General features: G+C 48.7%; 56 protein-coding genes and 2 pseudogenes (2 of these 58 running past the window's edge). 18 read left to right on the top strand and 40 right to left on the bottom strand.

Features of this window, described 5'->3' with window-relative positions; translation table 11 throughout:
* Nucleotides 1–1,568: the 5' portion of a neutral/alkaline non-lysosomal ceramidase N-terminal domain-containing protein gene (locus P3339_RS07490; RefSeq protein WP_282952905.1), read on the bottom strand. 517 nt of this gene lie to the left of the window's left edge; only the first 1,568 of its 2,085 coding nucleotides appear in the window; the start codon lies at nt 1,566–1,568; the stop codon falls past the left edge of the window.
* Between the two features lie 782 nt (nt 1,569–2,350).
* Between P3339_RS07490 and P3339_RS07485 the strand changes: the two genes are divergently transcribed.
* Entirely contained in the window at nt 2,351–4,099 is a 1,749-nt protein-coding gene (locus P3339_RS07485; RefSeq protein ID WP_282952904.1) for a cellulose binding domain-containing protein, read from the top strand.
* Nucleotides 3,991–5,352, top strand: coding sequence for a cellulose binding domain-containing protein (locus P3339_RS07480; RefSeq protein ID WP_282952903.1), 1,362 nt, complete (start codon nt 3,991–3,993; stop codon nt 5,350–5,352). The genes P3339_RS07485 and P3339_RS07480 overlap by 109 nt, the downstream gene beginning before the upstream one ends.
* Before the next feature lie 110 nt (nt 5,353–5,462).
* On the opposite strand, the gene P3339_RS07475 is transcribed toward P3339_RS07480, so the two are convergent.
* The gene (locus P3339_RS07475; protein WP_282952902.1) at nt 5,463–5,855 is read right to left on the bottom strand and encodes a nuclear transport factor 2 family protein; all 393 of its coding nucleotides are present in this window, start codon (nt 5,853–5,855) and stop codon (nt 5,463–5,465) included.
* Nucleotides 5,856–5,904: 49 nt separating this feature from the next.
* The gene (gene pcaB / locus P3339_RS07470) at nt 5,905–7,254 is read right to left on the bottom strand and encodes a 3-carboxy-cis,cis-muconate cycloisomerase (RefSeq protein WP_282952901.1); all 1,350 of its coding nucleotides are present in this window, start codon (nt 7,252–7,254) and stop codon (nt 5,905–5,907) included.
* 1,128 nt (nt 7,255–8,382) lie between these two features.
* Between pcaB and P3339_RS07465 the strand changes: the two genes are divergently transcribed.
* From P3339_RS07465 to P3339_RS07455, 3 genes are read left to right on the top strand one after another with little or no spacing between them, the layout of a single operon-like run.
* Entirely contained in the window at nt 8,383–9,204 is an 822-nt protein-coding gene (locus P3339_RS07465) for an iron-containing redox enzyme family protein (RefSeq protein WP_282952900.1), read from the top strand.
* The gene (locus P3339_RS07460) at nt 9,182–9,952 is read left to right on the top strand and encodes a class I SAM-dependent methyltransferase (protein ID WP_282952899.1); all 771 of its coding nucleotides are present in this window, start codon (nt 9,182–9,184) and stop codon (nt 9,950–9,952) included. Before P3339_RS07465 ends, P3339_RS07460 begins: the two co-directional genes overlap by 23 nt.
* Nucleotides 9,945–10,880, top strand: coding sequence for a TauD/TfdA family dioxygenase (locus P3339_RS07455; RefSeq protein ID WP_282952898.1), 936 nt, complete (start codon nt 9,945–9,947; stop codon nt 10,878–10,880). Before P3339_RS07460 ends, P3339_RS07455 begins: the two co-directional genes overlap by 8 nt.
* 98 nt (nt 10,881–10,978) lie before the next feature.
* Here the strand turns inward: P3339_RS07455 and P3339_RS07450 are convergent, their stop codons facing one another.
* The 12 genes from P3339_RS07450 to cysM form a co-directional block, all read right to left on the bottom strand.
* Nucleotides 10,979–11,281: a hypothetical protein gene (locus tag P3339_RS07450; protein WP_282952897.1), complete on the bottom strand. Its 303-nt coding sequence runs from the start codon at nt 11,279–11,281 to the stop codon at nt 10,979–10,981.
* Nucleotides 11,282–11,792: 511 nt separating this feature from the next.
* Nucleotides 11,793–12,728, bottom strand: a complete 936-nt coding sequence (locus tag P3339_RS07445) for a tRNA-queuosine alpha-mannosyltransferase domain-containing protein (RefSeq protein ID WP_282952896.1) — start codon at nt 12,726–12,728, stop codon at nt 11,793–11,795.
* Nucleotides 12,725–12,940, bottom strand: coding sequence for a tRNA-queuosine alpha-mannosyltransferase domain-containing protein (locus P3339_RS07440; protein WP_282952895.1), 216 nt, complete (start codon nt 12,938–12,940; stop codon nt 12,725–12,727). The genes P3339_RS07445 and P3339_RS07440 overlap by 4 nt, the downstream gene beginning before the upstream one ends.
* A gap of 83 nt (nt 12,941–13,023) precedes the next feature.
* Complete coding sequence (locus P3339_RS07435; RefSeq protein ID WP_282952894.1) at nt 13,024–13,905, bottom strand: NAD(P)-dependent oxidoreductase; 882 nt, start codon at nt 13,903–13,905, stop codon at nt 13,024–13,026.
* A gap of 5 nt (nt 13,906–13,910) precedes the next feature.
* Nucleotides 13,911–14,708, bottom strand: a complete 798-nt coding sequence (locus tag P3339_RS07430; RefSeq protein ID WP_020413446.1) for an undecaprenyl-diphosphate phosphatase — start codon at nt 14,706–14,708, stop codon at nt 13,911–13,913.
* Between the two features lie 3 nt (nt 14,709–14,711).
* Nucleotides 14,712–15,416, bottom strand: coding sequence for a tRNA (adenosine(37)-N6)-threonylcarbamoyltransferase complex dimerization subunit type 1 TsaB (tsaB, locus tag P3339_RS07425; RefSeq protein ID WP_282952893.1), 705 nt, complete (start codon nt 15,414–15,416; stop codon nt 14,712–14,714).
* 180 nt (nt 15,417–15,596) lie between these two features.
* Nucleotides 15,597–16,394, bottom strand: a complete 798-nt coding sequence (locus P3339_RS07420; RefSeq protein WP_282952892.1) for a hypothetical protein — start codon at nt 16,392–16,394, stop codon at nt 15,597–15,599.
* 266 nt (nt 16,395–16,660) lie between these two features.
* Nucleotides 16,661–17,659, bottom strand: a complete 999-nt coding sequence (hemH, locus tag P3339_RS07415) for a ferrochelatase (RefSeq protein ID WP_020413450.1) — start codon at nt 17,657–17,659, stop codon at nt 16,661–16,663.
* Nucleotides 17,660–17,831: 172 nt separating this feature from the next.
* Entirely contained in the window at nt 17,832–18,485 is a 654-nt protein-coding gene (adk, locus tag P3339_RS07410; RefSeq protein ID WP_020413451.1) for an adenylate kinase, read from the bottom strand.
* A 146-nt stretch (nt 18,486–18,631) separates the two neighbouring features.
* Nucleotides 18,632–19,459 (bottom strand): nucleoside triphosphate pyrophosphohydrolase, encoded by an 828-nt coding sequence (gene mazG, locus P3339_RS07405; RefSeq protein ID WP_282952891.1) that lies wholly within the window; start codon nt 19,457–19,459, stop codon nt 18,632–18,634.
* 12 nt (nt 19,460–19,471) lie between these two features.
* On the bottom strand, nt 19,472–21,718 hold the full coding sequence (gene relA, locus P3339_RS07400; RefSeq protein WP_282952890.1) for a GTP diphosphokinase: 2,247 nt from the start codon (nt 21,716–21,718) through the stop codon (nt 19,472–19,474).
* A 646-nt stretch (nt 21,719–22,364) separates the two neighbouring features.
* Entirely contained in the window at nt 22,365–23,255 is an 891-nt protein-coding gene (gene cysM, locus P3339_RS07395; RefSeq protein WP_282952889.1) for a cysteine synthase CysM, read from the bottom strand.
* A gap of 219 nt (nt 23,256–23,474) precedes the next feature.
* Between cysM and P3339_RS07390 the strand changes: the two genes are divergently transcribed.
* Both P3339_RS07390 and P3339_RS07385 read left to right on the top strand, forming a co-directional pair.
* Nucleotides 23,475–25,847, top strand: coding sequence for a response regulator (locus tag P3339_RS07390; protein WP_282952888.1), 2,373 nt, complete (start codon nt 23,475–23,477; stop codon nt 25,845–25,847).
* A complete protein-coding gene (locus tag P3339_RS07385; protein ID WP_282952887.1) occupies nt 25,805–26,230 on the top strand; it encodes a hypothetical protein in 426 nt (141 codons plus the stop codon). Before P3339_RS07390 ends, P3339_RS07385 begins: the two co-directional genes overlap by 43 nt.
* A gap of 70 nt (nt 26,231–26,300) precedes the next feature.
* Here P3339_RS07385 and acpS read toward each other — a convergent pair whose 3' ends face one another.
* From acpS to P3339_RS07345, 8 genes and pseudogenes are all read right to left on the bottom strand, one after another.
* Nucleotides 26,301–26,687, bottom strand: a complete 387-nt coding sequence (acpS, locus tag P3339_RS07380; protein WP_282952886.1) for a holo-ACP synthase — start codon at nt 26,685–26,687, stop codon at nt 26,301–26,303.
* Nucleotides 26,688–26,927: 240 nt separating this feature from the next.
* Nucleotides 26,928–27,431 carry a DNA repair protein RecO gene (recO, locus tag P3339_RS07375; protein ID WP_282952885.1) on the bottom strand — a complete coding sequence of 168 codons (504 nt, stop codon included), beginning with the start codon at nt 27,429–27,431 and terminating at the stop codon, nt 26,928–26,930.
* Nucleotides 27,432–27,457: 26 nt separating this feature from the next.
* The gene (gene era / locus P3339_RS07370) at nt 27,458–28,357 is read right to left on the bottom strand and encodes a GTPase Era (protein WP_026305091.1); all 900 of its coding nucleotides are present in this window, start codon (nt 28,355–28,357) and stop codon (nt 27,458–27,460) included.
* Nucleotides 28,358–28,473: 116 nt separating this feature from the next.
* Nucleotides 28,474–29,154, bottom strand: a complete 681-nt coding sequence (gene rnc, locus P3339_RS07365; protein ID WP_020413460.1) for a ribonuclease III — start codon at nt 29,152–29,154, stop codon at nt 28,474–28,476.
* Nucleotides 29,147–29,587: a DUF4845 domain-containing protein gene (locus P3339_RS07360; RefSeq protein WP_282952884.1), complete on the bottom strand. Its 441-nt coding sequence runs from the start codon at nt 29,585–29,587 to the stop codon at nt 29,147–29,149. The genes rnc and P3339_RS07360 overlap by 8 nt, the downstream gene beginning before the upstream one ends.
* A 48-nt stretch (nt 29,588–29,635) precedes the next feature.
* Nucleotides 29,636–30,403: a signal peptidase I gene (gene lepB, locus P3339_RS07355; protein WP_020413462.1), complete on the bottom strand. Its 768-nt coding sequence runs from the start codon at nt 30,401–30,403 to the stop codon at nt 29,636–29,638.
* 43 nt (nt 30,404–30,446) lie between these two features.
* Entirely contained in the window at nt 30,447–32,252 is a 1,806-nt protein-coding gene (lepA, locus tag P3339_RS07350) for a translation elongation factor 4 (RefSeq protein ID WP_020413463.1), read from the bottom strand.
* 133 nt (nt 32,253–32,385) lie between these two features.
* Nucleotides 32,386–33,782 (bottom strand): annotated as a pseudogene (locus tag P3339_RS07345) (Do family serine endopeptidase).
* 175 nt (nt 33,783–33,957) lie between these two features.
* Here P3339_RS07345 and mpaA point away from each other — a divergent pair.
* Nucleotides 33,958–34,662, top strand: coding sequence for a murein tripeptide amidase MpaA (gene mpaA / locus P3339_RS07340; RefSeq protein WP_282952882.1), 705 nt, complete (start codon nt 33,958–33,960; stop codon nt 34,660–34,662).
* Here mpaA and ycjG read toward each other — a convergent pair.
* The 5 genes from ycjG to rpoE form a co-directional block, all read right to left on the bottom strand.
* Complete coding sequence (gene ycjG / locus P3339_RS07335; RefSeq protein ID WP_020413466.1) at nt 34,650–35,597, bottom strand: L-Ala-D/L-Glu epimerase; 948 nt, start codon at nt 35,595–35,597, stop codon at nt 34,650–34,652. The two genes, mpaA and ycjG, sit on opposite strands and share 13 nt — an antisense overlap.
* Before the next feature lie 40 nt (nt 35,598–35,637).
* A complete protein-coding gene (locus P3339_RS07330) occupies nt 35,638–36,066 on the bottom strand; it encodes a SoxR reducing system RseC family protein (RefSeq protein ID WP_282952881.1) in 429 nt (142 codons plus the stop codon).
* A 29-nt stretch (nt 36,067–36,095) separates the two neighbouring features.
* Nucleotides 36,096–37,223: a MucB/RseB C-terminal domain-containing protein gene (locus P3339_RS07325; protein ID WP_282952880.1), complete on the bottom strand. Its 1,128-nt coding sequence runs from the start codon at nt 37,221–37,223 to the stop codon at nt 36,096–36,098.
* A gap of 254 nt (nt 37,224–37,477) precedes the next feature.
* The gene (locus P3339_RS07320; RefSeq protein ID WP_282952879.1) at nt 37,478–37,975 is read right to left on the bottom strand and encodes a sigma-E factor negative regulatory protein; all 498 of its coding nucleotides are present in this window, start codon (nt 37,973–37,975) and stop codon (nt 37,478–37,480) included.
* Nucleotides 37,976–38,092: 117 nt separating this feature from the next.
* Complete coding sequence (gene rpoE, locus P3339_RS07315; protein WP_020413470.1) at nt 38,093–38,707, bottom strand: RNA polymerase sigma factor RpoE; 615 nt, start codon at nt 38,705–38,707, stop codon at nt 38,093–38,095.
* 178 nt (nt 38,708–38,885) lie between these two features.
* Between rpoE and nadB the strand changes: the two are divergent.
* Nucleotides 38,886–40,492, top strand: a pseudogene (gene nadB, locus P3339_RS07310) (L-aspartate oxidase).
* A gap of 37 nt (nt 40,493–40,529) precedes the next feature.
* On the opposite strand, the gene P3339_RS07305 reads toward nadB, so the two are convergent.
* Together P3339_RS07305 and P3339_RS07300 are read right to left on the bottom strand one after the other, a co-directional pair.
* Nucleotides 40,530–40,982, bottom strand: coding sequence for a protein YgfX (locus P3339_RS07305; protein ID WP_282952878.1), 453 nt, complete (start codon nt 40,980–40,982; stop codon nt 40,530–40,532).
* Entirely contained in the window at nt 40,957–41,202 is a 246-nt protein-coding gene (locus P3339_RS07300; protein WP_282952877.1) for an FAD assembly factor SdhE, read from the bottom strand. Before P3339_RS07300 ends, P3339_RS07305 begins: the two co-directional genes overlap by 26 nt.
* Nucleotides 41,203–41,316: 114 nt before the next feature.
* Between P3339_RS07300 and ygfZ the strand changes: the two genes are divergently transcribed.
* The 3 genes from ygfZ (at nt 41,317) to P3339_RS07285 (ending at nt 43,775) form a co-directional block, all read left to right on the top strand.
* Entirely contained in the window at nt 41,317–42,357 is a 1,041-nt protein-coding gene (gene ygfZ / locus P3339_RS07295) for a CAF17-like 4Fe-4S cluster assembly/insertion protein YgfZ (protein WP_282952876.1), read from the top strand.
* A 171-nt stretch (nt 42,358–42,528) separates the two neighbouring features.
* Entirely contained in the window at nt 42,529–43,047 is a 519-nt protein-coding gene (locus P3339_RS07290) for an I78 family peptidase inhibitor (protein ID WP_282952875.1), read from the top strand.
* 128 nt (nt 43,048–43,175) lie between these two features.
* Nucleotides 43,176–43,775, top strand: coding sequence for a class I SAM-dependent DNA methyltransferase (locus P3339_RS07285; RefSeq protein WP_282952874.1), 600 nt, complete (start codon nt 43,176–43,178; stop codon nt 43,773–43,775).
* Between the two features lie 203 nt (nt 43,776–43,978).
* Here P3339_RS07285 and P3339_RS07280 read toward each other — a convergent pair whose 3' ends face one another.
* From P3339_RS07280 to P3339_RS07245, 8 genes are all read right to left on the bottom strand, one after another.
* A complete protein-coding gene (locus P3339_RS07280) occupies nt 43,979–44,788 on the bottom strand; it encodes a hypothetical protein (RefSeq protein WP_020413477.1) in 810 nt (269 codons plus the stop codon).
* 529 nt (nt 44,789–45,317) lie between these two features.
* Nucleotides 45,318–46,040, bottom strand: coding sequence for a uracil-DNA glycosylase (ung, locus tag P3339_RS07275; RefSeq protein ID WP_282952873.1), 723 nt, complete (start codon nt 46,038–46,040; stop codon nt 45,318–45,320).
* A 2-nt stretch (nt 46,041–46,042) separates the two neighbouring features.
* Complete coding sequence (locus tag P3339_RS07270) at nt 46,043–46,633, bottom strand: uracil-DNA glycosylase family protein (protein ID WP_040628784.1); 591 nt, start codon at nt 46,631–46,633, stop codon at nt 46,043–46,045.
* Nucleotides 46,634–46,977: 344 nt separating this feature from the next.
* Nucleotides 46,978–47,916 (bottom strand): esterase-like activity of phytase family protein, encoded by a 939-nt coding sequence (locus P3339_RS07265; protein WP_282952872.1) that lies wholly within the window; start codon nt 47,914–47,916, stop codon nt 46,978–46,980.
* Between the two features lie 55 nt (nt 47,917–47,971).
* Complete coding sequence (locus P3339_RS07260) at nt 47,972–48,910, bottom strand: hypothetical protein (protein ID WP_282952871.1); 939 nt, start codon at nt 48,908–48,910, stop codon at nt 47,972–47,974.
* Between the two features lie 382 nt (nt 48,911–49,292).
* Nucleotides 49,293–50,222, bottom strand: coding sequence for an esterase-like activity of phytase family protein (locus P3339_RS07255; protein WP_282952870.1), 930 nt, complete (start codon nt 50,220–50,222; stop codon nt 49,293–49,295).
* Between the two features lie 17 nt (nt 50,223–50,239).
* Nucleotides 50,240–50,722 (bottom strand): YajQ family cyclic di-GMP-binding protein, encoded by a 483-nt coding sequence (locus P3339_RS07250; protein ID WP_020413483.1) that lies wholly within the window; start codon nt 50,720–50,722, stop codon nt 50,240–50,242.
* Between the two features lie 14 nt (nt 50,723–50,736).
* Nucleotides 50,737–51,273: a YaeQ family protein gene (locus tag P3339_RS07245; protein ID WP_282952869.1), complete on the bottom strand. Its 537-nt coding sequence runs from the start codon at nt 51,271–51,273 to the stop codon at nt 50,737–50,739.
* 86 nt (nt 51,274–51,359) lie between these two features.
* Here P3339_RS07245 and P3339_RS07240 point away from each other — a divergent pair, with 86 nt between their 5' ends.
* From P3339_RS07240 to P3339_RS07215, 6 genes are all read left to right on the top strand, one after another.
* Nucleotides 51,360–51,974, top strand: coding sequence for a LemA family protein (locus P3339_RS07240; RefSeq protein WP_282952868.1), 615 nt, complete (start codon nt 51,360–51,362; stop codon nt 51,972–51,974).
* Between the two features lie 15 nt (nt 51,975–51,989).
* Nucleotides 51,990–52,739, top strand: coding sequence for a TPM domain-containing protein (locus P3339_RS07235; RefSeq protein WP_282952867.1), 750 nt, complete (start codon nt 51,990–51,992; stop codon nt 52,737–52,739).
* Nucleotides 52,739–53,026, top strand: coding sequence for a hypothetical protein (locus P3339_RS07230; protein WP_282952866.1), 288 nt, complete (start codon nt 52,739–52,741; stop codon nt 53,024–53,026). The genes P3339_RS07235 and P3339_RS07230 overlap by 1 nt, the downstream gene beginning before the upstream one ends.
* A complete protein-coding gene (locus P3339_RS07225) occupies nt 53,002–53,349 on the top strand; it encodes a TPM domain-containing protein (RefSeq protein WP_282952865.1) in 348 nt (115 codons plus the stop codon). The genes P3339_RS07230 and P3339_RS07225 overlap by 25 nt, the downstream gene beginning before the upstream one ends.
* A gap of 290 nt (nt 53,350–53,639) precedes the next feature.
* Nucleotides 53,640–54,089, top strand: coding sequence for a hypothetical protein (locus tag P3339_RS07220; RefSeq protein WP_282952864.1), 450 nt, complete (start codon nt 53,640–53,642; stop codon nt 54,087–54,089).
* A gap of 269 nt (nt 54,090–54,358) precedes the next feature.
* Nucleotides 54,359–55,360 (top strand): hypothetical protein, encoded by a 1,002-nt coding sequence (locus P3339_RS07215; protein WP_282952863.1) that lies wholly within the window; start codon nt 54,359–54,361, stop codon nt 55,358–55,360.
* Nucleotides 55,361–55,526: 166 nt separating this feature from the next.
* Here P3339_RS07215 and P3339_RS07210 read toward each other — a convergent pair whose 3' ends face one another.
* Both P3339_RS07210 and P3339_RS07205 read right to left on the bottom strand, forming a co-directional pair.
* Nucleotides 55,527–55,667 (bottom strand): class IIb bacteriocin, lactobin A/cerein 7B family, encoded by a 141-nt coding sequence (locus P3339_RS07210; protein WP_020413489.1) that lies wholly within the window; start codon nt 55,665–55,667, stop codon nt 55,527–55,529.
* A 41-nt stretch (nt 55,668–55,708) separates the two neighbouring features.
* Nucleotides 55,709–57,671: the 3' portion of a peptidase domain-containing ABC transporter gene (locus P3339_RS07205; RefSeq protein WP_282952862.1), read on the bottom strand. Its footprint extends 182 nt past the window's final position; 1,963 of the gene's 2,145 nt are visible here — the last part of the coding sequence; the start codon falls outside the window, past its right edge — the gene reads right to left on this strand; the stop codon is at nt 55,709–55,711.

The following is a 57,671-nucleotide window of genomic DNA, read 5'->3' as shown; positions in this document are numbered from 1 at the left end:
GCAAGGGTGTTGGGGCCAAAGATAGTATGGCCACCCTCATAGTGCTGCATATCAAATTCTTCGTGTGTAGTCACGTAACCGCTATAGGCATTCGCCAGACCGGCAATCACCACCGTAGAGATTCCATTACCCTGCATAGCTGAGAGCACCTGCTCTTCCAAACGGCGCCCCGCCATAGTAGTCATCTCACTGGGCGCAGCAACCAGGGCAAGGGAGCCGATTCGAAACATCTGAAATGGTAAATAGGGTGTGTACAGCTCTTGCCCCACCACTTTACGCTCTACAAAGGTTGGCTTTGGATATTGGCAGGGATCATCCTGAGTCTCGTTGAAAACAGCCACCGCAGAAAAAGCGTTCATCAATCCAAATATCGGGAATCCATCAATTACAGATTCAAACAGGCTTTCGCTGCGATCCCATTCTGTACCCTCATTATCTACAGACATACCTTCGAAGATACCGTCAATTCCACTGGGGCCATCCCAGGTAGAACCCGCTGTAAAGGACCAGCCAACCGCGCCTTCACATATATCCTGCTGTCCTACTCCAGTGTACTGTCCCGCCACTGTGTAGCCTGGGAAGTAGATGATTTGATGACGATAGTCCAGTTCCCCTGTCAACTTGTTAGCTGCTGACTCATATAGTGACTGCGCTTTGGAAAACTGCTTTTCTGCAGCCAGCTCTAAACTCGCATATTCACTAGTACCGCAGCCATCTCTGGGGCCACACACATTAGGAGAGGCATCACCCAGGTTGCTGTTGGCAAAAGCCGCCACGAAACCATCTGAGGTATTGGGCTGGCCAGCAGCCCAGGTTTCAAATAGGTAACTGGCCGCACCTTTATGGTCGCTACTCAACTGGCGTTGTTCGGTTCCGAGGGAAACATTGTGCACAGCAAACCAATTGATAATCCCCATTGCCTCATTATCCGATCCCACCAATTTGAGCTGACTCATGGTTTTATTAGTATCGTATTGGTAATTACTAATATCGGAATTTTGTGCGTAAGGTTCTGGGTTGCGATTAACACTGGTATTGAGCAGGGTACCCTGATCGAGATAAATATCGCCTTCCTTCAGGCTGTTATTCGCTGAGACAATAGACTGGTAAATACCCTCCACAATCGCGCTATAATTATCTCCTGCGTAACCCAATGCACTCATATTCAACATTACATAGTGATCGTAACCACCAGGCCCCACATGAGTATGAGTTGCTGTGAGCATCACATTCTCATCAGTGAACCTATTATTGCCATACTTACTTTTAAGTTTGGCGATTACACCCTGTTTAACGCCCTGGGGAATGCCCTGCAGATCCGCAGAGACAAATACTAGGCGCCGACTATTCTGTGGATTCGCGATAATAAACGCGCGGGACCACAAACGGGTGTGAATTCCCTTTGTTGTTTGCCCTGTCTCACCATAGCCAACCATACCAACATCGGCGGCTGGGCCCGTAATATCGTATTTACCAGTACCCAGCAACCAGTCCGCACCGAATGCAAGAGGGGTAGCGCCTACTAGCCCCAAGAGCACCACACAAATCTTGATTATTATTTTATTCATTTTTTCTCCAAATAATTTGCTATAGCGATGCCTATACATAGCATGAGCCATGGAAAGAAGGCTGACCTTACTTGCAAAAATTATTCTGATAACGCAGTGAAAGAAACTGGCTCGATAGCCAGCTTTACGAAGTACAACTACATGACTGTACTTTTATTATTTCTATTATTTCTTCCTGATAGAGACAAACCTATACAGTGAATAGAGCTTAGACAGGTATGACAATATTCTTCCTTGATTCGCACCTTTTTATTAAGTTAATACTTTGGCACGCGGGTTCCATGATACTTCATTTACGCTATCCACAGGTTTGCAATAACTCCCAACAGACCAAAAGCCAGGGTAATTCGCAATGCCAGATCTGCAATTAGGATTTATTAAATATAGATATCATTCATAGACCGAGGTCGATGTAATTTCCACTTACTTTGAGAGGATCATCGGAGATGACCAGAACGTTTTTAGTTTAGCTTTGATGAATTTATGACTATTCCAACAAAAACGCGCACCAATTTGGAGCGCAATCAGGAACTACCCGAGATGCCTCTAGCTTCCGATAAATTTTGAAGCACTCACGAGCCGACAGAAGATGTGAATCAATAGTCATTTATTCAGCATAACTCCTTTAAACGAAACTTTATCGCCAGGAAGGAGCCTTAGCTGTTGGTACAAATTTAATAATTAGTGGTTTCTTGATGCATATCCGACTCATCAAAGCAAGCATGGTCCCTTTACTTTTATTAGGGCTTTCTGGTCAGGCGCTCGGAGCTACAAGCTGCGACGTGAACCTGGTTGTTCAGAGCCAGTGGAATACCGGTTACATGGCCGCTGTAGTCGTTCGAAATACTGGCAATGAACCCATCAATGGCTGGTCAGTCGACTGGCAGTGGCCCGCAGACCAAGTCATCGATCACTCCTGGAATGCCAAGATTAGTCAAAGCGGCAATATCGTTACCGCGGAGGGAACTGGCGATTTTGCCACCATACCAACAGGCGAGGCGCGGTCCTTTGGGTTTAATATCTCCTACTCTGGGGGCAAGCAGATCCCATCCAAGATAAATGCCAGCTGTAATAAGCAAGCATCTTCGCCCCCAACACCTACTGAACCGCCAACAAGCACTCCACTATCCCCAATTGAGCGCTACAACTACATTCTCGGTACCCAGACAATCAGTCCCAAGTACAGTTTTACCGGAGAAGGCTCCCTTGTGGAGTCTGCCAAGGCCATTCATGCAATGGGCTCGAATTTTCTTAAGATTGCCCTCTCCACGGGCCTGTATGATGAACTACGAGGCAAAGGGCTGGACTACCAATTCAAACGCATGCTTGAAGAAGTGCCCGCTTATCGTGAGGTCCTGGAAATGGATTTTTCCCACTATATGTTTTGGGTGGAAGATTCAGGCTCCTGGATGGACAACAAGGGCATGTCCAAAGATGAACTAACCTGGCAGTACGATAAAATTTATGCCCTGGCTGAATACCTGCTAACGCAATATAACGGATCTGGTAAAACCTTTATGATCGGCCACTGGGAAGGGGATTGGAACCTGGTGCAAAAGGCAGACGGAACCCGTGATGACAACCAGGAAAAAATCGACCCCATACGTATCCAGGGATTAATCGACTGGCTCAATATTCGTCAGAAGGCCATAGATGATGCTAAAGCCAATGTAACCCACTCCGATGTCAACCTGTATCACTATGTTGAAGTCAATAGGGTTGAGTCAGCAATGCAGGGGAAGGAGCGTATTACCAATGCCGTACTACCCCACACTAATGTGGATCTGGTGTCTTACTCAGCTTATGACCTGACTACCAAGGAAAGACACTCAGACTTCGCCACCTTACATACCGAGTTAACCAAAGCTTTAGATTTCATTAATTCAAAGCTTCCCACCAAGGCAGGCTTGCCATTTGAAAAACGAGTATTTATTGGCGAGTACGGATACGGTGAATCCTGGTTCAAAGACTGGGGCACCCGCTCCGGAGAAGCACAGGATATGCTCTCGCGCAATGTGATTAAAACTTCATTGGAGTGGGGGACTCCTTTTATCTTGTATTGGCAGATGTATGGTAACGAGTATGACAGCTGGGCTAATGAGTTTGTCGGCTACTGGCTGATCGACAACGAGGGGAACAAAAAACAGATTTACCAAACACACCAAGAGTTCTATCGGGACGCCAAACAATACCTGATCGATTTTCAGGCAAAGCAGGGTATCCTACCTACAGAGCGAGAGTTCCGCGCCTACGCACTTAAGTGGTTTGAGTCCACTAAATCCCCAACAACACCGCCAACTCCAACACCAGACACAACACCAGACACAACACCTGCACCAAGCCCGGAACCTGCCCCCCACTGCCATCCTCTGGCCAGTGTACTGTGGAATACACTGTCCAAAATGACTGGGGCAATGGCTTTATGGCTAATGTGGTTATCCGCAACACTGGAAATACCCCCATTGAGAAATGGCAGGTACAGTGGCAATGGCCAGGTAACCAAAAAGTGGCCCATCACTGGAATGCTCTGATAAGCGAAAATAGCGGTACAGTGACTGCCAGCGGCCAGGACACTATTCCTCCAGGCGAGGCTCGGGCATTTGGTTTTAATGGTGAGTACACGGGTGAAAATATTCAGCCAAACCTGACCACTAGCTGCCAGTCCAATAGCGTAACAGAACCCTCTCCGCCAAGTACCCCTGTACCTACAGAACCAGAGCCCCAGCCCACTGAGCCGTCCAATCCCAATAAAGGCAATGCCAACAGCATAAAACTCTGGCTTATTGGGGACTCGATCACCTATGGCATGACAACACTACCCTTCAACTCCAATGGCTTCCGCTCCCAAATTTGGCAACATCTCTTCGATGCCTCCAATGGCAAATCCAGTTTCCCGCTTACCGCAAGTGAGAGCAATGGCTCCCTCCAAATTCTCTACAGTGGCAAGCCCATACACACTATCGGAACTGTAAATGGTCCAACTGGCCCAGAGGACTTGGCACAACAAAGCAGGAATTACTGGCATTCGGGAATCCCAGGAGCCACCACAAGCGATATGCTCTGCTTCCTAAACCCTACAGGTCATCAAGTTCCATCTGGCTATAATTTTGCCAACTGCGCTCAATCCATTGCTAACTTCAATTCGGTAGCTACCGAAATGTGCCGGGAAGGCAGTAACAGTGCCGGATGGCTAGGTAACCAAGCCTGCCAGCTGAGTCAAAGCCTCTCCGACACAGATGCCGTTGTGATACCTATCCAACTGGGAACCAACGACATTACTTTCTTAAATATGAATGGCGCCACCAAGTGCAGTGCCGCACCTGATATAGGAAGCACCACAGCCAGTCGACTGGAGCAGGTTGTTGCCGGCATATTGTCACCAGCAAATATTACGGATAACTCTACTCTGGTGGGTAAAATATATAGTCACCTTTCTTCATTAGGCATAGCCGATAAAAATATTGCCTTTGTAATCTCGATGATTCCTCGCCGAAGTAATATTGACGGGCAAGACCCCCAAAATTACTGCACCGATTACTACAATGCCCAGATTAAAAATGCGGTAGAAAATGCCAGAGCTTCTTTTAATATGTTTCTGGCAGATCAGGGCAAAATAATCCCTACTGGTGACTCGGTACATCCCACTACAGCAGGTCACAAGGTCATGGCCTGCAACCTGCTGTATGGTTATAGCTATGGGCATTCTGAGAGCTTCAACTGCCCAATACCAGACAGTACTCCAACTTCTGGCTTAGTGAAAGCACTAGAAAGCGTCATTCACTAGTTATACTACGATTAAATAAAGAGTTCGTTTTATAAAAAGACAGGATGGCGGCATGGCACATAAATTTGTGCCATGCCTATAGACAGAAAAATCTAACCCATAAGAATTTCTCAATTAAAATCACTCTTAACTGGAGCAGTATCATAAATGATAGCTACGGAAGAGAATCCACTTAGGTCAGTAGCAAGGTCAAAAATATCAACCGTGTTAATAGTAGCTGGCTCTTTGCCTTTTATAGTACGCGTATAAGTCATATAAATAGCAACCTGATTTGGATTCATCACTCCCTGCATAATATTTTTTAACTCCAAGTGACGTTCTTCTGTTGCCTGAGTGACATAGGAGTAAAAATCATCAACCTGGCACTCCCCAAATATCGGAGAATAAACCCTCGCACCTTCTATAAAAACAGCCTTCAAAGCCTCCAAATCACCTTGCTCCAAAGCCGATAAATACTTAAGACATAATCTCTGTATAGCTTCAGAGCGAATTAAGTTTTTCATAACTCAAGAAACCCCAGCCTGAAGAGATTTACCATTCAAATAAACATCTTTACCGCTCCTTCCCAGCCAGGGTTTGATCAACCATCTCACCACACAATCCTAAGTAGTTCTTGGGATCCAATAATTCATCCACCTCACTGGAACTGAGATTTTCAGATATTTCCGGGTTTTGTTTCAATAACTCGGCAAATGACTGCCCGCTTTCCACCGCATCACAACAGATCTGATATACCAGGTCATGGGCTTTCTCGCGTCCAATCTTAGGACCCAATCCCATCATAACTGCCTCAGAGGAAACCTGGCCCCCAGTCAGTTTTAGGTTTCGCATCATATTTTCCGGGTACACATTAAGTCCACTTAAAGCAAAGCGCGCTTGCGCCAAGGCTGCAGCCGACAGGCAAAATATTTCAGGAAGTACCACCCACTCAATTTCCCAGGTACCCGTAGCTCGCTCATGATCCTCTTCCATAGCATTGAGCAGAGCTGCCACCTGCTGCCTGATAATTGGCACAATGCCACTGATATAGACTGAAGAGACAGGGTTATGTTTTTGTGGCATCGTACTGGAAGCTCCTCGCCCGGACGTAAATGGCTCTGAAACCTCACCCACTTCTGTCTGCGCCATTAATTTAATATCGAGAGCGATTTTCCCCAGCGTGCCAGTGATCAACCCCAGCAGACAGGCTACCTCAGTGATTCTATCTCGCATGGTATGCCAGGCAATACATGGCTTCCCTAGCTTAAGCTCCTCCATAATCCCCACCTGTACCGCCAATCCCTGGCTCCCTAACGAGGCCAGATTTCCCGCTGCGCCACCAAACTCCCCAACCAGTGCACGTTTTTTAATTTCTTCTAAGCGCTGCTGGTGTCGATGGAAACCAGCCAGCCATACAGCCGCTTTATAACCAAAAGTTATTGGTACAGCCTGTTGCAAATTACTTCTCGCCACCATCGGCGTATCCCGATACTCTTTCGCCAATTTAGCTAATGCAATTGAAATTGCTCCCACATCAGTTTCTATCAATTCCAATGCCGCACGAATCTGTAAAACGGTAGCTGTATCAGTAATATCCTGGGTTGTAGTTCCCCAGTGGCACCATTGCCCCAGCCCTTTATCGCATAGTGCTACCAGCTGTTGTACAACCCCAAAAACGGGATAACCAATCAACTCTGTCTGTGCCTTTAAGCGTACGAAATCAATCTCATCGGCGTTGCAGTGGCTGCAAATCTCTTTCGCCGCCTCCTCGGGAATGATCCCCAATCGCGCTTGAACTTTTGCCAGGGCCGCCTCGACATCCAGGTAGTACTGAACTCTCTGTTTATCTGAAAAAATATCTCGCATTGCCTGCGTGCTGAAAAGATCACAGAAAACTACTGAGTCAATAAGAGTTGCTGCCACGATTCACCTCTAAAAACCAAGGCAAAGCTTGCAGGTCCTTTGAATTCGCCCGGGCTGGTAGTGCAATGAGATTACTCAAAAGCGAGACTAGCGGTACAAACAGTCATTTCTCAAAGAAGAATAGACAATAGCATTCGGGGCTTAATGAGCTATTAGTTAGTAGCTATTTCCTTCTAGGTCAACTTAATTGATAGAGAATGCAGGTATCCTTTACTCGGCCCCTGGTCAGATGACTGAGCGTCCCATATGAAAAGTACCAATTACATCTACATCAGTGAACATTTGCGGTAGCTAAGTATGCCAATTTTTTCTTACATACAATCTCTCGCCCCACCCTAGCCAGTAACTCAAATCTCAAAAGCCATTTAGTTAAAAGAGAATTTTCTTTCCAATTACTGCCTCGTTAGCAGTCTCTACTCTGAAATCACACCACCTACTTATCGACATAAAATCATGATACTGCCAAGAAAATCCAATTGGTACCAACCATATAAATAGTAAAGAAAACCTTAAATCACAAAATCCCTACTAACCTTATAAGCAAAAACATCCTTCCAGCACCACTCAAACTTATGCTTTTTCACTCATACTGAGGCTCATTTTAAGCTCCAAGCCCCAATCACAAATAAATAACCCTTGAATTGATTTACATCAATTTATACTTCGATTCGGCTTTACAACAATAAGGGCACAAAAAAATTCAACACCAAATAAATCCTTCACCCCTACGCCACACACATAAACAAAATATAGAAGCTGACAAAAAGAAATTTAAATTTTCTTGAATTAAAAGCAATTACAAACAAATGGAAAAGAGAAACACAAGAGGCGAAAGCCCATTAATTTCAATATATCAGAAAATAAATACCTACAAGTAGGTATAGCCACACACCCCGCAGCCAAAAACTAATTAAATTTTCTCAAGAAAACAGAGGCAACAAACAACCAGCATCCGTGAATAATAATCATGATATTGCTAGAAAAAATTTTACTCCGTATACTCAAAATCCGTTTACTGGTCGAGCAACCATTAAACGCTATTCACACAGGATGTTCGTTAGCAAACTGAAATAATTACTTGTTACGGTTGCCAACTTTCGGCTCAACAGATGGAATTTAAGGCTTCAGATGAATAATCATAAAAGAGCCTGGCTAGAGCAACTCTCTGAAGAAGCGCTAAAGCACAGGGCTATCAACCACCCATATCTCAAACAATTCAGCAGTGCATCCCTTCCAAACTTTCGCTATGCGGTCGCGGATTTTGCTCAACAGTACGGGGTTTATTCATCCCGTTTTGTAAACTTGCTCACTGCTGTGATTTCCAGATTGACTACCCCGAAGCACCGGAACATTCTTCTGGAAAATCTCGCAGAAGAGTCTGGACACTATGAAGAAAAAGAGCTTATAGAGCTGGAGACTCACGGGATCAGTGCAAGCTGGGTCCGGAACATCCCACACGCACAGCTGTTTGAGAGCTTCAGAAAAAGGGCGTTACGCGGAACACCAGAAATAGGAATTTCCGATGATCCTGCTATATGGTATGACATGCTCTCCGGAGTATTGCTTTATGGCTCTACTGAAGAAGCTATCGGGGCTTTAGGATTAGGTACAGAGCATATCGTCAGCTCTATTTATCCTTTCATTGAAAAAGGCTTAAAAAGCCTACCCGAATTTCAGCCGGAGGATTATTGCTTCTTCTCTGTTCATACACTCATTGATGATGACCATGCAGAAAGCTTAAACCAAATCGCATTGGATTTTGCCAATACCGAGGAGGGCCGCAAGCGTCTTCGTCACGGAGTGCTTAAAGCCTTGAACTTAAGGGCCGCCTTCTGGGATGGCATGTTGGAACGTGCAATTAGGGGTCCGCAAAAGCCTCTCGAAAATCTAAATAATTATACTCAACAAGCTTCTGGAGTGGCTCAGGATGAACCAGCCGTTATCAACTGAAACAATCTATAACGCCCAAGCAGGCAACTGGTTGCGATCTGAGAAGGTCCTTTTAAGTGACTTTACTGCAAGACCTCGAGTGCTTGAGGAGTTAGGAGATATTGCTGGGCAAGACATTCTGGACTTTGGATGTGGCGAGGGTTACGTCTCACGCATGATTCTGGAAAATGGTGCTCGTTCGATATTTGGCATCGATTCTTCTGCGGAGATGATCAGTCAAGCACAGGCAATGGCAGCAGAGCTCGAACTATCCACTGCCAGTTATACGGCTGCTAATGCTGTGACTTTTGACCAATTCCCACAAAAGAGCTTCGACAAGGCCATTGCTGTATTTCTTTTTAATTATCTCACGATTGAAGAGATGACTCAGGTAATGACAAAGGTTAGATCACTGTTAGCCTCCACCGGGACCTTTGTTTTTACCGTGCCCCACCCTTGCCTACCATTTATGCGTGAAGAAACACCACCGTTTTACTTTGAGCATGGAGATAAAAGCTATCTCGATGGCATCAATCAAACTTTCGAAGGAAAAATCTGGCGCAGAGATGGAATTCCAGTATCTGTGCGTTGTGTACACAAAACCTTTTCACATTACTTCGAAGCACTCAAAGCAGCCGGGTTTAATCTTTTGCCGCAGGTGAATGAGCTTGCGGTAACAGACGAACACCTGGCATTGGACCCTGAATTCTTTGGCCCTCTGAAAGGTTACCCTCTGCATGTTTTATTTAAGGTACAAGTAAATGATTGAACTGGCTCCCAGAGAAGAGGTGTGCGCTCAAGCGTGGAAGGCTGCAGATATAGCCTCAAAATCCAACTGGAAGTTTGCTTGGCCTTCCGGCTGGCAAGAGGAAGTAAAAGCTCTTCAAGATTGGGCTTCCAATCAGGATCATCCTGTTGAATCCTTGAGAGCCGACTCAGTACCAACCCCACAGTTTGATCAACTTGCCCAACAGATCAAGCAAGAAATTGCACACGGAAGCGGTATAACCTGGATTCAGGGGATTGATGGCTTCGATCAAGATACACTCAATCTTTTGTTCTTAAATATCAGCCTGGCAATGGGGCAAACTATTGATACCTATGGCAGGTTGTACGGTATCCTGGATACAGGTCGAAGCTATAAAGATGAAGCAATTCCGGTATCACAAACTAATGCAGCTACCGGGGTACATACAGACAGCTCGCAACGTACAATCCAGCCCAATATTCTCGGCTTGTGCTGTATCACCCCTGCGATAAAAGGTGGAAAATCCAAAGTGGTCTCCGCAGCACAGGTCCACGAAGCCCTAAGAGAAAGAGAACCTGGCAAGCTCGCTCTACTCTATGATAACTATATACGCGATCTTGTCACCCCAGGCAGCGACAAGAACCTACAGAATATCCTTAACAATCACTTCCCCATTTTCAGCTACGAAAAGGGTAAGTTATCAATTCGCTATATGCGCTACTGGATTGAAAAAGGTCACCAGCGGGTCGATCAACCGCTAACCAAGGAGGTATTGCAGGCTTTAGACATGCTCGACGGGGAGCTAAACAATGAAGAAAACGTTGTCAGCTTCTATATGAACTCAGGAGACATGATATTTATCGACAACACTCGGATTCTTCACGATCGGGATGAGTTTGTTGACACATCCGAGCAAAAACGCGTTTACACTAGAGTATGGATAAATTGAGCCTCTATTAAATCACACCAATTAAATCCTTAACTGAAAATAAAGCCGAAAGGATAATTAGCATAAACTCTCTTTTCGGCTTTTAAGAATAAAAACCATCAACGCCCTTGTGATTGCCCCGTTACGACTGTTTTTCTTAGCTTATTAACATTTCTGGCCGTTTCCACTGAATCACCTGCCCACTCCTCTGCTGTCATGCAGACCTTCTTTTTGAATCTCGATCCCGTCCCTTCGCGATACTTACACACTAGTTCATTCTTTGGTTCCTCCTGTTTATCGAGGTTAGAGGCCAATTCTTCAACTTGACCGTCTTGATCAGACCCCGGCCTATTTGATACGGATGTACAACCAATAGCTAGCACCGAAAATAGAACTGCCAGGGCCAAAAAATACTTACTCATGATATATCCTTATCAATTTCCATATGAAGTCCGCAGCTAAAGAATATAACATTGATATAAAAACAAGGAAAAGCTTCGATGACTTGATCTACTTGCAAGACAGCAAGATATAACACTTCTCTCAGCGCGCCTTACAATGGACAAAGAATAAAAAGGCACCATGATTTCCGCATCAAGTCAAAGCGTAAATTATTCTGCTAATATGAGCATATTCGTGGCAGCATACCACGCACGCGGCCTTCTCAGAGTGAGGGGGATACTGCTGACTTATGGAATGGTACCAAAACCTCTATCTATTGCCATCTCTATTCTGTGGAGTATAAAAGTCAAGACTAGTGAGGGCCCATAAGCTATAGGGCTGCTAGCAGTATTTTTCAAGCCAGGGAGCGGCTGGCCGATCCCAGATCCAGGCCTACTGATATGAACTTTAGATACCTAAAAAAGCGTTATACAACCCCACTAAAGTCGCTTAGTCGGTGAAGTTTTTCAGTAGGTTTGGCTAATAATACTTTTATTTACAATAGCCGACTGTATCGGAGATACATCTGCTCAGAGCACAAAAATATTTATCTTTATAGCTTTCCCATGAAATATTATGAAAGTCCAATTTTACTAACGTTTCCGCACATTGAACTCTTTTGGCCATAGATTCAAGCTTTGTAACTGCATTCCTCACCCCCAAGTAACGCAATTGCTCAGGATAAAACTCCGGGTAACACTGCTCATCCGGCACTAATGGCGTGCAGCCCATCGCTGCGGCCTCCATTACCGCTAGCCCCTGAAACTCGTGGTAAGCGGTAGATAGAAATACATGGCTACCACGTAAGGTTTGCCGGTAGAGATGTTCGCTTTCCACATACCCCACCACCAAAAGATTTTGGCAGAATTCCTGCTTAATCTGCTTAAACTCTTCCGGGCTGTTACGAAACGACTGGCCCATCAAGTTGAGCAAGAACTTTACCTTTTTCTCTTTTAGGCCCTGAAGAATCTGCAGTAGTCGATCGGCGCCCTTGTCATACTCCCAGCGGGCAGCCCAACTGATGATCAATGTATCCTCGGTTACCTCTTCCTGATAACCCTGTCCCCACCGGTGATCCCAACAAAAATTTGTTTGTGCGCTTTTTTTGACAAAGAGCGCACCTTCCAAGGGTACAGGCAAGACCTTAGATTTGTTTTGTACTTCCTCGCAAATTCCTGTAGGTACACAATCGGGAAAACGCTTGAGTAATGTAACAGCTCCCTCAATTAAAGTGCGACGATTAAATTCTGAATTAAAAAGAACTAGGTCCCCAGCCAATGCGGTATAAATATTTAGCAATTGAGGCTCAATAGATTGGTAAGCATCTGTACTCACCGGATAAGCAAATTGATTCTCATGAAAATAAACAACAGTCGGAATCCCAGCCAGCTCTGGCACTAAACCGCGTAAGGCACTGAGATCCGTCATTGAAGTTGTAATAACAAGATCCCAATCCTGCTTGAGGGCTTGCGCAGCCTCCCTCTGGCCCAGGTCAGGCTATTTCCACGAATGCGCCAACTGAAATATCGTGGGGGCAGGGTAAGGACTGTCCACTGCCATTCGGGAAAAGCGGCAACCAGACCCTTACGCCAGCGCTTGTGGCTGTCCGCATCATAGGCCGAGAGCAATAGAACTTTCATCGAGAGTTAAACAATATAAATTAGGAATGCAGGGTTGGAAATAACTGCATCCAACCCCGAGAGCAGCTTTCAAGTAGAGAGTATCAATCGAAGGAACGCACATTCATCAGTCGCGCAAACAGGCTGGAAGTATCCCAGCGGGCACCACCGATTGCCTGCACTTCGCTGTAGAACTGATCCACCAATGCAGTGACTGGCAGCAATGCACCATTACGCTGAGCTTCCTGAAGGACAATAGCCAGGTCCTTACGCATCCAATCTACTGCGAAACCGTGGTCATACTCGCCAGCCAGCATTGTCTGGGAGCGGTTTTCCATTTGCCAGCTCTGCGCGGCACCTTTGGAAATTACATCCACTACTTGCTCCGCATCCAGCCCGGATGCCTTGGCAAAATGCAGGCCTTCAGCAAGCCCCTGGACTACTCCGGCGATGCAGATTTGATTGACCATTTTGCACAGTTGGCCGCTACCTACCGGGCCCAATAAGGTTACCGCTCTGGCGAAAGTTTCAATTAACGGATTAACTCGCTGAAAATCGGCTTTATCTCCGCCAACCATAACAGTCAACGCCCCATTTTCAGCGCCTGCCTGGCCACCAGAAACCGGGGCGTCAAGAAAGCCTATCCCCTTGTCACTGCCAATGGCTGCCAGCTCCCGAGCAACATCCGCCGAAGCAGTAGTGTGATCTACGAATAAGCTACCTTTCTCCATAGTGGAAAAAGCACCTTGCTCTCCAACCACTACCTGACGTAGGTCGTTATCATTACCCACGCAGGCGAAGACAACTTCCGCACCTTTAGCCGCTTCAGCCGGGGATGGGAAGCTTTCCCCTTTGTATTCCTCCAACCACTTTTTTGCTCGATTAGCGGTGCGATTGTATACCCTTACATGATGACCAGCTTTTGATAAATACCCAGCCATCGGGTAGCCCATCACCCCCAAGCCAATAAACGCTACAGTTGCCATATTACCTACCCCCATATCATCCAAATCAGGACCGCACCTAGTATCAGGCGATAAATTGCAAAAGGTGCCATACCGATACGACTAATAAACTGCAGAAAAAAATGAATACATAAGTAAGCACTAATAAACGACAACACAGCACCCAGCAGAATATCGCCCCAGGGCACAGTTTCCAGTGAAAGCAAGTCGTATGTCAGTAACAGCGCCGGCAGTGCAATTGCTGGTATCGACAAGAGAAAAGAAAAGCGTGCGGCAGCCTCTCGTTTCATTCCTAGCATTAACCCCGCTGTCATGGTTATACCTGAGCGGGAAGTACCAGGAATCAGTGCTAATACTTGAGCCAAGCCAATCAGCAATGCCTTTTTCCAATTGAGTTGAGCCAACGTTTGTGTGCGCACCCCACGCACATCCGCCCACCAGAGAAGAATACCGAAGCCAATTGTGGTCGTGGCAATAACAGCTGCTGAGCGAAGATTGGCTTCGATAAAGTCTTTGAAAATCAGCCCAACCAAACCTACCGGAATAGTCGCCAATACAATCAACCAGGCAAGCCTGCCCTCATCGGTAAAGTCCCCGCTGGCTAACCCTCCAAGCCCATCCCGGATCAGCGCCCAAATATCTTTACGAAAATAAGAAACAACCGCTATCAACGAACCAAAATGCACAGCGACATCAAATGCAAGTCCCTGGTCCTGCCAGCCCAATACCTCGGCAGGTAAGATTAAGTGCGCTGAACTAGAGATAGGCAAGAATTCAGTAAGCCCTTGGATCAAGGCCAAGACAACAATTTGAAATATTTCCATGGGTTACTTCTTAGATCGGATTTTTTGTCGTTTCTGCCAGGTGACCTCATTGCGAAGATACACAGGCTCTAATTCTTGTGCGGTCACCACCTTACCAGACAGGTATAGTGGCACAGCCAGCTGGGCAACCTCCCTCGCATGTATCAGGGTATCCAAGTCAACCCCACCCATGTGCGCCATGCGCAGAGCCTCATAATGCCAACCAGGTCCAGCACCATAAATAGGGGGCGATATGTGGGACTCTTTTAATGACATCAGCACTTGCTCAGGGTGCTGTACCGCCTCAGGCACCTGGCTTTGATGTGGTTCGCTAGCAGTGTAAATACCCCAATATACCTGCTGCATCCTCGCATCCAACATGGGCACTATTGAAGCTTCACCCCACTCAGGATGCGCTCGCCTGGCCCCTAGGGCCAAAGCAGCTAAACTGGACACCGGAACCACCGGCTTATCCGCTGCAAAGGCCAGCCCTTGCACACTACTGATAGCAATGCGCAGGCCGGTAAATGAGCCTGGCCCTCGACTAACTGCAAAAGCATCCAGCCCCGCCAAAGTCAGCTCCATTTCAGCCAACACTTCATCCACCATCGGCAACAGCCTACGGGTATGGTCCCGCTCAGCCTGAACAAAACGCTCAGAAATCTGGCCATTGCTGTAGAGCGCTACAGAGCAAGAACCAGAAGTCGTATCCAGGGCAAGAATCTTCACAACAATCTCAGACCAGGTAACTCAAAGAGAGGGATTGTGGCATGGTCGCAAGGGGGAGTCATGTAAATTAACAAAGAGCCAAAAACTACAGGGTACCTTCAATAGAAAACCCCGGACGGAGCCGGGGTCTGAGATAGCTGTTTAAGCCCAGCTATAAAGTAGGGTTTAAGTGAACTCGGGCTATGCCGCTTTCTTTGGCGGACGGCCGCGACGGGCAGCACCCGCTTTAGGCGGACGGCCCCGGCGGGCAGGTGCTTTCTTAGCTGTTGCAGCTGTAGCCTTTTTGGGACGCCCTACTCTCTTGGCCGGCTTGGCCGCGGTAGTAGCTTTCTTTGGGCGCCCTACACGCTTGGCCGTCTTGGCTGCAGTGGCTTTCTTAGGCCGACCTGCTTTTTTCGCAGAAGTCGCTTTCTTGGCGACCGCCCTTTTGGCTTTTTGCGCTTCCGCCTTCAGCTTGGCAGCGGCTTTCTTCTCAAACTCTTTGGCTTTGGCAGCGGCTTTCTTCGCCGCAGCCTTTACCTTAGCCTCTGCCTTCTTCTCCGCAGCCTTGATCTTCTTGGCGTGGGCCTTATCGCGAGTCTTTTTCCAACGCGCTTCAAACGCCTTTAACGCGGCAGCCAGATCTTTATCCGCCTTGGCAGACAGGCTATCAGCCAGAGTGGAAACCTTTTCTTTGGCCGCAGCCTCTGCTAGACGCACAGCATCCATAGCCTTGGCTTTGGCGAGATTCATCTTAGCCATTGCCAGCTTGGCGCGTAATTCCTTTGCCTTGCTATTGGCAGTAGCCAATGATGTTTTTGCTGCTGCAGAATTACTTTTTTGGGCCCGTGCTTTTGCTTTCGCAACACGATCTAATTGCCCATCAAGTGATTTACTCGCCGCATCAACCGCCTTTTGCGCTTTCGCGACTACTGGCGACGCTGCAGTCGAACCAGTTGCCTTCTTTGCACGCGTACTCTTTTTTACTACTCTTGCCATCCCTTGTCTCCTCACTGAAAAGAAGAAGTACATCCAAAAGTGTGCCGGCAGCATTGCCTGTTTGCTATCGAATAAAAACTGCAACGGGCTGTTTTTATCACTTATGCAGAGCGCCGCACCGCCAATTTCGATACAACTTTATCAAAGTTAATAAAAATATCCGGCATTGCAAGTAAAAAAGCGAAAAATGAGAAATTTTTCAGCAAAAAAGTATGTTTTTCTTATCAAATTTCTCCTAAACGGCTTTTTCAGGCCGCTGATAGAAATTATTTTGGCCCAAACAACTTTTCTTCAATGATCGCGGCAAGCGCTTCGATATGATCTTCACGCAAATTTAGAGCAGGAATATAACGATATTCACTGCCTCCAGCATTGATAAAATTAGCGCGATTCTCTACCGAAATTTCTTCCAGAGTCTCCAAGCAGTCTGCTGAAAATGCCGGACAAATAACATCAACACTCTTTACTCCGCCCTTACCCCACTCAATCAGCGTTTTATCGGTATAGGGTTGCAACCATTCAGCCTTACCAAACCTTGACTGGAAAGTGACTTGCCACTGCTCTTGTTCAATTTGTAATTCTTCTGCCAGAAGTCGTGCAGTTTCAGTGCAATGTCGATAATAGGGATCCCCTTTATCAACATTTGCTTTTGGAATTCCGTGAAATGACAGCAGTAACTTTTCTGCCTGCCCTTGAGCCTGCCAATGCTCGCTGACTGAGTTCGCAAGGGATTTAATATAGAGGGGGTGGTGGTAATAATCCCGAATCAATGAAATATCCGGAATATCACGACTTTTGCGAAAAATTTGCGCCACTTGATCGTAAATTGCGGCAGTGGTCGTAGCTGAATACTGTGGATATAGCGGTAAAACAGTGAAAGTTTCACACCCTTTTTTACGCAAATCACCAATCACATTGTCTAACTGCGGCTCTCCATAAGTCATCGCATACTCGACCACCAGATCATGGCCATTATCACGCAGATACCCCTGCAACAGCTCGGCCTGACGACGCGTATAGTAAAGAAGTGGCGAACCTTCAACTGCAGCACCATCAGCACTGCAATTCCAAATCTCTTTATAGGCGGGCGCAATGCGCTTGGGGCGAAATGGCAAAATGAAGCCATTCAGTATCGCAAGCCACAGTGGACGAGGAATTTCCACTACCCGGGGATCGGAAAGGAATTCCTTCAAGAAACTTCTCACCGCTGGCGCAGTTGGCTGTGCAGGAGTGCCCAAATTCATCAAAATTATCGCACTGGACATAGAGGGGCCTGTCTGAAAAACAAATTTGCCAAGAAAAACTGCCGGCAATGTTAATGACTGAAGAAATAACTACAAGAGAAAAGGCTTTCCTAAATACCAGCAAAGGAGCTGTCGGGAAGAAATGAAAAAGCCCCCAGGTGGGGGCCTTTTAGAGTAACTGTCACTGAAGCAATCAGCTCAGAGCTTCAAAAACCTTCTCACGTATATCATCCATACTGCCCACTCCCATTACTTTTGAATACTTGGGAGCAGCCTCGGGAGAGCGGCTTTCCAGCTCGCGGTAGAAACCAACCAGAGGAGCAGTCTGCTCATGGTAAACAGCCAGACGCTTGCGCACAGTTTCTTCAGTGTCATCACTGCGCTGTATGAGTGTCTCACCAGTCACATCATCCAGTCCTTCACTCTTGGGCGGGTTATAGACAATGTGATATACACGGCCAGATCCTTCATGCACACGGCGGCCAGATAGGCGCTTAACGATTTCCTCATCGTCAACAGCGATTTCCAGTACATGATCGATATGGATATCTGCATCCAACAGGGCCTGCGCCTGAGGAATAGTGCGAGGGAAACCGTCAAACAGGAATCCATTTGTGCAGTCTGACTGGGCGATACGCTCCTTTACCAGGGCAATAATCAGGTCATCAGAGACCAGCTTGCCGGCTTCCATAATATCTTTCGCCTGCAAGCCGAGAGGTGTGCCTGCCTTCACCGCTGCACGAAGCATATCGCCGGTGGAGATCTGCGGAATGCCGAACTTCTCTGTTATGAATTGTGCCTGAGTGCCTTTGCCGGCTCCCGGCGCCCCCAAGAGAATAATTCGCATGTTCAGTTAGCCTCCAAAACTGTCGACGCACCAATAGAGCCGCCGTGCCAAAAGAGCGCTACCTTACACGCAGACCCCAAATTGGGCAAGATTGCTGCTAATGCGAGGCGAATCCCGCAAGATATCCGCCCCCTTTCGAGAGAGAATCATTGAGCAGAGCCCGGTTTCTCCTCCGCCTTGGCTCTATCCCAAAGCTGATCCAGCTCCTCAAGGTTAGCGTCAGCTGGTCTACGCCCCTGAGCCTTCAGGACTGCCTCTACACTTCCAAAGCGTCGCTCAAACTTTCGATTGCAGTGGCGTAGTGATGCTTCCGGGTCTTCTTTCAAGTGACGAGCAGCATTTACACAGGAAAACAGTAAATCGCCAAGCTCCTCCCTGGCATGCTCACGATCTCCAGTTTCAACAGCCTCGCGTAGCTCTGCAACTTCTTCCTCGATCTTGTCCAGCACGCCACTAATATCCGGCCAATCAAAACCCACTTGGGACGCACGCTTCTGTAATTTGGCCGCACGCGTCAATGCTGGTAGCCCTACCGTAACACCGGCTAGAACTCCAGACTCGCCTTTGGCATTACGCTCTTCAGTTTTTATCGCTTCCCAGTTCTGCTTTACCTGGGCTTCATCCACAGAACCAGAGTCATTGTCCCCATAGAGTTCTCCACTGGGAAAAACATGCGGATGACGGCGTACCAGCTTGCGCACCAGAGTATCGACTATACGTGAAAAATCGAAATAGCCCTGCTCACAACCAAGCTGTGAGTAGAAAATCACCTGAAATAACAGATCACCGAGCTCTTCATGGAGGTGTTCGTAGTCCTCAATTTCAATGGCCTCAGCTACTTCGTAGGCCTCTTCGACCGTAGAAGGAACTATGCTGGCAAAAGTCTGCTTCAAATCCCAAGGGCAGCCGCCGTCCGGGTTACGCAGCTGGGCCATCAGGTGAAGCAGGTCCTCCACCTTGTATTTATCTTGCACCTACCCCCTTATTCAGCGCAACATGCGTCTCTTCGCCGATGCCACATTAGGCAGGCGATTAATGCGATGCAGCACGTAACTCAATTCTTCAAAGTTGTGAATTTCAGCAGTCAGCACCATTTCAACGGTGTGCTTATGCTTATTGGAATGAGTCTGCATAGCCGTGACATTAATTTTCTGACTATCCAGCATGGCAGTGACATCTCGTAGCAGACCAAGGCGATCATAAGCCTCAATAATGATTTCCACTGCGTAGAGTTCACGCGGCTTTTCCGCCCAGTTTACCTGCAGAACGCGCTCTGACTCCTCCGCCTGCATCCGTAACATATTGGCGCAGTCCTTGCGGTGAATGGAAACCCCGCGCCCGAGGGTGATATACCCCATAATTTCGTCACCGGGCACCGGGTTACAGCAACCGGCAATATGAGTGAGTAAATTACCTACTCCATCAATATAAACATCTGTCTTACCCTCACCACGCGCGACCGATGCGGTAAGAGATGGCACGCGCTCAGCATAATCAACTTTGACCATACGTTGGGCGGTATTTAATACCTGCCCTACACCGATATCACCCGCGCCTACCGCTGCATAGAGGTCATCCAGCGAGTGCATGTTCAGTTTCGCTGCTAGCTTCTCAAAATCAAAGTCACTCAGGGCCAGTTGTTTAAACTCGCCATCAAGTATGCTGCGGCCATCAGCAATATTCTGGTCACGTGCCTGCTGTTTAAACCAGTGAATAATCTTGGCACGGGCACGCGAGGTAGTGATATAGCCCATCCCCGAGGACAGCCAATCACGACTCGGTGCCTCACGTTTACTGGTCAGGATTTCTACCTGGTTGGCAGTCTGCAATTCGTGGTTTAGAGGGACAATCCGCCCGTCCACTTTTGCTCCACGGCAGCGATGACCAATTTCAGTATGGATTTTATAAGCAAAATCCAGCGGCGTAGCCCCACGGGGCAAATCCACCACATGGCCATCCGGGGTGAACACATAAATACGTGAGTCCCCTTCGCCGGTCTGCAGATCGTCCTGCAGAGGGTTGCCTCCCACCTCTTCGTGCCAGTCGAGCACTTGGCGCAGCCAGGAAATCTTCTGCTCATAGCTATCCTTGCTCTCACTTTTCAGGTCAGTACCCTTATAGCGCCAATGGGCGCAGACACCATATTCGGCTTCCTCATGCATAGCAAAAGTACGAATCTGGACTTCCAGCACCTTGCGCTCTGGGCCAATAACCGCTGTATGCAGCGAGCGATAGCCGTTCTCCTTGGGAGAGGCAATATAATCATCAAATTCATTGGGGATATTGCGCCATAGGTTATGCACTATACCCAATACCGCATAGCAATCTCGCACTGTAGGTACAAGGATGCGTACAGCGCGGATATCATAAACTTGGGAAAAGCCGATATTCTTGCGGCGCATCTTACGCCAGATACTGTAGATATGCTTTGCACGACCGTAGACATCTCCCTCAATGTCTGCCTTAGCCAACTCTTTGCGCAGAAGCTCCAACACCTCATCAATATACTTCTGGCGCGCCAGCCGCTTTTCATCCAGCAAGCGGGCAATCTGCTTGTAATCGTTTGGCTCCAGGTAGCGAAAAGAGAGGTCTTCCAATTCCCACTTGATATGACCAATACCCAATCGATGGGCAAGCGGCGCATAGATATCAGCCACCTCCCGCGCCACTCGAGTACGCTTTGCCTGTTCTACATTCTTCGCCGCACGAATTGCACAGGTTCGCTCCGCGAGCTTGATCAGAGCGACTCGAACATCATCCACCAGAGCTACCAACATGCGGCGGATATTTTCAGAGTGCTCTTCTACAGCACCACTTTTACGTTCATCTCCTGTATCTGCGCTGCGACTGCGAATTGCCGCCATTCGCAACACCCCTCGGATCAGCTTGGCTACTGTCGAACCAAACTCTTCCTCGACACTTTTAATTGGCATGCGCTTTTCACGCACAGCCCGATAAAGAACAGCTGCGACCAATGCTTCTGAATCAATTTGCAGATCCGCCAGAATCTCTGCCATTTCCAGGCCTGTAGCAAAACTACTTGCGCCTTCCGCCCATATGTTTTCCGCTTCAATAGCCCGCTGCTCCGCTTCCGCGCTCACTTCAGCGGCGCGGCGCAGTTTTACTATCGCAGCGCCATCCAGGCCCGCCAATTTCTGTACATGACGAAGCCAAGACTCCAGGTCGAGTTCGCTCTCACCTCCGAAGGAATGATGTTTTCTGACTTGAACCATGTCTTACCGGACCGAAACAGGAATTTGGAAACTTACTGGCACTCCCCACCCAACTACGAAACTGCAGTGCCAGGTAAATAAAGTGTGTATAGCCCTTAAAGGAGCGCTTCTATCATAGGTTTGAACACACTAAAGTCCACGATTTTCTTTATATTTTTCAACAAGCTGCGTGAAATTCAGCATTCTTTCGCAGCAGCTTGTCAAACTTGACAAGAGAATAGCTGCGAATACAACCAGCCCTCTGGCTGGACAGTCACATAAAATACTTGTAAAGAAATGCCCACGTGTAAAAGTAAAAGCCGACCCACAGTACAAACCATTTGCAATAAAATTTTGTTTTGTAGGTTTTCAAAAACCAGCATTAACTAAGAAATGGCCCTTCGAAAAGTTTCTGCCAAAAGATTAAACACTCAACAAATGCCCCCAGACAGCCTAAAATGGCTTCATCTAAAAAAGTCCAGCAAGTGAGGAATTACTCAGTTAAAAAAATTGGGAATGCAACCAAGGAAGTAAAACCGAATTTACTAAAAAGGAGTAAATTTTATTTTGTGAGAAAAATTAATTGGGAAAAAAGGAAAAATATACGCGTAATGTTTGCTGAGGAACAGCTAGGCTGGCAATAAGGTCTCACCAGCCTGAAAAAAATTTACTGGTTAAACAGTCCTGAGGATAAATAGCGATCTCCTCGATCACAAATAATAGCAACGATAATAGCGTTTTCCACCTGGGTGGAAAGTCGCAGCGCACCAGCTACAGCGCCACCCGAGGAGACACCACAGAAAATACCCTCCTCTCGCGCCAACCTCCGTGTCATATCTTCAGCTTCACTCTGATCCATATCGATGACCAGATCCACTTCTTCAGGGACAAAAATCTTTGGCAGATAAGCTTGAGGCCAACGGCGAATACCGGGAATACTGGACCCATCGGTTGGTTGCAACCCAACAATCTGGATCTCCGGATTTTGCTCTTTCAAAAAACGACCACACCCCATAATGGTGCCGGTTGTTCCCATAGACGAAACAAAATGTGTTATTTCTCCTCCTGTCTGCTGCCAAATTTCTGGGCCTGTGCCCTCGTAATGGGCTAGAGGGTTATCAGTATTGGCAAACTGATTTAGTACCAGCCCCATACCGTCACTCTGCATTTTTAGCGCCAAATCACGTGCGCCCTCCATGCCCTGTTCCGCGCTGACCAGGATCAATTCCGCTCCGTAGGCAGTCATGGATGCCTTGCGCTCGGCTGTAGCACTGTCAGGCATAATCAGGATCATACGGTAGCCTTTTATAGCTGCCGCCATCGCCAGGGCAATGCCGGTATTGCCGCTGGTTGCTTCGATCAGGGTATCACCAGGCTTGATCTGTCCCTTGGCTTCAGCCCGGTTAATCATGGAAAGTGCCGGACGGTCTTTGACAGAACCAGCAGGATTATTCCCTTCCAGCTTAAGCAAAATCGTATTGCTGGTATCACCAGGCAGGCGCTGTAATTTAACCAGTGGAGTATTGCCTACACAGTCAGCAATTGTGGGGTAATCCATAGTGCATTCAGTTCCAGACAGATATTGCGGCCGGACAGTTTACCTGAACGCCTACACATCGCTAAATACCAACTCTGTATGTGGACTATATAGTCGGGTTATTACGAAATGACACTCTCGAGAAGAAACAATTTCTTCAACTCTTTACATGAGAGTGCACCACCTGATCCATATAGGTAAAATGGGGAAAAAATAATCGCACAAGGCCCTTCTTTCACCATGGCCCCCAAAAGCTCAATTCCATCCCTGCCAGCCCCCGGGGAATTACGTTCACTGCGCTCCACTATGTTCCGTTTTACGGTTGCCCCGGCACTGATCCTGGCAATGACTTTGGCACTGGTCTTTACTCTGCAACAGATGCATGACCGGCGCCAGCTGCTACTCAGCCACGGGCGGGCCAGTGCAGAACAACTTGCAGAACTCATCGAGATGAGCGGAGGGCACCCGACCGAACTGCGCATGGAATGGCTGCGCAAAAGCTTATTGGCCTTAATGCTAGAGAAGGACATGGTGCGTTCGGTGCATATCTATTCCACCGAAGCGAGCAAGAAACTCCCATTGGACCTGGCGACGGGACTGGGTCTACTGGCTAGCGTCGGCCCGCGCCCACGAACCCCAATAACAAGTGAGCAGCTGCAAAGGCGCGAGCCATTTATTTTTGAGGATGACGAAAGCTTGCAGGTGTTGCAGCCCCTAAAGGGTGATATTACCACCTGCTGGATTAGTATTGAGTTGCACCGCCCCTATTTCCTGGTGGGCACTTACCAAGTGATTCTTGTAGGGCTGGTCGGCTTGATTATCTGCACCCTGGCAGCGCTGGCCTGGTCGGTAATCCTCTCTGAGCGATTTGCCCACAGCCTCGTCCGGATGGGGCAAGTATTACAGGCCATTGGGCGCGGAGAGTTCGACCGCCGCACTCACGAAATCGAGAACCGGGAACTCGCCCAATTGGCGAAGCAGATTAATGAAATGGCCGAGGGCCTTTCCAGCTATCAACTCGAGTACAAGTCTAATTTAATGCAGGCTATGGACGATATGCGACAGTCCCTTGATAGTATGGAGGAGCAAAATATTGAGCTGGATCTAGCTCGAAAGAGAGCTCAAGAGGCCAGTCGAATCAAGTCTACCTTCCTGGCAAACACCAGTCACGAGATCCGCACCCCCTTAAATGGCATCATCGGCTTCACCAATTTACTGCTGAAAACCGAGATCGACGAATTACAGCAGGACTACCTGCAAACCATCCTGCGCTCGTCGGAAAACCTGCTCACCACTATCAATGATATCCTGGATTTCTCCCGCATCGAATCTGGCAACCTGGTGCTCGATCATATTCCCATGGATCTGGGGCAACTATTAGAAGAAACTCTACAGATCCTCGCTCCCTATGCCTACGAGCATCACTTGGAACTAGTGCCACTGATTGACCCCCAGTTACCCTCTACACTGGTTGGCGACCCTTTACGCACCAAGCAAATACTGACAAACCTGTTGGGCAATGCTGTACGAAGCTCTGAAAATGGCAATATACCTGTACGCCTTACGGTACAAAGCAACAATGATTCTGAACTGGTGCTGCGTATCAGTGTTACCGATCTCGGCAACCGCATAGATGATGCTGGACGTCGCGAGCTACAGCAGATTCTCAATACCAAGACACCGCAACATGCACAACAGATCAGCGCCAACGGCCTCGGCATGTCTATTGCCCGCAGCCTGGTTGAGCGCATGCGTGGCAACACCGGCCTGGAGAAAGCGGCTAACGACGGCAGTACCTGCTGGGTACAGCTGACTTTGGTCCCGGAACGCAACCGCGGCATACCACCTAGGGTAATGTTCCCCAATTGTCGCATCCTGATTGCCGACCCCAACGAACTCACCCGCACCCAGGTAGCACAACTGCTCAAGCAGTGGCAGGTTGAACCCGTGGAGCTCACCGATACCGACACGCTTCAACCAGCCATTGAACAAATGTGGCGACACGACGCACTGCCTGATGCAGTGATTATCGATACTGCCATCGCCAAAGGGGATTTCGACAGCTTCAGTGTCAAGGTGCAATCCCTAGTGGATGCTTACCAATGTCGAGTTATTGTTCTTGGAGCCCCGGCTGAGCTTCGGCGTTGCTACGAGCAGCTTCGCACCCGAACACTTACCTTCCTGGGCAAGCCGGTAACTAGGGAAAATCTGTTGCGCGCATTGAAAAGGTCAGTGCCGCAACAAAGCCAGCAGCGCTCCAGTAGCGGAGCCATACCCGCCCTCCCCTGGCCCGCCCCGCCACGGGTCCTCGCAGTCGATGATCACGCAGCCAACCGGCGCCTAGTTGGTGAACTACTACGTGCCCAGGGTGTGGAGGTGGTTATTGCCGCTAGCGGTCAGGAGGCCCTGCAACACTGGCAACAGAGTACTTTCGATCTTGTCTTTATGGACATCCAGATGCCCGGTATGGATGGTATTGAAGTTACTCGCTGTATCCGCGAACGGGAAGCCGGCAAACGGACACCAATTATCGCCCTCACTGCCCACGCAGGTGCCGAGGAAAAGCTCGATTGTTATCCGCAGGACTGGATGACTATCTTAGTAAGCCCGTGAGCGAGGCCCAGCTATCCCACATGATCAAACGCTGGCTGAAACTTATCACACCGCAAGTGGTGGAAAAGCTGAATTTCAACAAGATGCGGCTTGTAGATATTGGCGAGAGCATGACTCTAGCCAATGGCGATGCCAAGCTGGCCAGGGATATGTTGCAGATGCTTGTGGATGGGCTGGCTTCCGATGAGCGTGAACTTGAACGCCTACAAGTCATCGGTGACTTCAAAAGCATGTTTGAACTAACCCACCGAATGCACGGGGGTGCTGTTATTGCGGCGTTTCCAGGTTGCGCGAAGCCACCTGTGTTCTGCAGGAAGAGTTGCGCACACAAAAAGATGATGAGCCGGCAGGGATTGATCGTCGTAAGCTGGATGCTGTACTGAGGGAGATTCGCGCTCTGCGTGAGTGGGCCTCGGAGCAAGACCTGGATACGCTTTTTGGACTCGAGGTGGCCTAATGCCTCTCGAAAATCACAAAAGCTAAAGCTGCATCCTTCTCATCGGAAAGAGACAGGTGAATCACGTCAACCCCCATAGCGCGAGCGCGTTGCTGCGCTGCGCCACTCAGCAAAACCTGAGGGGCTGCCCCTTTACGCCGGCGTATCTCAATATCCTGCCAGGAGACGCCTTCACCAATACCTGTACCTAATGCTTTGCCCAAAGCCTCTTTAGCGGCAAAGCGTTTGCACAAGTAGGCCGCACGATTAACCTCAGCCAGGTCAGCAAAATCACAGCGTTCACCATCGCTCAAGATACGCTCAACAAAGCGCCCACCATGGCGCTTCCAGACCGCGTCAATACGCTGGTAACTACAGATATCTGTACCGATACTAACAATCACTTCCCATAGACCTGTTTAAACAATTCGCGGCTCTGCAGTGGTTTATCACAAAGTAAGCTACGTAGTAATAAGCGAGTCAAACGCTTCGCGGGGGCCAACAACCCTATCGGCCAGTGCCCATCATCTTGCGCCCTTGCAATACCCAGCAACTCGGCTCCACGAAATTCACTATCGCACAGCACTCCGCCCTGAGGCCGAAATATTGAAACAAAACCCCGCTCAAGTTCGAACCGATAACAACTATCCGCAACCACCCCCCTGACCACCAGCACATTGATCCAGCGGCGGACAACTACCAAGCTCAGTGAGCAACCGTAGCTCAAAGCTACGTAGCGGGCCTTCCATCTCTGTGCTGTCACTGCCACCCAAGTTAGACAGTATCTGCAGCAGCCCCTGATAAGCGGCAAACAATGCATAGTGACCCTCCCCTTCCGGTAACAGCCTTACCAGCAACTCATTGGAATAAAGGCCTCCGTATACGGCCCGCCCTTTCAGCCAAAGTGGACCACCGGCATTTTCTACCGGGCCCAGGGTCTTCAGTGGCCCATTACCTAGCAGGGAGACCAGCAGAGGTGAAAATGGTTGTAGGGCTTGCCGGCGTCGCTGCTTGTCCCTACGCGCACCACGAGCAACACAACTGATTCGCCCAAAATCTGGTGTGAGTAACTCCAAAATCAGACTGGAGTCTCGATAGGGGCGGGAGTGCAGGATATACGCCGGCTGTGCCGGCGGAGGTGTATTCATACTGTCAGCAGCCAGGCAAAGACCTGTTACTCATCGCGATAGCCGAGACTGCGCAGGGCTCTCTCATCATCAGACCAACCGGACTTCACCTTTACCCACAAATTCAGCATAACTTTACTGTCAAACAACCGCTCCATATCCTCACGTGCCTGGCTGCCGATTTGCTTGATACGCTCACCTTTGTTCCCAATAATGATTCGCTTTTGCCCAGAGCGCTCTACCAGGATCGCGGCACTGATATGCAGAATTTTGCCTTCCTGTTTAAACTCCTCAACCTCAACAGTCACCTGGTAAGGAACTTCAGCTCCCAGCTGACGCATAATTTTTTCACGCACAATCTCCGCAGCAAGAAAGCGGGAACTGCGATCGGTCACCTGATCTTCCGGGAAAAAGTGCTGTCCCTCTGGCAGGTGCTTGAGAATCACCTCCTCCAGAGCCTCTAGATTGACATTGCGCAATGCCGAAATAGGTACGATTTCTGCTTTGGGATGCTGCTCTGCCAAAGTCTGCAGTTGTGGCAAAAGTTCTCCCTTATCCTCCAACTGATCTACCTTGTTAACTGCAATAATCAGAGGGCATTTCAAACCCCGTAGCTTATCGGCCACCAACTGATCGCCCTCACTCCATCGAGTGCGCTCCACGACAAAAACCACCACATCCACATCCCGCGCAGCACTGGATGCAGCCCGGTTCATATAGCGGTTAATCGCTTTCTCTTGATCCGAATGCAGGCCTGGCGTATCCACAAAAATAATCTGGTTGGGGCCCTCGGTTTTAATACCAAGCATATTGTGGCGGGTGGTCTGTGGCTTACGTGAAGTAATCGCCAGCTTTTGTCCCAGCAAATGGTTCAAAAGTGTGGATTTGCCCACATTGGGACGACCTACAATCGCGACATAGCCGCAGCGAGAGGGTTGTTCGCTCAAAAAAGTTCTCCGAAAAAGTTTGGACGCGCCCGGGAAGTCCGGAACCAGCTCACCCCCAGTGCAGGGGGCTGTCATTTCGAGACAGGCGGGGTTACGCCTTCTCAACTAGTGTAAGGTTAATCCTGGCCGGTAAGCTGCCTGTAAGCTTCTACAGCAGCGATCTTTTCTGCGGCGCGACGACTGCTAGCCTCTCCTCGAGCTGGTTGTGCCAGACCGCTGACCCGACATTCAACGATAAAGTGCTGGGCGTGTTCAGCGCCGGAGACATCCACCACAGAATACTCCGGGAGTGGCTTCTTACGCCCCTGCAACCACTCCTGCAGACGAGTCTTCGGATCCTTTACAGTTTCCAGGGACAGGCCTTGCAGCCGCGGGGCAAACCACTCCAATACCCTGGTGCGCGCAGCCTCTAGACCAGCATCCAGGTAAATAGCACCGATCAGGGCTTCCACCGCATCAGCCAGAATTGAGGCGCGCCGAAAACCGCCGCTTTTCATCTCACCTTCGCCAAGGCGCAGGCAGTCTCCAATATCCAGCTCACGAGCTAGCTTTGCCAGGGTTTCTCCGCTGACCAACTGCGCACGCAAACGGCTTAACTGCCCTTCCCTGCCCTCGGGAAACTGTTCGTAAAGCGCAGCCCCAATAGTAAAACCGAGAATAGAATCGCCAAGGAATTCCAGACGCTCGTTATTGCGGCTGCCGTGGGAGCGGTGTGTCAGCGCAAGCTCTAACAGATCACCTTGTTCAAACTTGTAGCCGAGACGCGTACACAGGCGCTCCAGTAAAAGATCAGTCACGTTTACGGAATTGCTCCAGATCTACCAGTGGATCACAGCAAAGCTCCGGCTTGGCCGTGTCGAGCTGCTTGTTAAACTTCATCACGACATCGATGTTGTAAATCAACGGCTGCCGCAATTCATAATTTATACTGACCACAGTACTCTTAGCGCCGCGAACGACTTGCAGAGCCTTGGTGGGCTCTCCTCGCACATTGTTGATCAGAAAGTAGCGACCCATCTCTTTTTTGATCTGGCCCGCTGTCATATTTTCCAATTCCGGGTTTTCACCCAGGGTTTTTAACGCTTCGTTAACGTAGCGCGCATCCACATAAGCCGGTGCCATTTTGGATACGCAGGTTAGAGCAAAGCCAAGCACCGCAATAACCAATAACCAGCCCCAATAGCTCATACCGCGCTGGCGCTCCATTGAAATCCGGATAGCACTACCCATAATTATGCCCTCAATCCTTAGCGCCGACGCACTGTCGGCCAATTCTCATTATTGGATAGAGCCTACACGTTTAAAACTGGGCAAACTGAGCAGTTTGTCCCAATGCATCCAGATAGCAAAAGCCTTGCCTACCACATCGCGCTCAGGCACAAACCCCCAGGCGCGACTGTCGAGACTGTTATCGCGGTTGTCGCCCATCATAAAGTAGTGACCTTCAGGCACTGTGCCGCTAAAGTTTCCATACTCTCCGGGGCTAACATTTTTCGCCATTAGGTGACGCTGGCCGTAAAGGTTCTCCCACATAATCTCAACCTTAGGATTAACCGGTGGGAGCGCCTGAATTAACTCCTGTGGTGCCAGCTCTCCATTTACATAGAGCACGTTATTTTTCAATTCGATCTTATCACCGGGCAAGCCAATCACTCGCTTGATGAAATAGGTATCGTTCATGTGTGGTGGGAAAAACACCATCACATCTCCGCGCTGAGGCTCACCGATATCCACCACTTTCGTCCGGGATACAGGCAAGCGCAGACCGTACTCATACTTATTCACCAGAATAAAGTCGCCAATCTGCAAGGTGGGGACCATAGAAGCAGACGGAATCTGGAAAGGCTCGACAATAAAGGAGCGCAATACAAATACGATAGCCAGAATCGGGAAAAATGATTTAGCGTATTCAACAACAACTGGGTCTTCCTGCTGAGCGCCAGCCTCTTTCTTGCGACGACGAGCGAAAAACAGACTGTCCACCAGCCAGATCCCGCCACTGATTAAAACCAACCAGAGCAGAATCAGAGGTAAATTAATATCCATTGCGAGTCTCTATTATCCTTGATCTCAATAGCAGGCACGCCCACTACTGGTCCACCTTCAATACAGCCAGGAAGGCTTCTTGCGGCACTTCCACACGGCCTAACTGTTTCATACGGCGCTTACCCGCTTTCTGCTTCTCCAGCAGTTTTTTCTTACGGGTAACATCACCACCATAACATTTTGCGGTCACATTCTTACGCAGGGCTTTCACCGTAGTCCGTGCAACTACCTGCCCACCAATCGCCGCCTGGATCGCCACATCAAACATCTGACGAGGAATCAGCTCTTTCATCTTCTCCGCCATAGCGCGGCCCTTCTGCTGCGCATTTTCGCGGTGAACAATCAGGGCCAGGGCATCAACCCGGTCACCGTTAATCAGGATATCCAGACGCACCAGTTTTGCTGCCTCGAAGCGTACAAAACTGTAATCAAGAGAGGCAAAACCACGGCTCACAGACTTGAGGCGGTCGAAGAAGTCCATCACCACTTCGCTCATTGGCAGCTCGTAACGCAGGGATACCTGTGAACCAACGTACTGCATATCTTTCTGGATTCCGCGCTTCTCCACACAGAGAGTAATTACGTTGCCCAAATACTCCTGCGGTACCAGGATATTCACCTCGGCAATAGGCTCTCGCATCTCCTCGATATTGCCCACATCAGGTAGGCGCGAGGGGTTGTCCACCATCACCACTTCGCCATCGGTTTGTTCAACCTCATAGACTACCGTCGGGGCAGTGGTGATCAGGTCCAGGTCGTATTCGCGCTCCAATCGTTCCTGGATAATCTCCATATGCAACATGCCAAGGAAGCCACAACGGAAACCAAATCCGAGGGCATCAGATGTCTCGGGCTCATAGAACAAAGAAGCGTCGTTTAGGGATAGCTTCTCCAGCGCATCCCGAAAGGCTTCATAGTCGTCTGAACTTACGGGGAACAAGCCGGCATAGACCTGTGGCTTAACTTTCTGGAAGCCCGGCAGCATTTCAATTTCATCGGCACCCTTGGCATGAGTCAGGGTGTCACCCACCGGCGCACCATGAATATCCTTAATACCGGCCACCACAAAACCTACCTCACCAGCGCGCAAAACACCGGTTTCGTGGCGCTTAGGGGTAAAGATGCCGATACTGTCCACCACATGAGCGCGGCCAATAGATTTGGTAACAATCTTGTCTTTGGTTTTCAGGGTTCCCTGCACTACACGAACCAGGGATACAACTCCCAGGTAGCTATCGAACCAGGAATCAATAATCAAGGCTTGAAGAGGCGCATCTACATCACCCTCAGGTGGTGGTACCAGTCGCACCAAGTCTTCCAGGACATCTTCCACACCCAGGCCTGACTTGGCACTGCACCGGGTGGCATCGGCGGCATCAATGCCGATGATATCCTCAATCTCCTCAGCAACCTTTTCCGGGTCTGCCTGGGGCAAATCCATCTTATTGAGAACTGGAATAACCTCCAGCCCCTGCTCAATAGCGGTGTAGCAGTTGGCAACTGACTGGGCTTCCACCCCCTGGGCCGCATCCACAACCAGAAGCGCACCCTCACAGGCTGCCAGAGAGCGAGAAACCTCATAGGAGAAGTCCACATGTCCTGGCGTATCAATAAAATTCAGCTGGTAGGTCTTGCCATCCCGCGCCTTGTAATCAAGCGTTACGCTTTGCGCTTTAATGGTAATTCCGCGCTCGCGCTCCAGTTCCATACTATCCAGAACCTGTTCGGCCATCTCCCGGTCGGAGAGTCCCCCACAGTCCTGAATAAAGCGGTCAGCCAGGGTAGATTTCCCGTGGTCGATATGGGCAATAATGGAGAAATTGCGGATATGAGAGAGATCTGTGGCCACTGCGGAATAAAAACCCTTGAAAAATCAATTGATTAGCTGGCAACCATGCCAACTGTGTGGCGCAAGTCTAACAGAACTCATGGATGTAGGTGAGAGGCAGGTGACCCATTGGGCCACCATTCGCCTCTCACCCTTAGCTTTCTATCTTGATAGTGCGGAAAGTTGACTGGCCGGCACGGAAGAATCGGATAGGCAGTAGCTCGTCCTCGGGAAGCTCCTTAACCACAGTTTTGTAGTCTTTTATATCCCCTACTTCCTCAAATCCGAGCTGGGCAATGATATCGCCACTACGCAGTCCTGCCTTAGCTCCAGGCTTGCCAGGAATAACCTGTTTAACGAGAACACCGGTCTCAACATTCCAGCGCTGCTTCATTCCATCTGGGATTTCTTCAACTACTACCCCAAGACGGCCACCAATACTGGTAGCTGGGTGGCTAGCAGCCTGGGTTCGTTCACCGTCAGAACCGGGCAAAGCACCAACAACCACTCTCAGTCTCTCAGACTTGCCTTTACGCATCAGCTCTACAGGAACCTCTGTACCCGGGCGAATTTGACCGACTACATGGGGCAGATCGCCATGTACGCCGATTTTGCGGCCATCAAAGCTGGTAATTACATCACCGGCTTTAATACCCGCTTCCGCTGCCGGCGTGCCAGGACTCACCTGCTCCACTAGCGCCCCAGACGGCTTGCCAAGCCCCAGAGCCTCGGCCATATCTCGATCTACATTGCGTATACCTACACCCAACCATCCGCGATCGACACGCCCTTTCTCTTTTAGCTGCGCCACCACATCTTGGGCCAAGCTTGCTGGAATCGCGAAGGAAAGGCCAATAGAACCGCCGCTACGGGTATAAATCTGCGAGTTAATACCCACAACCTCGCCATTGAGGTTAAACAGTGGACCGCCTGAGTTGCCGGGGTTAATGGCCACATCCGTCTGGATAAATGGCACGTAATTCTCACGGCTTTCATTAGGGATACTGCGTCCCATAGCGCTCACGATACCGGCACTAGCGGAATAATCGAGGCCAAACGGCGAGCCGATAGCGACCACCCATTCACCCACCTTCAGCTCTTCGGAGTCACCCCAACGCACAGCAGACAGGTCATCCGCCTCAATCTTGAGTAAAGCGAGATCGGAGCGAACATCAGTACCAATCACCTCTGCCTCATATTCACGGCGATCAGTCAGAGTGACCGTCACCTTATCGGCACCGTCAACCACATGGTTATTCGTCACGATATAACCGTCGTCCGAAATAATAAAACCAGACCCCATACTGGCAACCGGGCGCTGCTGACGCCTTCGCGGCTCAAGTAAGTGGCGGAAAATGTCTGGAATTTCCTGCTGGTATTGGGGGAGCTATTCCCTCGCGCCACACGGTTGCGGTCCACGGTATTGATTTTCACCACCGCGGGAGAGTTATCCTCAATAAGCTCAGTAAGTTCAGGTAGCCCTCGGGCACTGGCAGCGCCTGAAATGAGGAGACAGAGCACCAAGAAATATTGTGTACAGCGTTTAACCATAGGTTTGTTACCCCTAGTGATCCCTTCTAATATGAAACCATTGGATTTTGAGTCCCTTCCAGGGCATGCCTTCTATACCGGCTCCGGCCCCTTGGGGGACATTTTGTAACGATTTAGTGGCGATGCAGCTACGAAAGTTCTGCCGCCGTGTGTAAATCTGTGTAAAGGGCCAGCGATGTCTAAACTGCGCCCGCGCCCTGAGCGCGGCCAATTTCACCTCCCCAGGGAGGTGTATGGATACAGCGCACTGGGCGCTCCACTTTTTTATTTTCCCGCGCAATCCGGTCACAACCACGGACTGGTTATGGCCGGCACTCACGGCGATGAAGTCGCCGCTGTGGTCGCCCTCTCCTGCGCTCTGCGCGCATTGGCATCGGGCCAGCTGAAACATCATGTCATACTGGCGGCCAACCCCGATGGCTGCCAATTAGGTACCCGTAGCAACGCCTGCGGGGTAGACCTCAACCGTAACTTTGCCACAAAGAACTGGGATGCGAGCGGCAACGTATACCGCTGGAACAGTTCCGCCGAGGCCCGCGATGTAAGGCTCAGCACTGGCGATGGCCCCGCCTCAGAGTGCGAAACCGCTTCATTGTGCCAATTGATCGCCAAGCTTAACCCCGCCTGGGCAGTTTCTATCCACGAGCCTCTTGGCTGCGTCGAAGATCCTAAGGAAACAGAACTCGGTGCCTGGCTGGCCAAAGGATTGCAGTTACAACTAATTAAGGAAATCGGCTATCAGACTCCAGGCTCCTTTGGCACCTGGTGCGCCGAACGGGAGCTGCCCTGCATCACTGTGGAATTTCCACCGATTTCAGCTGACGCTGCCAGCGAAGACTATCTGGCGATACTCATTGAACTACTCACTTACGACCAGTAAACCCGACCTGCACCAAAGCGTAAAGGGGGTTCCGCATCCTTTGCAAGCCAAGTGGGGCCGTCCAAGTCCAGATAGCGCGCCCTTGGTCCCAGGGGCCAAGCCGCACGGATAGCCCGAGAAGTGCAGAGCATACAGCCGAGCATCAACCCAAACCCCTCAGCAACAGCCTGATCGGCCAGTGCCCGCGCCTCAGTGATTCCGCCAGCTTTATCGAGTTTGATATTGACCATCTCGTAGCGGCCTTTCAGGCGTGGTAAGTCAGCACGGGTATGACAACTTTCATCCGCGCAGATCGGCAGTGGATGAGGGAAGGCCTCCAGGAATTCATCATCACTCGCGGGCAGTGGCTGCTCCAGCATGGCCACCCCCATTTCAGCAAGCTTTTCGCAGCGCTCAATCAGGCCATCGCTACGCCAGGCCTCGTTGGCATCGATGACCAACTCAGTGGCAGGAGCGGCGGCACGCACCGCGGCCACCCTTTCGCTCACAAGCTGGTCATCCAATTTCAACTTTAACACCTCTACTCCCTGGGAAACAGCGACACTGGCAGCATCAGCCATCGCCTCTGGGCTCTCGATAACCAGGGTTTGTACGGTAGGCAATGAATCGGGACCAGCGAAGCCATCCCCTTTGTACTTTCTCTCCCAGTCCACTAATGCACAATCCAGAGCGTTACGCGCAGCGCCTGCCTGCAGGCGTGACTGTAATTGCGCCTTGTCCAGGCCCGCAGCTAACTCAGATAACAGCGGTTCAAGTTGGTGCATCACTGAGTCTGGGCTCTCTCCATAGCGAGCGTAGGGGGTGCACTCACCAATTCCGACAATGCCGCCCCACTTCACCTCCACCACGACCACTTCAGCCTCAGTGCGGGCACCCCGGGATATGACGAAAGCTGTGCGCAGGGGCCAGCGCTCAGCGTAGCAGCGGGCCAGCATGGAGAGTCTCCAATCGGATTTATGGAGCTATCAGTTTAGGTTAGGAGCGGTCGCTGCCGGGCTCGATACGCAGCAATACAGGAGTGTAAACAGGATTTGAAGACTGGTGGCGGCTGTACCAGCGTACCCCCAAAGCTCCCACCATCAAGCCGAGAACTGCGCCAATCACGGCGCCAGTTTCAGCGAAAAGGTAATCTCCCAATAGCGCTACCAGCACCAGGGAAAGCAGTGGCAACAAGTATACCAGTAGTGTACTACTGGTCAGAGCACTCTCGGTGATTCCAATAACCGCTGTATCATTCAGAGAGATTTTGTCGGCGGGGAAACCATTTAAAGCCGCCCGCACACGTGTGGAAGAGGAGAAAAAGTCTCCGAGCAAACCAGTTCCGCAGCCAGATTTAGCCTCACAGCCATTACAGGCACTGCGCTGGATGGTTTCCACCCAGACGGCATCAGATTCTATGGCCACGACTCGGCCCCGCTCTTCTAGCAAGCAATTCAGCCTTTTTCGATGATGGAGCTGGCCACTCTACGTGCTGTGGCATCGGGAATCTCTCCAACAACTGTGACGGTATAGGCCACTCCCTTCACCTCCATCCGGTCCATATAGGCGACAGTGGCACCGCGGATCGCCCGCCCCTTAAAGTTCTCCAGCTCAGGGCCAAGACGCTGTACAAACACAGTAAACACGCCGAGCCCATCGCTAAAGACCATCATATCGCCATCTGATAGCGGCTTTACCGAAACCACTTTGAACCCATCGGGCAACCAGCGCACCTGCCAGCGGCTCTGTGAAGTCTCACAAGTGCTGCGATTGTCGATACGTCGTGCTGCGTTTGAAACCGTCTGCAGGGCCGAGTCCTCTACTGGAGACAAATCCAGCTGTACAAATTGATAGCGCTCCAAGACGCGCCCCTGGGTACTCACCAGCATTGTTTTCAAGGGCAAGCCTGTCTCACGGTCAAGACTTACCACCAGCCCCAGTCGATAGCGGTCGCGGGGCCTGGCCTCAATCACTACCGCATCCCGGTCGGCAATACGCTCTTCACCACGCAAGATAAACTGATAAGCGCGCTGAACTTGTTGCTGCCCCACCGCATTCCATAAAGTAGTCCTCGCGCTGGGGGACGCACCGAATTCGCAGTTACCACCACTACCGTGACTGATCAATTCACGCGGTTCGCCACTCAAATAGCGAACCCGCTCAACTTGCTCACCATCACGCACCGCATGCACTACCTGTAGGGTCTCCAACATGCCGGCATGCTCGAAAGTCACCAGCCCGCTATACTCCAGCTCGCTGACAGCCTTGGCGAGCTTGTTCAACCACTGCTCTACCTCATTTCCGGCAGCCTGGGCACTAGCCATATTGGAACCAACAAGTGCCCCAGGGGCAGCTGCCGAAGGCTCAATAACAGCCGTTTCCGCCATCACTGGTGCAGAAGGGTCAATTACAGCAGCTGTAGTTGCTGAACTGGCTTCCCCTCCTGCAGCGACCAAACCAGATTCCGCTACAGGAGAACCCTGAGAGCTGGCCATATCGAGGTTTACTGCACTGGGGGTATTGGGGTCACCACCGGCAGCCTCCTGTGCGAATGACAGCGGGGCCAGCAGGAAGGAGGCCAACAGCAGGCTGCTGGCACTAAGGGTTGCGCTATTGATAAGACCCCCCGGTAAACGACTTTCGTCACACTACATTCCAACCTGTTCGCCGTAGGTCGCTCGGGCAAAGGGCACCATACCCTGACTACCAACATGCGCGGCCTGTTCGGAGTGTTGAATCATCACACGGTTTAAATGGCGCATCAGCTCCGGCGTAGGTGCCTGCTGAATCACTGCCTGCCCGCGCTGCTCAGGTACAAAGCGCGGCGTGGCCGTACTTACTGAACGAGTCGAGGGGCTGGAACATAAAAACCAGAAGGTTGTGGCGCCGACTGGGCTACCGGCTGCGCCGGGCGCTCGATTTCGGCGACCTGATCTATACCCTGCACTAGGTTCTGCTGGGTATCGGTAATCTGTTGCACCCCAAGGATTGCGGCGAGGGCCACAGTGGCTGCCACTGCACCGCGCGAAAGCGGACGCCACCAACGACTGTTAACCAGTTCGTTGGCGGCTACAGAAGCACTTCCAGTCTGAGACAGAGGCTCTTCGAGATCGATCGCTGCAGAGATGCTCGCAGCCAAGCCACTATCTACAGGGGCGACATGCTCGCGACGCATTACGCTCGCGGCCAGTTGGTAGCGTGACCAGCGCTCACCCAACTCTTCAGAGACAGCAGAGGCCTTAAGCAGCCGCTGCAACTCCAATTCGCTGCCTTCGCCATCCATAAGCGCCGAGAGCGATTCGTTGAGACGTTCCTGATGATTCCCGTGGGACATAGGGGTTAACCCTCTTGTGCAATCATTTATTCGGTGCCCACACGCACCATAATTGGTATCAGTTATGACCGGGCTCTCGGCGGTTGGTTTCCCCGGCAGGGAAAATTTTCCGCAAAATTAGCCTCTGTCACCCAGTGTTTCCGGCTCACCGGCCATCACGGCCTGGACTGTCCGGTCAATCGCTTCCCGTGCGCGAAATATCCTAGAGCGCACTGTGCCTACCGGGCATCCCATTACCTCGGCGATCTCCTCATAGCTCAATCCCTCAAGCTCCCTCAACGTAACTGCTGAGCGCAGATCTTCTGGCAGTGCGCGAATAGCGCGATGAACAGCCCCCTCCAATTGGTCGCGAAACATCTGATTCTCAGGAGTCTCGTTATCCCGCAAAAGATCGGCACCCGAGTAGAACTCGGCATCCTCAAGATCCACATCTGAGGACGGCGGACGGCGACTGCGGGAAACCAAGTGGTTCTTAGCGGTATTAATCGCGATTCGATACATCCATGTGTAAAAAGCACTGTCGCCACGGAAATTGGCAAGTGCCCTATAGGCCTTTATAAAAGCCTCCTGAGTTACATCCTGTACCTCACTGTGGTCCTTGATAAACCTACTGACTACGGCAACAATTTTGTGTTGGTATTTGAGTACTAAAAGATCAAAAGCGCGTTTGTCTCCCTTTTGAACCCGCTCTACCAGCTCACGGTCACTCGTTGACGCCTGATGCGCTGTCATCCCCAACTCCCATATCCAGCCACACTGCGGGCGCCACTTGTCATTATTAAGGGGCTGCCGGCGCAGGCGTTTCTTTTACTTTGTTGATGACACTGACAATAGGACATAAGTTCCACGTCAAATCGACGAATAATCAGGAGGCGCTATACTACGCGACCCTAAAAGATAAATGAAATCTATGAATGCCCAGGCAAACTACGACATTCTCGTAATCGGCAGCGGTGCCGCCGGCCTTACCCTGGCCTTGCACCTCTCAACCAAGTATCGCGTAGCTCTGCTCTCCAAGCAGCGCCTGCAGGACGGCTCCACCTGGTTCGCCCAAGGAGGCATCGCTGCAGTGCTAGATGAGATGGATTCGGTGGAGTCGCACATTGCAGACACATTAGACGCGGGTGCAGGACTCTGCCACCCATCGTCTGTACGCTTCACGGTGGAGGAGAGTACCGCTGCTATTCGCTGGCTGATCAACCAGGGCGTAGACTTTACCCGCGAGGGGGAGGATTACCACCTTACGAAAGAGGGGGACACAGCCATCGCCGCATCATTCACAGCGCTGACGCCACTGGTAAAGCCGTACACAGCACTCTGCTGGTAAAGGTGCTTAACAGCTCCAATATCGACTGTTTTGAACACCGCGTCGCCATAGACCTGATCCGCCAGCCTGATCCCGAGAAGGGGCGTTTTCGCTGTGCTGGCGCTTATGTTCTGAATAAAAATACTGAAGAGGTCGAGCTTATTCAGGCCAAGGCTGTGGTGCTCGCCACAGGAGGTGCCAGCAAAGCTTACCTCTATACCAGCAACCCCGACGGAGCCAGTGGCGATGGTATTGCCATGGCTTGGCGCGCCGGTTGCCGGGTTGCCAACATGGAATTTAATCAGTTCCACCCCACCTGCCTGTACCATCCAAAAGCCAAAGCCTTCCTTATAACTGAAGCTCTACGCGGCGAAGGTGCACAATTGCAGCTGCCTGACGGCAGCCGTTTTATGGAGAGCTTCGACAGGCGTGGCGAACTGGCCCCTCGGGATATCGTCGCCCGGGCAATTGACCATGAGATGAAGCGCCTGGGTGCAGATTGCTTATACCTGGATATCTCCCACAAAGACCCCGACTTTGTGCGGGAACACTTCCCTACGGTATACAGCAACTGCCTGAAGTACGGCATCGATATTACCCGGGAGCCAATCCCAGTGGTTCCTGCCGCCCATTACACATGCGGCGGTATTATGGTGGACCATCATGGCCGCACAGACCTGGATCAGCTGTACGCCATTGGCGAAACCACATTTACTGGCCTGCATGGCGCCAACCGCCTAGCCAGTAACTCGCTTTTGGAGTGCTTGGTATATGCGCGCTCTGCCGCACTGCATATTGAGGAGCACCTCGACTCAGTACAGGTACCACGCCGCGCACCAGGCTGGGATGCTTCACGGGTAACAGATTCAGATGAAGATGTTGTGATCTCGCACAACTGGGATGAACTGCGTCGCTTTATGTGGGATTACGTAGGAATCGTGCGCACACGCAAGCGCCTGCTACGAGCCCAGCATAGGGTAAAACTCTTGCAGCGAGAGATTCGCGAGTTTTACGCCAACTACCGCATCACCAACGACTTAGTGGAACTGCGTAACCTGGCACTGGTTTCAGAACTAATTATTCGCTCAGCCCTGGACCGTCGCGAAAGCCGTGGCCTGCACTATTCCCTAGACTACCCAGGCCTAAGGGAGCTGGCTATGGATACCGTTCTGGTACCTGAGAACTTCGCCAATCAGCGACAATTTATCTAGCAATTTAGAATAGAGGCGGCCCAGACTACCGATCCCCCTAACGGGAGAACCGCAGAGCCGCCTGCAGCCTGCGCCAGTCGTTAGGGCTTATTGCATCCCGTGCCAACACCAAACGCAACGACCTGCCCTGTAAGTCTCTCCCATTAATAACCACTAACCAGCCCCATAAGACCAGCTCACCACGGAAATAGAACTGGCGCTCATCGTCACCAACCACCCGCCAAAACCAGCGACGCTCTCGAGTAGATAATATACCCACCATCTGCGCCAAACTGCGTACCTCCCAATAGGCAAATGCCAAGATAACAGTCAGCAGTATCCAGAATAACCAGGAGGGCAGCCCGCAGAGCCACAATAGAATTGCAGCTTGAAGCACAGCCATTGAAAGAAGAAAAAATAAGATAGAGGATGGCGCAACGACACAACTCAGGCGGGCGCTGCGCTCAAAATAGAGAGGGGAACCTTTACTCGCGCAAACCGGTATTGTCACGGATAATTTGTACTATTCGCTGGAGATCTGGGTCGGCCGGGTCTTCACGGCGGAGGAACCAGGCAAACAGGTCCTGATCCTGCTCGTCCAACAACCGAATATAACGCTGCTGATCTGCAGGTTCCAGGGTCTCATATACATTTTCCAAAAATGGCAGCAGCACCAGATCCAGCTCCAACATTCCGCGGCGACTGGCCCAAAACAGGCGGTTGCGATCCATACTTCTTTTCCAACCAAGTTAAAGGATGCAGTATACCTGCAGCCTGGCCAAACTTGAAAATGGGCGCTCCAATCCCCAGATATTGCCACCAAGACAACCGGAGGTGGCAGCACTATGGACCAGCAACAGTGGCAGGATTTTCTCAGCAGCGAAGGCGCCATTTGGGAAGGCGGCAAAGCTCACTTCCCTCTAACCAGCACGGATGACCCGCAGGCACTGCACCTTATCGATCTTGGCCCCCAAGGCGCTGTTTCGATCAAAGGCCCGGACAGCCAGAAATTCTTACAGGGCCAGCTCACCTGCGATCTGGTAAATCTACCAGACAAGCACAGCACCCTAGGCGCCCACTGCAATCCTAAAGGCCGTATGATCAGCGCTTTCAGTGCCCTCAAGCTGTCCCAGGGCGAATTTATTCTGCGTCTTCCTCGCAACCTCGCTCCGATTGCCCAACAGGCCCTAAGTAAGTACGCAGTGTTTTTTAAAGCAGAATTGACAGATATCAGCGATGACAGCCATTGGCTCGGCTTGCAAGGTCAAAACGTCGCACAGCAAACAGCACAGCTACTTGGCTTCGCCCCTCCCTCCCCCGGTGAAGTAGTCACTTTTGATTTCGATGGCGAGCGCTGCATCGCCCAGGCGGTTAATGAAACCCAGCTTGCGCTACTGGTGCCAGTCACCAAAGCACAGCAGCTCTGGCAAAACCTCTCCCCAGAGTGTGAAGCGACTGGCTATGACCTTTGGCAAAAGGGACAGATAGAGGCCGGCATTCCCCAAGTTGATGCCGCCACCTCAGAAATGTTCATCCCTCAGATGACTAATTTACACTTACTTGGCGGCGTCAGCTTTAAGAAAGGCTGTTACACCGGCCAGGAAGTGGTTGCACGTATGCAATTTCGCGGCGCCGCAAAACGCCGCTTATATCGCGCAAAAAGTACAGGAGGCGATCTCCCCATCAGCGGCCTGGAAGTTTTCGGGGATGGCAAGCAAAGCATTGGCAACCTGGTAGAGGCCTGTCACAGTAAAGACGGCATAGAGCTACTCGCTGTCCTTACTATTGCCAAAGTCGCATCCGGTGAAAAGCTTCATTTGGAGGACGGCCGCATCCTGGAAATTCAGGAGCTCCCCTATGATGCAGATGCCGATCCTCTAGCCTAGCTAAAGCCGAAGTAAATACTCCGAGGGCGGTTTATGGCCGCCCTTTTCAATGAATCTAATCAGCCCCTCTCCTCCCACCAAGAAATTTCACACAAGATCAACCAATCCTTCTACGACCCTTTAAATTCATGTCTATAACGAAACCCTACAAACATCACAAGGTGATAAAATATGAAACCCTTTTCTGTTGCAATTTTAATTGCAGTCCTATTTACATCTTCTACAGCACTTTCCGAATCAGCTGAAGAAGTGCTATTGGGGATAACTGTACGCCCCGAAACACTTGATTTACACGTCGCATCTGGAGGGTGCACCAAGAAAGAAGATTTCAATATTGACGTTAATAAAGGGACCACAGGGCTGCCGCCCTATCAAGTCACAGTCACACGCATTAAACCTGACCACTGTGAAGCGCTATCCCTAGAAGGTGTCAACTTATCTTTTGACAGAAAAAAACTGGGACTTGATGGCTCATCGACATTTAGACTAACTAATGAAATCGGTAATCTCTCACCTTACCAAGCGAAAATAAAAAACCATGAAATAAAGAAACTCCCTATATCTAGCATCATCGGAAAATATTCACGCATCTATAAAACTGGTGAAGCTCTGACTGAAGATTTTCGCCCTGAACGTGTAAATATAGAGCTGGATAACAATGGAAATATTGTTAATATTTGGAAGGGTTGAAAGAGGGGAATACAATTCGTTCTTAAAACGTTCAGAATAACTCAGCACATAAAAACAATAATTTCAATCAAGTCAAATCAAAGAATATTCAAACAAGCTTCAGACTACCCACCTGAGAATTTAAAAATATGAATCCTCAAGAAACCGGAAAAGCCTACGATGAAATAACCCATTTATGGGAGCGTAAAGTGTTTAATGCAGCAAACGGAATTGAACAACATAAACGAGCCTTGGCTTTTGTAAAGAACAGAGGTATGGCACTTGATGTTGGTTGCGGCTGTACAGGGAGGTTTATAGAGCTACTTCAAACTGAAGGCTTTGCGCCAGAAGGAATTGATATTTCTGCTAAAATGATCACTTTAGCAAAAAAGCGCCACCCGGATATCACCTTCCATCATCAGGATATATGTCTATGGGAAAGTCAGGAGCAATACGATTTTATTACTGCCTGGGATAGTATCTGGCATATTCCTCTTGAAAAACAAAAGGATGTCTTAACAAGGCTAGTCAAAAGACTCAACAGGGGTGGAGTGTTAATTTTCTCCTTCGGCGGCACAGATGAACCCAGCGAGCACAGAAACAATACCATGGGCCCAGAAATGTATTACTCAACGCTGGGCATAGTTGGGTTTCTTAAATTAACCCTCAGCTTAGACTGTACGTGCAGACACCTCGAATACGATCAACATCCAGAACTACACGCTTATTTAATTATTCAAAAAAACTGAAAATAAATTTTTCACAAAACTCGTAACTACACAATAATCTTTTCACGCCCTGAATATCACCCACTCTGCACCCAAGAACCAGCCATTAAAAATAAAATACCCAAAGACAACCTACCCTTCAACTTGATCCGACAGACCACTCCAACACATAATTAGCAGGTTCTATTTATTTTTTTAATAAAAACATATCCACAACAGCAAATCTAATTAGGGTTTGATGAAATCGCACTCTCTATCTTCCTTACCTTTTCTACAGATGGAAAGCCCGTTACCATCCCCCTTACAGTGGACTTTGTAATAGCAAAAAGTGACTTATTTATCTTTAACTTATTTGCAAGCTCAGGTAGATGGGTACCCTTACCACACAATGCCTGGATCGCAGAGTAAGTTCCATGAGACCATATCCCAAAAACTAAACACACACAGCTATCCCGCTGGTAGGGGTTCTCCGTTATGAAAATAAAACCATAATCCTCAGTGATAGAACCATCTAAAGTGTTTGACATATATACCCGCCCATCAGTCTCATCATTCGCAAAGCGTCCCAAAAAATCCACTTTAAATTTTGAGTCAATCTTCCTGGTCAGCAACAAATCACGGCTTACAACATTGATAGCTGGACCACCTATACATATAAATGTTTTTTGATCATGGACAAAATTATGTGAATCGTGAAAAACCACCTTCCTTTTAGGATATACTTTCTTAATCCTATCTTTCAAAAGCTGTATTGCGAGAGATTCGTCATAAGGCATAAATAATACATTATCCGGGATAAGACTTTGCGTCTTCGTAATATCTGAATATAGAGTTTTTTGCTTGATTAACGGAAGAACAACATGGATATCAGCCTTAGAGTCGCCCAAAAATCTATCCCAAAGGGCCCGGTAAGACTTCGCATCAAACTTCTTTTTACAAAACGCTGCCGTACCAATAAACAATGTGGTAAAGGCCGCCTCAACAAATGGAGCAGACAACCAATCTAGAACAGTATCCAAGAACAGATATTCCACTGCACCCACCACTCAAAGTAATTTGGCCACAAGAATTTATGATATTAAGACTAAAAATCCAGTATAAAGCCAAGAACACTTTTTTCTTCTCAATGGATAAGAATGCTATAGACAAATACCCCCTACCAAACAGTCACCACGATCAATCAGACGGCAATCCAACCCCAAAAAGGCGCAAACAGAATTGACACATATTATTGAACAATACAGACAAAAAATATCAATCTAATTAAATGCGCGACGGCCCCCAAAACACTAAACAATATAAATTCAGCAAGAATTCATAAACCACTCTCTCCACATAGCTTTAAGGCTTAACTGCTAAGACGCAAAAATAATCTTTATAGGATAAAGAGCGGTAAATAAACCTTAAATTGAGAGTTTAAGCACCAAAAGAAAGGAGCAGCCCTTATATTCAAGCGACCACCCCAAAGTGCTTATTTTATGAAAAATTAAGGCTAACCAACTATAAACCAATAACCCTAAACAAGATCCCCAACTAACATAATCAATATAAATTAGCAGACACTTAAATCTCTACAGCAACCCTCTGCAACCGATTAGCCTCTGGCAATGCCCATTCAATCGGCTTTTCACCACGCTGTTGCAACCAATGATTGACTTGAGAAAAAGGTCGGGTGCCAAAGAAGCCGCGATGAGCCGATAGGGGAGATGGATGTGGAGCGCGCAACACCAAATGCTTGTTGCGATCAATAAAGCCTCCCTTCTTCTGCGCGTAACTACCCCACAGCACAAATACCAAACCTTCTCGCTGTTCCGCCAATTTATGAATGGCGGCATCAGTAAACTGCTCCCAACCACGGCCCTGGTGAGCACCGGCCTTACTATCTTCTACGGTAAGGGTAGCGTTGAGCAGCAGTACACCCTGCTCCGCCCAGGGCTGGAGGCAACCGTGATGGGCAGGAGCAATACCCAGATCCGAATGCAACTCTTTATAGATATTCTGTAGAGAGGGCGGGATACGGACACCCGGCATTACAGAAAAACACAAGCCATGAGCCTGGCCAGGTCCGTGATAGGGATCCTGACCAAGAATCACTACTTTCACCTGATTAAAGGGGGTGGAGTTAAAAGCATTGAAAATCTGCCCACCAGGAGGGTAAATCCGCTTACCGGCCTCTTTCTCTCCCCTCAGGAACTGACGTAAATGGGCCATATAAGGCTGCTTGAACTCCTCACTCAACACACTGTACCAGGAAGGATGAATTTTGATATTGTCCGGAACCGGCATTATTAAACCTTGAATATTTTCTTAACTTGTCTTCGCAGCTCCGGCACCACTTCTTCCTCAAACCAAGGTCTGCGACGCAACCATAAGGTATTGCGTGGACTGGGGTGCGGTAAAGGGAAATAGCGGGCCGGCAAGGCATCGCGATAATGGCGCACATTCTCAGTAATACTGCCATACCAATGCGGCAGGTAGTGGCGCTGGGCGTATTGTCCCACCAATAGAGTAAGTTGCAAGTTTGGCAGCTGCTCCAGCAGGCGCTGATGCCAGGTAGTGGCGCATTCAGGGCGCGGAGGTAAATCTCCTCCCTTGCCACGACCAGGGTAGCAAAAACCCATAGGAATGATGGCAATCTCGGATTCGTCGTAGAACACCTGCCTATCTATCGATAACCAATCTCGAAGGCGGTCGCCGGATGGGTCATTCCAAGGGATGCTGGAAGCATGGACTTTGGTACCCGGCGCCTGGCCAACTATCAGCAAACGTGCCGACTCTGCTGCACGCAGAACAGGATTGGGCCCCAGTGGCAGATGCTCCTCACACAAGCGACAAGCTCGTATTTCTTCCAGCAATGTGGATAATTTCTTCTTTGCCACTAATTCTCAACCCTCAGGAAAACCAGACACAACATCAGTCCCAAACGAACTCTGGAAGCTCTAGTCCAACTGATATTAAGGCTGTTAAACATCACAAATATACTTTAGTTTTAGACAGCGACCTTATGACTATCGTCGCTGGAATAGATCTCCAAGCAACTCACCAAGCATGGCAAATCAGCCATAACCTCGCTTGCTGGGTAAGTAGGGATCTCTGGAAAAGAGGGTAAGGATTACACTCTAAGATATTCAAGGCCTTACCACATAAATCTTGACTGGTTAAACCTTCAGGGTATCTACAAAAAACCAACCACAAGTAGCAGATACACTCCCCAAATCTGGCTTTACTGGACACCCTCAGGAAAGGCCAAATGTAACAAGAGCGCGCGGCGATCCTGAGGATTTGCACTGCGGCTGATGTTATCGTTATCAAACACTATAAATATACCTTCTTTCCCTACAGCCAATCCATCTCCCTTGCCTCCAGTGCGATGTCCCTCATATTGTAACTCAGAAGATTTTTCAATTTCTCGGTAGTCCAAGCACCATTCAGCTTTGAGGCTTGGTAGAACTCTTCGGCATACGGCATAAGCATTTCGCTCCAGAGTAAATAACCCGCCATCATAATAATCAAGCGCTCCCAGATCTTCAGGCTCTCCACGAAAGTTCAATCCGGCAACCGATGGTGGAGTAAAAAGCTGAACATCGCCATTGGGGCTAAGCTTTACCAAACCGCGAGGCTCACTCTCCATAGCTACCCAAAAGTCATCACCAATTTTCACTAAGCCCTCGCTAGCAAGGTTGAAGCCCTGCATGTAACCTCGAGCTCTGGCCTCGGTGGTCCACATAGCATCCAACCAGTGAGCGTTCCCCTGCCGGTCCACTTCAAGAATACGATTGTAACGCTCACTTACTATATAGATATATTTATCGGAGCATGTAATTCCCTCAAAATCCAGTGCGCCCACTGGCCTGGATAGGTCCAAGATAAAATGCCAAAAATTTCTAGGCTTATCTTTTTGGGGAACAATTAGCCCTGAAAGCTGCAAATAAGAAGCTAATTTTGCGTGTCTGCCTTCTCGTTTTAGGGTGAAAATTTCCTTTGAATTTTTATCAGAAATTGTGAGCAGCTCCCCATAACAAAAACTCAGACCAGATATACCTTCTCCCACACTACCATCCAACCAATAGTGGTTTATCTTTTTTGCGGGAATAACTTCAGCTCCTACTCCCGTAACTGAGAGTAATACGCCGGCAATTACATAAAGAAAGCTCTTAATCATAACGGGCCCAAATTACCGCTTAGCTTTATAGCCAATTCATATGTCTCCATTCAATCTAATCAACAACTTCCGGGAAACCCAGCTGTAAAAAGAGGGCGCGTCGGTCTTGTGGATCAGTACTACGACTAATATTATCATTATCGAACACGATAAAAATGCCCTCTTCTCCGATAGCTAGACCATCTCCCTTACCCCCCGTGCGAGAAGCCTCATACTTAAGCTCAGAGGATTCCTCTATTTCTCGATAGTCCAAACACCATTCTGCTTTTAGGCTTGGCAGAGCCCTTCGACACACCGCATAAGCATTTGGCTCAAGAGTAAACAAAGCTCCATCGTAGTAATCTAAACCGGCCAAATTTTCAGACTCCCCACGGAAATCCAAATCTTTTACTGGTGGCGGTGTAAATATCTGGACACTCCCATCAGGACCAAGCTTTACCAAACCACGAGGATCACGCTCCATAGCCACCCAAAAATAATCCTTTACCTTTGCCAACCCAACACCAGAAAGGTTGTACCCTTGCATATAACCCTGAGCTTTTGCCATTGAGGACCACATATTTTCCAGCCAGTGCCCCTTGCCCCGCATATTTACCTCAGCAATACGATTGTAACGTTCGCTCAGTAAATAAATGGATTTATTAGTGCAACTAATTGCCTCAAAGTCCATCGCGGAAACCGGACGGGTAAGCTCAAGAAAAAAATGCCAAAAATTTTTTGGTTTATCTTTCTTTGGAACTTTCAACCCTGAAATCTCTAAGAAAGTTTCCAATTTTGCACTTCCATCCTCAATCTTAATTCGATAAATTTCTTTTGAGTATTTATCTGAAACTGTAACCAAGCTATCACCACAGAAACTCAAGCCAGAAAGGCTCAATCCAGCACTACCATCAACCCAGTAGTGCGTAATTTTTTTTGCGGGAATAATTTCAGTTGCCTGCCCTGTCAGTGAGAGTAATATCCCAACAGCACCAGATAAAAAACAATTTTTCACGGTAAATTCCATTTACTATGGAAACAATAAAGCTTTAGAACTACATCATTATCGATAAAGTTTTTAACGCTAAGCTGTCCTCTCATTAATCAAAAAATACTCCTACAGTAGAATCAGGATCTAAGCGTTACCAGGAAACTTGCGACATACTCACATCGGCTTCTAAGATACGATATGCAAAGTCGGCTGTTGCTCATCATAGTAGCCCCAACACTTATCAGCAATTTGTCGATAATTTGCTCTTTTGTAGAAGGCCATTGTTTGGAGATTGCCAACCTCGGGATTAAAAAATCAGATATAACGCAAATTATGCGCCATATTGGCTAGGCAGCTCCTAATAACCTCAGAGATGAACTGAACTCATTCCATATAAATTGAATAACTATTGATTATCTCTGGGGAAAGCTAAGTGAAGTAGTAGTGCACGTTTATCATCGGGAGCCAGAGCGCGGCCTACATTATTGTTATCAAGCACTACAAAAATACCTTGCTGATTGACAGCCAATCCCTCCCCCTTGCCATAGCGAGTCTCTTCGTAGACACGTTCTGGGGACACTTCAAGGGCATGGTAATCCAGGCACCATTCCGCCTTCAGGCTTGGCAGAGCCCTGCGACATACCGCATGCGCATTACGTTCCAGGGTAAACAAAGCCCCGTCGTAATAATCCAAGCCAGTCAGGTCTTCCGAGCGCCCTCTAAAGTCGAGGCCAGCTACCGATGGTAAAGAAAACACACTGGCACCACCGCTCGAGTTCAACTTCAGCAAGCCCCGCGGTTCGCGCTCCATAGCTACCCAGAAGACGTCACCGGCCTTTACCAGCCCCTCACTGGAAGCATTGGCTTTTTGCAAGTAGCCTTGAGATTTCGCGGCGGGTGACCATAGGTACTCTTGCCAGCTTGCTTTTCCCTGGTCGCTCACCACAGCAATACGGTTATAGTGCTCACTGACAAGATAAATGGTGCTTCCATCACAGCTAACTCCTTCGAAGTCCAGCTCATCAGCTGGGCGAAAGAGTTCCTTAAATGCCTCCCAGAAACTCACAGGCTCATCATGCTCAGGCACACCTAAGCCATCTAGTTGAAGATGGGATACCAGATCGGCATCCCCGTCGCGCAACTTTAGTGTATAAATTTCTCCAGAATTTTTATCGGAAACTGCAAGTAGCCTGCCGGCACAAAAACTTAAGCCGGAAATATCCAGGCCCGCGCTATTATTCACCCAATAGCTGGCCTTTAACTTGGCAGAGCTAACTTCTGCCACTACCACCAGTGGTGAAAGCAACATAAATATAAAACTGAAGAAAAAACGCATAAAAACTACAAACCCAGTTAATCGCGGAAGTTATTGAACTGTAGCGGTTGTTCCAACTCCTTACTACGCAGCAAGGCAATTACCTGCTGCAGATCATCGCGCTTCTTACCAGTAACTCGTACTTGCTCACCCTGAATAGCCGCCTGCACCTTAAGCTTTTCATCTTTGATCAGTTTAACGATTTTTTTTGACAGATCTTTGTCAAGCCCGTTCTTTAAGGTCACACCTACTTTAACCTGCTTCCCAGACTGTTCTTTTTCTCCTACATCCATCGCCAAGGGGTCAATATCACATTTGATCAACGCACCACGTAACATATCCACCATCTGGTCAACCTGCATATCCACCTCAGCACGAACCACCAGAGAGAATTCACTCATCTCCACTTCAGCATCCACGCCTTTAAAATCAAAACGGTTGGTGACTGTGCGATTCACCTGATCCACCGCGTTTGTCAGCTGATGCTTATCCACTTCAGATACAATATCAAATGAAGGCATTAATTTTTCTGCTCCTATTTCCAGATTTCCGGAGTAATCTCCGCGTTGTTAGTACCATCGGCTAGCCATATATGACCATCCTGAATGGAAATGCTGAACTCCATATTTCGCTCGGCCATCGCCGTCAGCTGTTCAGTAGCGTCTGCAACCAAATGATAAACCCTGAGGTTATCAAAACGTGCAAGCTGGCTCTCCAGCTTTTGCCACCACACTGGCGCAGTACGCCGCCCGTAACTGTAAACTAAAACTTGCTCAGCCCGATTGCTGGCTTTACGCACACGCTCCTCAGTAGGAAGACCTACTTCCACCCATAGATCTATCTCACCATTGAGGCTTTTCTGCCACAGGTCCGCCTCCTCATCTGAAGAGAGACCTCTAGTGAACTCAAGGGAATCCGCAGCGTTGTGGGCAAATGCCAGCAAGCGCACCATCATACGCTCATCGGTTTCCGATGGGTGACGGGCCAAAATTAACTGATGCTCCGCATAATAATCCCGATCCATATCGGCGATTTGTACTTTGGCCTTAAAAATTGTTGCTTTTAGTGCCATTTCGGCTCCATCTCTGTGCCGCCCCCAGCACAGAGACTAAGGCGGACTATTCTTGGTTGGTTTACAGGAGAATAAGGATACCCCGCATGAGCTCTGCCGCTGGCAACAGTCTACCCTCTTGGCACTGCATCCTACTCTGCCTGCTGGTGGCCTTGCTCAGTGGCTGCGGCATCAACAACATCCCTACCTATGACGAGCAGGTAAAAGCCGCCTGGGCCCAAGTAGAGAACCAATACCAGCGCCGGGCAGACTTGGTACCCAATTTGGTAAAAACAGTACAAGCCTATGCGGGCCATGAGCGTGAGACACTGCAAGCGGTTACCGAGGCTCGCGCCAAGGTAAATTCTATGCAGCTAGATGGCAACCTACTCAATGATCCAGCCAAGCTGCAACAATTCGAAGCTGCCCAATCCCAACTCTCCAGCGCCCTGGCCCGCCTAATGCTCGTGGTAGAACGCTACCCCGACCTTAAGGCCAACCAGAACTTCCTCAGTCTTCAATCCCAGCTGGAAGGAACTGAAAACAGAATCAGCGTGGCGCGGCGGGATTATATCCAGGCTGTGCAGCGCTACAACCGGGAAATCCGCACTTTTCCCGGTAAGATTTGGCACGTAATTCTTTACCGCAATATGCCTCTGCGTGAGACTTACCAAGCTACCACTGAGGGGGCGGAGAAGGCTCCAGAGGTGAATTTCCAATAGGCAGGTGTCAAATTTATGATTCGCCCCGCACTGCTTGCCTTAGCCCTAATCACCTCATGGATGACTATGTCGCTGTGGGCAGATGTACAGTTTCCCATACTGACGGGGCGCGTAATAGACAAGGAAGAGCTTTTATCATCAGAAGAACGATACCGACTGACTGAGCAGATCCAGCAATACGAATCTGAAAGCAGCAATCAACTCGTAGTCGCAATTTTGCCAGATCTACAAGGGCTCACTATAGAGGAGTACGCCAACCAGCTGGCACGAGAATGGAAGCTGGGTCATAAGGATAAAAACAATGGCATTTTGTTTTTAATCGCACCTAACAAGCGCAAGGTTCGCATTGAAGTCGGCTACGGTCTGGAGAGCGCACTGACAGACGCATTGGCTGCCAATATTATCCATACCAAAGTACTGCCGAAATTTCGCCGTGGAGCTTTTTCGGAAGGTATAGAAACTGGCGTGCAGTCTATCATCGCAGCCACAAAAAATGAGTATGTAGCCGAACCCATAGAAAATAAAAAAGACCGACGCATCGCCTTTTTGGCAGGAATATTCCTGATTTTAGTAATGCTGCACCTGTTTGGCACTTCAATGCTCAGTTCACCCGTACACAGGCGTAGCTATAAGCGAGGCCGCTTCGGCGGCTACTATGGAACGGGTGGTTTTGGAGGCGGTTACTCCAGCGGTGGCAGACCGGGGGGCGGGTTTAGCGGAGGTGGTGGCGGCTTTGGCGGAGGAGGCGCGTCGGGAGGATGGTAATGCTCAGCAACAGTTATCAACGCCAAGTAGCCGAAGCGATCAAAGAGGTGGAAACCCATACTGATGCCGAAGTAATGGCTGTTGTAGCAAAAGAAGCGGACAACTACTTATACATTTCCACGTTGTGGGCTGCATTTCTCGCACTTTTACTTTCCCCGCTGTTCCAATACCTGCCTTGGTGGATTAGCTTCCAACAGGCTTTTATACTGCAATGGATACTATTTATTGCCCTAGCAATTTTTTCCGCTGGCGCCCCATCACAATGCGACTGGTCCCCAAAAAGATAAAATTTTGGCGAGCATCCAACCTCGCCCGTCGCCAGTTTCTCGAACAGGAATTACACAGTACCAAAGGTCGGCTTGGACTTTTGATTTTTGTATGCGAGGCAGAGCACTATGTAGAGATTTTGGCAGACCGCGGCCTCGCCCAGCATATTACCAATGACAATTGGCAGGTGATTATTGAAAGCTTTATACAGGAGATCAAACGGGGCAAGGCTGGGGAAGCCTTACTTTCATGTATAGCGCAATGTGGCGAGTTATTGAGAGAGGCCGCACCTAGAAGTGCAGTAAAAGACGAGCTGCCCAATCATTTAGTGCTAATTAACTAACCTGAACATCATATCTGCCAACATATTCATCGACAGCTTCGGCGTATAACTGGGGAAGGAAGTATCCGTCAAAAAAACAGTGTGAATCAACTCGATAAGTAAAATTACGAATACATGCACTGATTAAGGACAAGTCAGAGGAATGTTCAATCTATACTGATAGGATCGGCACTCGAAAATTTAATTACTACGTCTATGTCAAGACTAACGGAGCCTTGAACAACAAATAAGGCCTCTCAACTAGCCAGTTCTAATTAATATGAAGCCAACCCACTAGTTTCTTACTAAAAATGATTCAAATCAAAACAATAGAAGCAGGACTTATCAAAAAAATAGGAACTCTAGTCAGTATTTTTTTGATCATTTTGACACCATCTATCACCTATGCCAACTTCATAGGTTACGCCGGTGCCGAGACTGCTCCAAATATCGCTGAAATTGAAGTTACTGGAGATAAACTGCAAATCAGATTTGAAATATCAGCGGAAGATGCCGAAAAGTTCTGGCCTGAAATCCTTCCCACAGAAAGTATCTATGAACTGGCTATAGCCGTCAAAAAGCACAAAAAATTTGCTGTTAAAATTTTTACCGAAAAAAGGGAAATCAAACCGACAAATTCCGAAATTCGCATCGCCGAAAGAAAACCAAGAAACTCCCCTTCGCTGGCAAGCTTGATCCACGCACTGGTCTTAGAGCGCCCAAGCTCCCAGATGATGAAATTATTTTACTGGCAAATATAGAATATCCTATCAAGGGGGTAAGTCATCTGGATATCCAACCCCCGCTAGGAAATGATGGAGAGGCAACAGTTACTATCGGATTTACCAGTCAACACGGTAAAACTCCAGTCAGTAATTTCCAATACTTATCTCGGACAGAATCTCTCAATATTGACTGGAAAGATCCCTGGAATACCAAATTTTCCAACCACAGCCTCAACCGCCAAAACCGCTATCCATTGCAATCTTTCCTCTATGTAGAGCCACGCCAAATTCGACACGAAATACTATTGCGCCCCAAAGATTTACTACGGTGGACTGATCAAAATTTCAATGCCTGGCAACCATTAACCACCAAAAAACGTGAACTTCTTCGCCGCACAACCTTGAAATACCTACGGGGCAAAAATCCAACTACTATCGACCGTGAGATATCCGAACCAATCAGCACTGAAATAATATTCCTCAAAGCCAATGAGGCAGGCTATACGAAAATAACTGAAGATGAATCAATAGAAATCGGCTCCCTACTTATCGGCTACAGGGAAAGATTCAAAATTAAAGAGCTGCCTCAGAGTGTCAGTATCGACTGGACTATTTTTACCGATGCTATAAACTCGGTACCAACACTGATTCAAGACCCTGCAGGCCCCTTTCCCACCCATGTTGCGCCTGATTTTCCAGATATACAATGGCGCAACTACTTATACGACTACCGTGCTCCCAATAGCGGTCCAGTACTCATTGAGAACCCCAGCGCCGTAATCCCAATGGCAGTGCTCTTCGGGTTTTGCATTTTTATTTTCTTCATCCTGACTCTTCGCACTAGAAGAGTAGAGGCGAAAAACAAGCACCCTATTCTATTTTACAGTATTGTACTTATTTGTGCAGGAGCTATTTACTATACCCTCCCAGGAGAGCTACGCATCCCCCTGCCTGGGACGGTCAACAAAAAAGAACTTGAACAAATGGTAGAAACACTTCTTAAGAGGCTGGCCGCTGCATATGAAGAACCCCAAACTGAAGCATTAAACACCCGCTTATCTAATCTTATTAGCGACGAAAATTTCAAAAACACCACTACCAATCTTTCACATATTTTTCAACCAGTGACTTCTAGCGGAAATTCGGGTTCGTTGCGCTCAATCAATAATCTTGAAGTAGAATATGCTAAACATATAGTTATCAATGGGAATAAGGCGTTCAGAATCACCAGCAAGTGGCAAGCAACTGCAGAGGGTTACAATTGGGGGCAGATAGAAAAAAACGCGGGAAATAAGGGCAAATATTGAAATTATTCAGTCAGACAAGCACTGGAAGGTTTTCGCATTTACCTCTCTTTCTATACGTTAACTAAAACAGTCACTTTTTATTGAGCACAACACTTGCCACCTAAGCCAGCTAAAGATCTACGCCCATATGGGCGCAGATTTAACTATACAGTTACCTATTCCTGTTTCAGCCTGATTCAGAGGTATAGGAAGCTGTTTCAGCATCGCCATCCCCATTGTCATTTATTATTTTATCAATAATCTTAATAATAGTTTTTATAAGGCCACCATTAACTTCCTGCATTTCATTGACCGTGAGCTCTTTCATAAGTAAAGTCCTATATTTAAATTAAGGGTATTTCCGTTTATCTAAGCAACTCCAGAAAATGCACTGGATAATACAATCCGCCTCCCTGCAGACCTGACCGTCTCCGGCCTATGAGCAACCAGTACTCTGGTTATGGCAAGTCCTTTGATATGGTCATTAACCAAAGATTCTGTAGCCATATCCAAGTGACTAGTTGCTTCATCCATGAACAAAATGCGTGGTACACGATAGAGCGCGCGTGCCAGCACAATTCTCTGCTTTTGCCCACCACTAAGGCTGGTACCCATATCACCAACCAAGGTATTGTATTGCATAGGCATATACATTATCTCATCGTGAATACATGCCTTTTTCGCACTACGAACTACTTCCTGCATATCTATCTTGGGTTCAAAGCAGGCGATATTGTCACTAATGCTACCTGCAAGCAGTTGATCATCCTGCAAAACTCCAGCTATCTGACTTCGATAGTGAGGTATTTGCTTTAAAGGCTGACCATCGATCAGGATCTCCCCCGCTGTCGGCTGCAGCAAACCCATCATGCACTTTAAAAGAGTACTTTTACCGCACCCGCTTGGGCCTACAATGGCAACAGTTTCACCGGGTTCTATTGTAAAGCTCAAATTTTGAAAGGCTGGTGTTTCCGCTTCACCATATTGAAAAGTAAGATTACGCACCTCAATTTTACCTTGCAGAGGTCCACTCCGATCAATTTCCACTCTACGATTACATACTTCCCCCGTTGACTCAGTCTTAGTAAAGACAATGTCAGACAATCGATCCAAATGTAAACCAAGCATTTTCAACTCTATCCACTTTGCGATTAATGCATCCATGGATTGTACAAAGCGGTTCTTGTAGCTCATATAGGCATAAAGCATACCAATAGTGAAAATATTACCCATCACAGCTATTGCAGCAAAATAAATCACCAAAAGATTTTCTATACCAAACAACAAACGGTTCGCTGTTTTATAACCAATATTCCAGCGGGTGATGCGAATATCCTTATTAATGGCATCGACCAAATAGTTTTGCCACTGACTTTGACGATCATTTTCACGCTGAAATAATTTAATTGTCTGTATGGCTCGCACCGACTCCATAAAGTGTGAGTCATGCTTTGCCTGCACAACAATTTCCTCTTCAGTAAGGAGATGCAACGGGCGATACAGCAATACTCGTAAGATAATATAAAGCGCAACCGCCAATAGCACAATTAACGTTAGCTTCATATCATAAAATATCATAGCGACGAGTGTAATGAGAGCCATTATTCCGTCCACAACTGCAGCAACCAATCCTGTGGTAAGCAACTCACGTACTTTGTTCAGGGAACCAAAGCGAGAGACTATATCGCCCATATGTCGGGTAAAAAAATAATTCATCGGCAAACGAATCAGGTGGCGAAAAAGATTTGCTGCCATTTGTACATTTAGCCGACTAGAAACATGCAGAATGACCCATTCCCTTAACGCATTCGTACCAACTTGTATCGCCAGTAACAAGCCAAAACCCATAGCTAATACCAATAGCAGGCTTTCATCCCCCCGCAAGATGACATCATCCACCACGGTTTGCATATAGAAAGGGGAAACTACAACAAACAATTGCAGTATCAATGACAGTATCAATATCTGGCCCAAACTACGTTTTAGCCCACTGATAGACGACCAGAAATGACGTAGCTTAAGCTGTTGACGGTCCTCCCCCAGTTGAAATTCATCTGTCGGCAAAAGTTCCAGAGCAACACCAGTAAAGTGTTGGGCAAGCTCCTCAAGGGACAATATCCGCTCCCCCATTGCTGGATCATGAATAACGGCAGTACCGCGCTGTAATGACTTGAGTACCACAAAGTGATTCATATCCCAATGGAGTACACAGGGACACTGCAACTCTTCCAACTCCTCCATTTCAAGTCGCAGTGCACGGCCCGCTAAATGTAAGCGATCAGCGATATCTACCAGGGTCTTGAGGTTGATGCCATGATTGGAAATATGAAAT

It is taken from the genome of Microbulbifer sp. MLAF003 (assembly GCF_030012965.1).
Classification (GTDB): domain Bacteria; phylum Pseudomonadota; class Gammaproteobacteria; order Pseudomonadales; family Cellvibrionaceae; genus Microbulbifer; species Microbulbifer variabilis.
Note: the sequence above shows the minus strand (reverse complement) of the source record. Positions and strands in the feature narration are given on the sequence as shown.

Coding starts and splice junctions, on each gene's coding strand:
- P3339_RS07300 (WP_282952877.1), bottom strand. CDS start 41,202: ATGGATCGCAACCGCCTGTTTTGGGCCAGTCGCCGCGGAATGTTGGAG.
- ung (WP_282952873.1), bottom strand. CDS start 46,040: ATGCCGGTTCCGGACAATATCAAAATTCATCCTTCCTGGTACAGTGTG.
- P3339_RS07245 (WP_282952869.1), bottom strand. CDS start 51,273: ATGGCACTAAAAGCAACAATTTTTAAGGCCAAAGTACAAATCGCCGAT.
- P3339_RS07230 (WP_282952866.1), top strand. CDS start 52,739: ATGCTCAGCAACAGTTATCAACGCCAAGTAGCCGAAGCGATCAAAGAG.
- mpaA (WP_282952882.1), top strand. CDS start 33,958: ATGTCTAAACTGCGCCCGCGCCCTGAGCGCGGCCAATTTCACCTCCCC.
- P3339_RS07460 (WP_282952899.1), top strand. CDS start 9,182: ATGAACCAGCCGTTATCAACTGAAACAATCTATAACGCCCAAGCAGGC.
- P3339_RS07220 (WP_282952864.1), top strand. CDS start 53,640: ATGATTCAAATCAAAACAATAGAAGCAGGACTTATCAAAAAAATAGGA.
- P3339_RS07440 (WP_282952895.1), bottom strand. CDS start 12,940: ATGAAAGTTCTATTGCTCTCGGCCTATGATGCGGACAGCCACAAGCGC.
- P3339_RS07465 (WP_282952900.1), top strand. CDS start 8,383: ATGAATAATCATAAAAGAGCCTGGCTAGAGCAACTCTCTGAAGAAGCG.
- P3339_RS07435 (WP_282952894.1), bottom strand. CDS start 13,905: ATGGCAACTGTAGCGTTTATTGGCTTGGGGGTGATGGGCTACCCGATG.
- P3339_RS07360 (WP_282952884.1), bottom strand. CDS start 29,587: ATGGGTAGTGCTATCCGGATTTCAATGGAGCGCCAGCGCGGTATGAGC.
- recO (WP_282952885.1), bottom strand. CDS start 27,431: ATGAATACACCTCCGCCGGCACAGCCGGCGTATATCCTGCACTCCCGC.
- relA (WP_282952890.1), bottom strand. CDS start 21,718: ATGGTTCAAGTCAGAAAACATCATTCCTTCGGAGGTGAGAGCGAACTC.
- P3339_RS07455 (WP_282952898.1), top strand. CDS start 9,945: ATGATTGAACTGGCTCCCAGAGAAGAGGTGTGCGCTCAAGCGTGGAAG.
- P3339_RS07430 (WP_020413446.1), bottom strand. CDS start 14,708: ATGGAAATATTTCAAATTGTTGTCTTGGCCTTGATCCAAGGGCTTACT.
- P3339_RS07285 (WP_282952874.1), top strand. CDS start 43,176: ATGAATCCTCAAGAAACCGGAAAAGCCTACGATGAAATAACCCATTTA.
- cysM (WP_282952889.1), bottom strand. CDS start 23,255: ATGGATTACCCCACAATTGCTGACTGTGTAGGCAATACTCCACTGGTT.
- P3339_RS07210 (WP_020413489.1), bottom strand. CDS start 55,667: ATGAAAGAGCTCACGGTCAATGAAATGCAGGAAGTTAATGGTGGCCTT.
- P3339_RS07235 (WP_282952867.1), top strand. CDS start 51,990: ATGATTCGCCCCGCACTGCTTGCCTTAGCCCTAATCACCTCATGGATG.
- P3339_RS07450 (WP_282952897.1), bottom strand. CDS start 11,281: ATGAGTAAGTATTTTTTGGCCCTGGCAGTTCTATTTTCGGTGCTAGCT.
- hemH (WP_020413450.1), bottom strand. CDS start 17,659: ATGTCCAGTGCGATAATTTTGATGAATTTGGGCACTCCTGCACAGCCA.
- P3339_RS07265 (WP_282952872.1), bottom strand. CDS start 47,916: ATGATTAAGAGCTTTCTTTATGTAATTGCCGGCGTATTACTCTCAGTT.
- P3339_RS07320 (WP_282952879.1), bottom strand. CDS start 37,975: ATGTCCCACGGGAATCATCAGGAACGTCTCAACGAATCGCTCTCGGCG.
- P3339_RS07420 (WP_282952892.1), bottom strand. CDS start 16,394: ATGGCAAGAGTAGTAAAAAAGAGTACGCGTGCAAAGAAGGCAACTGGT.
- ygfZ (WP_282952876.1), top strand. CDS start 41,317: ATGGACCAGCAACAGTGGCAGGATTTTCTCAGCAGCGAAGGCGCCATT.
- adk (WP_020413451.1), bottom strand. CDS start 18,485: ATGCGAATTATTCTCTTGGGGGCGCCGGGAGCCGGCAAAGGCACTCAG.
- rpoE (WP_020413470.1), bottom strand. CDS start 38,707: ATGACAGCGCATCAGGCGTCAACGAGTGACCGTGAGCTGGTAGAGCGG.
- P3339_RS07445 (WP_282952896.1), bottom strand. CDS start 12,728: ATGACGGATCTCAGTGCCTTACGCGGTTTAGTGCCAGAGCTGGCTGGG.
- P3339_RS07475 (WP_282952902.1), bottom strand. CDS start 5,855: ATGAAAAACTTAATTCGCTCTGAAGCTATACAGAGATTATGTCTTAAG.
- P3339_RS07290 (WP_282952875.1), top strand. CDS start 42,529: ATGAAACCCTTTTCTGTTGCAATTTTAATTGCAGTCCTATTTACATCT.
- lepB (WP_020413462.1), bottom strand. CDS start 30,403: ATGGATATTAATTTACCTCTGATTCTGCTCTGGTTGGTTTTAATCAGT.
- P3339_RS07255 (WP_282952870.1), bottom strand. CDS start 50,222: ATGCGTTTTTTCTTCAGTTTTATATTTATGTTGCTTTCACCACTGGTG.
- P3339_RS07225 (WP_282952865.1), top strand. CDS start 53,002: ATGCGACTGGTCCCCAAAAAGATAAAATTTTGGCGAGCATCCAACCTC.
- P3339_RS07240 (WP_282952868.1), top strand. CDS start 51,360: ATGAGCTCTGCCGCTGGCAACAGTCTACCCTCTTGGCACTGCATCCTA.
- P3339_RS07480 (WP_282952903.1), top strand. CDS start 3,991: ATGGCTAATGTGGTTATCCGCAACACTGGAAATACCCCCATTGAGAAA.
- P3339_RS07390 (WP_282952888.1), top strand. CDS start 23,475: ATGGCCCCCAAAAGCTCAATTCCATCCCTGCCAGCCCCCGGGGAATTA.
- P3339_RS07250 (WP_020413483.1), bottom strand. CDS start 50,722: ATGCCTTCATTTGATATTGTATCTGAAGTGGATAAGCATCAGCTGACA.
- ycjG (WP_020413466.1), bottom strand. CDS start 35,597: ATGCTGGCCCGCTGCTACGCTGAGCGCTGGCCCCTGCGCACAGCTTTC.